Below are 55696 nucleotides of genomic sequence, written 5' to 3'. Positions count from 1 at the left end.
GGGTCGAAGGTCGCAGTAACGCTGGCCTGCGCCTCGCCAGTGCGGACCAGGCCGCTATCGGCGCGGGCGCCGAGCGCCAGTCCCAGCGAATCGAGCAGGATGGATTTGCCCGCCCCCGTTTCCCCGGTCAGCACGGACAGGCCAGCGCCAAAATCCAGGTCCAGCGCCTCGATCAGCACGACATTGCGGATGGACAAGGCGCTCAGCATGACGCGCTTCTACCCGTCAATGCACAAAAGGGGAACAGGCAAGAAAGGCGACTACGCCGTGCCGCCATGTTCCTGCATCAGCTTGTAGCTGCGCGTATACCATTTGGTGCCGGGATAGTTGGCGCCCAGCACGGCCGCGGCCTTGCGCGCTTCGTCGGGGATGCCGAGCGAAAGATAGGATTCGACCAGCCGCTCCAGCGCCTCGGGCGTGTGGGTCGTGGTCTGATATTTATCGATGACGGTGCGGAAGCGCAGCGTGGCGGCAAGCCACTGGCCACGCCGCTGGTAGAAACGGCCCACTTCCATTTCCTTGCCGGCCAGATGGTCGTTGACCAGATCGACCTTCAACCGGGCATCGGCGGCATAGCGGGTGTCGGGATAGCGGCGGATCAGTTCGCCCAGCGCGTCTAGCGCCTGCTGCGTGATTTTCTGGTCGCGGCTGACATCGGCAATCTGCTCATAATAGCAGAGCGCGATCAGATAATAAGCATAGGGCGCGTCCTTGTTGCCGGTATGGATCGACAGGAAGCGCTGCGATGCCGAAATGGATTCGGCATAGTCGCTGTTCATATAATAGCTGAACGCCGACATGAGCTGCGCCCGGCGCGCCCAGGGCGAATAGGGATGCTGGCGCTCCACTTCGTCGAACAGCGCGGCGGCGAGCTTATACTGGCCGCGATCGAGCCGGTCCTTGCCGCTATTGTAGAGGGTCGACACGTCACGGGCGACATATTGCGTGTCGGCCTTGTTCTTGGACGTCGCGCAACCTGCAAGCAGGGCGGCAAGCAGAAGCGGGGCGGTGGCCGCGCCGATGCGCGTTACGGTTTTCATCAGCATGGGGCGGGTCATAGCCGAGCGGATCGCTGCCGCCAAGCGGCAGAATGGAGTCAGGATCAACAGGCGGTCCGTGCAGGCAGATCGAGCCGCGCCACTGCGCCGCCATTCGCGCCCGGCGTCAGCGAAAAGCGCCCGCCCAGTTGCGCCGCCAGCGCATTGGCAATGCGCAGCCCCAGCGATTCGCTGGAATCATGCTGAAAGTCCGGGGCAACGCCATGACCGTCATCAACGATGCGCAGCGCCAGCGCGCCCTCCACTTCCTCCAGCATCACCGCCACCTTGCCGGGCCGGTCGGGCAGGCCATGTTCGATCGCATTGCTCACCGATTCCGCGACGATCAGCGCCAGCGGCACGGTGACGGACGGCTCGATCGCCAGCCCGTGGGGCGCTGTCACCGCAACATCGATGTCGGTACGGCCACTCGCTTCCAGCACGTCGGCGGACAGCGCGGTCAGGAAGCCGCGAATGTCCTGCCCCTTGCCTGACGGATCGTAGAGCGCACGGCTGATGCGGCCCACCAGCGCCAGCCGGGCCGACGCATCGTCCAGCGCCTTGCGCGCCACGTCATGATCGACATGGCGACGCTGGAGCGCCAGCATGGCCGCGACAACCTGAAGATTGTTGGATACGCGGTGCTGGAGTTCGTGGAACAGAAGCTCCCGGTTTTCCGCCAGCGCGCGGCTGCGCTCGCGCTCCACCGCCAGATGAAAATTGGCGCGCTGCATGAAATGAATCAGCATGATGTCGACGGCCACCACGCCGATATAGAATAGCATGGCGACGGCTACCGCCGGGTTCATGACGAAGCTGTAAAATGGCGCGATAAAGACATACCAGGATAGCAGTCCGCAGAATATCGCCGCAAAAATGCCTGGCCCGATCCCGAACAGGAAAGATGACAGGATGACCGCCGGGAAGAAGGTGACGAACGGATAGCCATTGGGCAGCAGCGGTTCGGCCGCAATCCGCAGCAGCAGCGCCGCGCCGGAAAAAAGCAGCGTCAGTCCATAGGCATAAGCTGGCCGGTCGAGGACGAGCGGAAGGCGTTCGACAAAGCGCGCATTGCTCCGCTGCATGGATGTTCCCCAAATGATCTATCGTTACAGTAGCAGAACTTTGATTCTATGCCTTGATCGAAATTAGTCCATTGCGCGCCCGACATAAAAAAGGGCGCCCGGCTGAACCGGACGCCCCATTTTAACCTCAGTTCGTCGGATGGACGATCAATCCTGGGTCAGGAAGTCAGGCAGACCGCCCGGCGCCTGGCCGTCTTCATTGCCGCCTTCGCTGCGTTCCCGACGCGGACCACGATCGCCACCATCGCGGCGCGGGCCGCGACCGCGATCGCCACGACCTTCGCCGCCTTCGCGACGCGGGCCACGGTCGCCGCCGCCATCACGGCGCGGACCACGATCGCCGCGCGGCTCGCGCGCTTCGCGGGGAGGACGCGTATCCTCCAGTTCTTCGCCGGTTTCCTGATCGACGACGCGCATCGACAGGCGCACCTTGCCGCGCGGGTCGATCTCCAGGACCTTGACCTTCACTTCCTGGCCTTCCGACACGACGTCAGTGGGCTTTTCCACGCGCTCATTCTTCATTTCGGAGACATGGACCAGACCGTCCTTGCCACCCATGAAGTTCACGAACGCACCGAAATCGACAATGTTGACGACCTTGCCGTCATAAATCTTGCCGACTTCCGCTTCCTGCGTGATGCCCAGGATCCACTTGCGTGCAGCCTCGATCTGCGCCGGATCGGACGAGCTGATCTTGATCAGGCCTTCATCGTCAATGTCGACCTTCGCGCCGGTTTCGGCGACGATTTCACGGATGACCTTGCCGCCGGTGCCGATGACTTCGCGGATCTTCGACTTGTCGATCTGCAACGTCTCGATGCGCGGGGCATGGGCCGACAGTTCGGTCCGGGTCGAAGCCAGCGCCTTGCTCATTTCGCCAAGGATGTGGGCACGGCCTTCCTTCGCCTGGGCAAGCGCGGTTTCGAAGATTTCGCGCGTGATGCCCGCAATCTTGATGTCCATCTGCATCGTGGTGATGCCTTCGGACGTACCGGCCACCTTGAAGTCCATGTCGCCCAGATGATCTTCATCACCCAGAATGTCGGACAGGACGGCAAAATTCTTGCCTTCCAGAATCAGGCCCATGGCGATGCCGGACACCGGGCGCTTCAATGGCACGCCTGCATCCATCATCGACAGCGAACCGCCGCAGACAGTCGCCATCGAGGACGAACCATTGGATTCGGTGATGTCGGACAGGACGCGGATCGTGTAGGGGAACTCGTCCTTGCTGGGCAGCACGGGGTGCAGCGCACGCCAGGCCAGCTTGCCATGACCCACTTCACGACGACCCGGCGCGCCGAAGCGGCCGACTTCACCGACCGAATAGGGCGGGAAGTTATAGTGCAGCATGAAATTTTCATAATGCAGGCCAGTCAGGCCGTCGATCATCTGCTCGGCGTCCTTGGTGCCAAGCGTGGTGGTGCAGATGGACTGCGTTTCACCGCGCGTGAACAGGGCCGATCCATGGGTGCGGGGCAGGAAGCCGACCATCGCTTCGATCGGGCGGATCTGCGTGGTCGTGCGACCGTCGATGCGCTTGCCGTCCTTCAGGATGGCGCCGCGCACGATTTCCGCTTCCAGCTTCTTGGTCAGCTTGATGCCGGCCATGACGGTCTGGGCGTCGAGACCATCGGCAACGAACGACGCCTTTGCCTTGGCGCGGGCTTCGTTCAGCGCGTTGGAACGCGCCGACTTGTCGGTCAGCTTGTAGGCGGCGGTGATGTCCTTGCCGATCAGCTTCTTCAGCTTCTTCTTCAGGTCATCGAGATTGTCGCCCTGCGGCATGTCCCAAGGATCCTTGGCCGCCTTTTCAGCCAGGCTGATGATGGCGTCGACAATCTTCTTGCTCGCGTCATGCGCGAACAGGACGGCGCCCAGCATGACTTCTTCCGAAAGCTCCTTGGCTTCGGATTCGACCATCATCACAGCGTCATAGGTGGCGGCGACGACCAGATCGAGTTCACCGGCCTTTGCCTCGTCCAGCGACGGGTTGAGCTGATATTCGCCATCCTTGTAACCAACGCGGGCCGCGCCGATCGGTCCCATGAAGGGCACGCCGGACAGGGTCAGCGCAGCCGACGCGGCGATCATCGCCACAATGTCCGGCTCGCTTTCGCCGTCGAACGACAGAACCTGGGCGATGACGTTGATTTCGTTGTAGAAACCTTCGGGGAACAGCGGACGGATCGGACGGTCGATCAGGCGGGAAACCAGCGTTTCCTTTTCGGTCGCGCCGCGCTCACGCTTGAAAAAGCCGCCGGGAATGCGGCCGGCGGCGGAATATTTTTCCTGATAGTGAACGGTCAGGGGGAAGAAATCCTGGCCTTCCTTCACGCTCTTGGCGGCGGTCACGGCGCACAGCACCACGGTTTCGCCATAGGTCGCCAGCACGGCGGCGTCAGCCTGACGGGCAATGCGGCCGGTTTCGAGGGTCAGCGTCTTGCCGGCCAGCTCGATCGATACTTTCTTGACATCAAACATAGTTTTTTCCTTCGCCCGCGTCGGCCCTATTGCCGGGCGGGGCCTTTGGCGGAGCCGGTGAGGCTCCATGGGTGAGGAGCGAACTCCTCATATCCGTTCGCCCTGAGCGAAGTCGAAGGGCTTAGCTGAGCGCAGGCGAAGCAAACTTCGCTTCGCTCAGCAGAAGGCTTCGACAGGCTCGGCCCGAACGGTGTGGGGAAGTGTCCCCCGTATCATGAACGCCGTGCCGGATTGCCCGACGCCATGTTTCAGAATCAGAAACGGCCCCGCATGGGGGCCGTCCCGTTGAAGGTCCGCGTTACTTGCGCAGGCCCAGCTTGGCGATCAGGTCGGCGTAGCGCGCCTGATCCTTCTTCTTGAGATAGTCCAGCAGCGAACGACGCTTGTTGACCATCATCAGCAGACCACGACGGCTGTGATTATCCTTGTGGTGACCCTTGAAATGCTCGGTCAGGTTGGTGATCCGCTCGGTCAGGATCGAAACCTGGACCTCTGGCGAACCCGTGTCACCCTCGGCGCGGGCATATTCCTTGATCAGCGCTTCCTTGCGCTCGGCAGTAATCGTCATCTATTCGTCATCCTTCGACATCAGGTTGAAACCGCGCACCACGATGATCTGATGATCATCTGACCGGACCAGCGCGACGGGGATAGTCCCGTCCATCGCCAGATGAAGGCCAGTGGTGGCAGTGATCCCGGTCAGAACCTTCCCCTGTCGGAGCATCAGGGCCTGATCGGGCGAGACGGGGAGAGCCGGGATGTCGTCCAGCCCCGCCGTCAGCGGCAGCATAAGGCTACCGATGGCGCGCTCGTTAGCAGCATGACGCAATTTGTCCAGCGAAATCGCGGAATCGAGGGTAAACGGCCCCGCCTTGATCCGGCGCAGCATGGTCACATGGCCGACCGTGCCGAGCGCCAGCGCAATGTCGCGGGCAAGGCTGCGGATATAGGTGCCCTTGGAAACATGGGCGGTGAGAGTGATGGCGTCAATCCTCTCCCCCTCTCCAAGCTGCGCTAGCCCGCCATGCGGGCAAGCTGCGCTATCCTCTCCCCACCGGGGAGAGGAGATTTGCAGGCCATGCACCGTCACCCCGCGCATCTTCATTTCTACATCCGCCCCGGCACGCGCCAGATCATAGGCCCGCTGGCCGTCGATCAGGATCGCGCTATAGGCGGGCGGCACCTGTTCGATCGGGCCAGTGAAGCGCGACAACACCGCTTCCATCTGTGCCAGCGTGGGCCGCTGATCGCTGGTCGCGATCACCGCGCCTTCCAGGTCGAGCGTGTCGGTCTGCGCCCCGAACGCCACGGTAAAATCGTAAATCTTGTCGCTGTCGAGCATCCGCCCGGCGAGCTTCGTCGCCTCGCCGATCGCGATCGGCAGCACGCCGGTTGCCAGCGGATCGAGCGTGCCGCCATGGCCGACCTTGCACTTGCCAGCCCCACCGTCACGCAACGCGCGCTTGACCGCGCTGACGGCCTGGGTCGAGCCGAGGCCATGGGGTTTGTCGAGGATGATCCAGCCGTGCATGGACGCGCGCCTACACCGCGGCAGGCCGCTTGTCAGCCGCCCATCTGTTCCCGATAATGGCGGCGGCAGAGTGCGACATAGCGATCATTGCCGCCAATCTGCGTCTGCGCGCCGTCGCGCACCGCCTGCCCCTTTCCGTCGACACGCAGGTTCATCGTCGCCTTGCGCCCGCAATCGCACACCGTCTTGATCTCGCTCAGCGTGTCCGCCAGCCCCAGCAGATGGGCGCTCCCTTCGAACAATTCCCCGCGAAAATCGGTGCGCAGGCCATAGCAAAGCACCGGGATGTTGAGATCGTCGCACAGCGCCGCGATCTGCCACACCTGATCGCGGGTCAGAAATTGCGCCTCGTCGATCAGAACGCAGGACAGGGGCGTCGCCGCATGCTGGCGCGCGACGGCGGCGAAAATATCGACCGCAGGATCGAACAGATGCGCGTCCGTTTCCAGCCCGATGCGCGACGCAATGCGGCCATGCCCAAAGCGATCGTCGATCGCCGCGGTCCACAGCATCGTCGCCATGCCGCGCTCACGATAGTTGAAGTCCGATTGCAGCAACGTCGCGGATTTGCCCGCATTCATCGAGCTATAATAGAAATAGAGCTTTGCCATGCCCGACGCTTAGCGGATGGTCGGCGCGACGCCAGAGAGGAAACGGACCAGCGCATCGGCCAGCGCGATCCTTTTGTCCGAAAAACTATGATCGGTCGGCCAGACCATCAGCCGCGCATTGGGATTGGCCCCCTGCGCATCCGCCGCCACCGTGCGCGCTTCGGCCCCCAACCCCTTCTCCGCGCCAAGGATGGTGAGCGGACGACGGCCATAGCCCGCCAGCCGTCGGCCAAGGTCGAACTTCTCGCCATTGCCCTTTATCTCGGCGGTCAGGCTGTCATAGGTCGCGCCATGCAGCGGCGGCAGGTCGCTCTCCACTTCCGCCTTCCACGCCGCTTCGCCCTGCGCGCTCGCCAGCGCCGCGACGGTCTGCGCCGGGTCCCACGGGTCGATCAGGAACAGCCCGGCCACGCGCGGTTCGGCGGCGGCAATGTCCGCCGCCATAAAGCCGCCCATGCTGTGCCCCGCGACCACGATCGCGCTGGTGTCGATGCGATATTTGGCGACGGTCGCGGCTTGCTGGAGAAATTGCAGCGCGGCAAAGGCATCGTCTGACGCATTGCCGAAGGAGAAATTGCCCGGACTGCCCCACGACCCGCGATAATGGAGCGTGAGCACATTCCATCCGGCCCGGCGCGCGGCCTGCGCCAGGTCCAGATTCTGCTCGTTGCCGGGAAAGCCGTGAAGCAACAGCAGCGTGGGATGCAGCCCGGCCCCGGCGGCGGTGTACATGACGGCGTTCATCGCGCCATCGGCTGAAGGCAGGACGAAGGCGCTCATGCCGGCCGGATGGGTGGCGTCCGGTGCCGGATCGCTGATGACGGCGGGGTGGATCGCGGGATCCTTGGCGGCGGCGGGGGTGATGGCGCCCAATGCTGCCGCCACGCCAAACAGCCACATCATCCGCATCGCTCGATCCTCATTCTTGCACATGCGCGGACATGCCATCACATGCCGATCCGCCTGGGGAGTGTCATCATGGCGAAGAACAATGTGGGCGGCAATTAATCCGCGTCATCATCCTTGACCAGATCCTGCGCAACCTTGGGATCGCGCAGCAACTTGTCGATATGGCTGCCCTCGTCGAAACTGTCGTCGGCCAGAAACTTGATCTTCGCGGCATATTTGAGCCGCGTGCGCGCCGCGACCTCGCGCTGGAAATAGGCGGTGTTGGTGCGCAGCGCCTTCAGCACCACTTCCTCGTCCCGCCCCAGCAGCGGCTTGATGAAGGCGGTCGCGTGGCGCAGGTCGGACGACATGCGGACTTCCGTGACGCTCACGACATGCCGCGCCAGCACATCGTCATGCACATCCCCACGTTGCAGGATGTCGGACAGGATGTGGCGCACCTGCTCCCCTACGCGGAGCGCACGAACGGACGGGCCTTGGGTTTGACTGGACATATATAAACCTCATGGCCCCGACCAAAGCCGGGGCCATGTCTTTCCTATCACAGCGTGCGGACGCGTTCCTCGACCTCGAACAGTTCGAGCGTATCGCCCGGCTTGATGTCGTTGGTGTCCTGCAACACGGCGCCGCATTCCATGCCGGCGCGCACTTCGGACACATCGTCCTTGAAGCGGCGCAGCGAGTGGATGACCGTCCTGGACACGATGACATCGTCGCGGGTAAGGCGCGCATTGAGCCCCTTGCGGATGACGCCTTCCTTGACCAGAAGCCCGGCCGCCTTGTCCTTCTTGCCCGCAGGGAACACCTGCAACACTTCGGCGCGACCCACGATCGTTTCGATGCGTTCGGGGGCCAGCTGACCCGCCATTTCATTGCGCACTTCTTCGAGCAGGTCGTAGATCACGTCATAATAGCGCAGCGAGATTTTCTCGCGGATCGCCAGAGGACGTGCCTTGGCATTGGGACGGACGTTGAAACCGATCAGCGGCGCGCGGCTGGCCGACGCCAGCGTAACGTCGCTTTCGGTGATCGCGCCGACGCCGGAGCTCAGGATACGCACCTTGATCTCGTCGGTCGAAATGCGGTTCAGCGCATTGACGATCGCTTCGACCGAACCCTGCACGTCGCCACGGATGACCACCGGATATTCGATGACCTTCGTGCTCAATGCCGAGAACATATTTTCAAAGTTCGTCGGCACCGACGCGGTGCGCTTGCGGGTGATCTGTTCCTGACGATAGGCGGCCACCTCACGGGCGCGCGCTTCATTCTCCACGACCGTCATCTGGTCGCCCGCCATCGGCACGCCAGACAGGCCCAGCACCTCGACCGGGACCGAAGGACCGGCGGACTTTACCTGCTGGCCCTTGTCATTGACCAGCGCACGCACCTTGCCGCTTTCCGCACCGATGACGAACGTGTCGCCGACCTTGAGCGTACCGCGACGCACCAGCACGGTGGCGACAGCGCCACGGCCCTTGTCCAGCTGCGCCTCGATCACATTGCCTTCGGCGGCGCGATCGGGGTTGGCGGTCAGTTCCATGAGCTCGGCCTGGAGCAGGATCTTCTCGATCAGTTCGTCCAGCCCGGTCTTCTTGAGCGCGGATACCTGCACGTCCTGCACGTCGCCGCCCATATCCTCGACCACGATTTCATGTTCGAGCAGGCGCTCACGCACCTTTTGCGGGTTGGCTTCGGGCTTGTCGCACTTGTTGATCGCCACGATCATCGGCACGCCGGCCGCCTTGGTATGATTGATCGCCTCGATCGTCTGCGGCATCAGCCCGTCGTCGGCCGCCACCACCAGAATGACGATGTCGGTCACGTTCGCACCGCGTGCGCGCATTTCCGAAAAAGCCTCATGGCCCGGCGTGTCGAGGAAGGTGATGATGTCGCCGCCCTTGGTCGTCACCTGATAGGCGCCAATATGCTGGGTGATGCCGCCGCTTTCGCCCGCGACCACATCGGTCCCGCGCAGCGCGTCGAGCAGGCTGGTCTTGCCATGGTCGACATGGCCCATGATCGTCACGACAGGCGCGCGCACCTTGAGCGATTCGACCGGATCGACATCGCCTTCGATGCCGATTTCGACGTCGGCTTCGGACACGCGCTGGATGCGGTGGCCAAATTCCTCAACCAGCAGTTCGGCGGTATCCTGATCGATCGACTGGTTGAGCGTGACCGCCTGCCCCATCTTGAACAGCGACTTGACCAGGTCCGCGCCCTTTTCGGCCATACGGTTGGCCAGTTCCTGCACGGTGATGACTTCTGGCACCACCACGTCGCGCGACTGCTTTTCGCGCGTCTTGGAGCCACCGGCATAATGGGCGCGGCGTTCCTTTTCACGCGCGCGCTTGAGCGCGGCGAGGCTGCGCGCGCGGGCGCTGTCGTCATCGGCCAGCGCCTTGGTGACGGTCAGCTTGCCAGCCTGGCGACGATTATCCTCACCCTTCTTCGCCCGTTCGGGCTTGGTCGGTTCGGGCCGCTTGATCGGGGTGACCGGGGTGAAGCGACGCGGCGGCGGCGGCGCGGCAGTGGTGGCTGCAGGCTGCTCGTCCGTCGGCGCAGCCGCTTCGGGCGCGGCGGCGCTGTCCTGCGGCGCAGCGGCGGCGGGTGCTTCGGCTGCGGGCGCCGCTTCGGGAGCCTTGGCTTCTTCGACAGCAGGCGCGGACGCGGCAGCTTCGGCAGCCTGGCGATTTTCCTCGGCCCGGCGCTTTTCATCCTCGGCCGCCGCTATGCGCTCGGCCGCTTCACGACGGCGCGCTTCCTCCAGCGCATTCATGCGCGCTTCTTCTGCTTCGCGCAGCAGCTTGGCCTGCAATTCCTGACGCGACATCAGGCTTTGCGGCGGCGACTGGCGCGCGGGGGCAGGCTGCGGCGCGCGCTGCTGCTGCGGCGGCGGGGCGGCGGGACGGGGCGCTGCGGGCGCGGGAGCGGCGGGCACCGGATCGGCCTGTGGCGCAGCAGCGGGCGCAGCGCCGGCGGCTTCGCCCGGCTTGCCCAGGACGCGGCGCCGCTTCACCTCAACCACGACCGTATTCTTGCGGCCATGGCTGAACTGCTGCTGCACCTGGCCGGATTCCACGGTCCGCTTGATGCCCAGCGGCTTGCGGCCCAGAACCGGCTTGTCTTCCTTGCTGTCACTCATACGACTGAACTTAACCCTTCACTTCATCACCGGCCGGTGCAGGCACCGACGCATCATTCCATGCAATCTCGGCACCCTGCGCAGCGGAGGATCGCTCCTCCGCCTGCGCGGGCGCCTCGATAACGCAACCCAGATAGCTTTCCAAGCGGCCCAGGGCCGCACGCAGGCGCAATGCCGCGCGCGAGTCGGTCACCGCAACATGGACGACATTATCGCGCCCCATTGCCATAGATAGGGCCTCGCGGTCCACAGGCAAGACGATACCTGCAAGATCGCTGCCTTCCGCTTCCTGCCCGACGCGCAGCGCCTGGTCCAGCTTGCGATTGCCATCGGCCGCCGCATCGGCGGCATGGAGCAGCAATTTGACCAGCCCCTTGCGGCACGCGGTATCGATTTTTTCCGAACCTGTGAGCAGCATGGAGGCGCGCGCTTCCAGCCCCAGACGGCTGAGCAAATCCTGCCGCAACGCCTGTTCGATCCGTTCGGGCAGGTCCGCCTCGATCTGAAGCGCCCCGTCCTTGAAGGAACGCGCGATCGCGCCCTTGAGCTTGCCCTTGGCGAGCGCGGTTTCCAGCTCGGCCCGGCTGACGCCAATCCAGGCGCCCCGCCCCGGCGCCTTGGCGCGGACGTCGGGCAGCACCTGCCCGTCCGGGCCGATCGCCAGGCGGATCAGCGTTTCAGGGTCGGCGCGGTCGCCGGTCAATATGCATTTGCGTTCGGTCATGCGTGCCCCTCCGCGAAAACGGATGGACTGGCAACCCCAACGCTATTGGATAGGCCTAAACGCTCATCGGGGAGTGTCCGCAGCAATGGCGTCCTCCCTATGAGAGGGCGCTGGTGCGCGGTCGGCCAAAAGCTGCCCGCCCGCCGCGTAATTTTCCAGGCTCAGTTCGGTGATATTGATCTGCACGGCAGCCGCCGGCTTCCCCAGCCGCTCAACGAGCGACTGGGTGATGTCGGCGACCAGCGCGGCTTTCTGCTCGCGCGTGACGCTACCGGCCAGACGGATATCAACGAACGGCATGGCGGATCAGGCTTCCTCGTTCTCGAGCCCCGACGCGGATGCGTCATCTTCAAACCAATGCGCGCGGGCGGCCATGATGATCTCATTGCCCTGCTCGTCCGACAGGCCATAGGCGGCCAAAATGCCACCCTTGTCCTCGGCGCTTTCGGTCTTGCGGCGGCGCTGGTCGACGCGCTTCTTCTGCACCAGTTCGTCGGTGGCAAGGTCTGCCAGATCGTCGAGCGTCTTGATGCCCGCCTTGCCCAGCGTCACCAGCATCGCTTCGGTAAGGTGCGGCATGTCGGCCAGGGCATCCTCGACGCCCAGAGCCTGCCGTTCTTCCCGCGACGCTGCTTCACGCCGCTCCAGCGCCTCAAGCGCGCGGCTCTGCAATTCGCCCGCCAGATCATCGTCAAAGCCTTCGATCGAGGCTAGTTCGTCGATGCTGACATAGGCGACTTCTTCCAGCTCGCCAAAGCCCTCGGCCACCAGCAGCTGCGACAGCGTCTCGTCCACGTCCAGTTCGTTCTGGAACATTTCGGACCGGGTGACGAATTCCTTCTGCCGCTTCTCGCTGGCGTCGGCTTCGGTCATGATGTCGATCGCCTTGCCGGTTAGCTGGCTGGCGAGGCGGACATTCTGGCCGCGACGACCGATGGCGAGCGACAGCTGATCGTCGGGAACGACGACTTCGATCCGCTCTTCTTCCTCGTCGATCAGAACGCGGCTGACCTGGGCGGGCTGAAGCGCATTGACGACGAAGGTTGCCGTATCTTCCGACCAGGGGATGATGTCGATCTTTTCGCCCTGCATTTCCTGCACGACCGCCTGCACGCGGCTGCCCTTCATGCCGACGCAGGCGCCGACCGGGTCGATGCTCGAATCGCGGCTGATCACGCCGATCTTGGCGCGGCTGCCCGGATCGCGCGCGGCGGCCATGATGGTGATGACGCCATCATAGATTTCGGGCACTTCCTGCGCGAACAGCTTTTTCATGAATTCGGGGTGCGCGCGGGACAGGAAAATCTGCGGCCCGCGATTTTCGCGGCGCACGTTCAGCACGACCGACCGGATGCGATCGCCAACGCGGACGACTTCGCGCGGGATCTGCTGGTCGCGGCGGATGACGCCTTCGGCCCGGCCCAGATTAACGACGACATGGCCGAACTCGACCGATTTCACGACGCCGGTGATGATTTCACCCACGCGGTCCTTGAATTCCTCATACTGACGCTCGCGCTCGGCATCGCGGACCTTCTGGAAGATCACCTGCTTGGCCGACTGGGCGTCGATGCGGCCCAGGTCGATGGGGGGCAGCGGATCGACGATGAAATCGCCGACGACTGCGCCCTTCTGCAACTTTTGCGCGGCCTTGATGTCGACCTGCTTGAAATAATCCTCGACCACATCGACCACTTCGACGACGCGCCACAGGCGCAGGTCGCCGCTGTCGGGGTCCAGCTTGGCGCGAATATCATTCTCGGCGCCGTAACGCGCCCGCGCAGCGCGCTGGATCGCGTCCTCCATCGCCTCGATGACGATCGCCTTGTCGATCATCTTTTCGCTGGCCACCGAATTGGCGATGGCGATCAGTTCGGCCCGGTTGGCGGAAATGGCGTTGGCCATGGAAAGAACCCTTATCCTTCGGTTTCGATATCGTCCGCACCCTCGGCAGAGAGCGGCATGGTAGCATTAATCAGCGCGTCCGTCAGCACCAGCTTGGCAGTGTCGATCAGGCCAAAGGGGATGACGACATGCCCGACCTTGGTATCCTTGAACCCGATATTCTCGCCCTCGACCGGGCCAAGCACGCCCTTGAACGTCTTGCGATTGTCGATCGGCTCGGTCACCGTGATCCGCGCTTCGAACCCGCCCCATTCGACAAAATCGTGCAGGCGGGTGAGCGGACGGTCGATCCCCGGCGAACTGACCTCCAGCCGATAGGCTTCCTCGATCGGGTCAACCTCATCGAACAGGTCCGACAGGCGGCGCGAGATCGTCATGCAATCGTCGATCACCAGCTGCCGCGTTTCCCGACGCTCGGCCATGATCTGAAGCGTGCGCTCATCGCCCTGCCCAAACAGCTTCACCCGCACAAGGTCAAAGCCCAAAGCCTTCACCTCCGGTTCGATCAGCGCAGTCAGTGCGGCGATGTCCGCCATGCAATCTCCAGACTATATAAACCCGCCGCTGCCGCAGGCGGTGTGCCTGCGACCCTGACATGTTTGACGATGTAAGGAAGCAGGCGTCATATAGGCAGGCCGCCGATAATCTGCAACATTATTCGTTCTGCTGTATTCTAACCGTTCGGGCTGAGCGAAGTCGAAGCCCTCCACCGAACGAAGAGAGGTGCTTCGCCATGCTCAGCATAGCCCTTCGACTTCGCTCAGAGCCTGCCCCCGGCTTGATCGGGGGGCGAACGGAGACCATATGATGAAGTCTGTTACGCTCGCTACCCTGCCCCTTATCCTCATTGCCTGTTCGGCCGACAATGCCACCGGCCAGAATGCCGCCACGCCGGACAAGCCGTTCAAGGTCGCGACCATCGCCGACTTCGACGCCCCCTGGGCCATGACCTTCCTGCCCGACGGACGCGCGCTGGTGACGGAGAAGGCGGGCGAGATGATCCTGTTCGATCCGAAAAACGGCACCAAAATTCCGGTCGCGGGCATCCCCGCCGTCGACAGCGCTGGTCAGGGCGCGCTGATGGACGTCGTCCTCTCCCCCCATTTCGCGCAGGACAAGATGGTCTATTTCAGCTTTTCCGAAAGCCGCGACGGGGTGAAGGGCGTGGCGCTGGCCAAGGGCGCCTTTGCCCAGGCCAGCGACGGGACGACCCGGCTGGACGGCGTTCATGTCATTTTCCGCGCCAGCCCCTATGTCGATGGCAATGGCCATTATTCGGGCCGCATCGCCTTTTCGCCGGACGGCAAATATCTCTTCTTCACCAATGGCGAGCGGCAGAAATTCGATCCCGCCCAAGACCCCAAGGCAACGCTGGGCAAGGTGTTGCGCCTCAATCTGGACGGCACGCCCGCGGCGGGCAATCCGCTGGCCGCGCAGGGGTTTAACCCGGCGATCTGGTCCTATGGCCATCGCAACCTGCTCGGCATCGCCTTCGACAAGGATGGCCGCCTGTGGGAACAGGAAATGGGACCAAAGGGCGGGGACGAAGTGAACCTCGTCAAACCGGGCCTCAACTATGGCTATCCCAAAGTGTCGAACGGCGACCATTATGATGGCAAGCCGATTCCCGACCATGCACCGGGCGATGGATTTGAAGCGCCCAAAGTCAGCTGGAACCCTGTCATCTCACCGGCCGGGCTGCTCTATTATACCGGCGACCTTTTCCCGCAATGGAAGAACAGCCTCTTCATCGGCGGCCTGTCGAGCCAGAGCCTGGTCCGCGTGAAGCTGGACGGCGATAGCGCTGCCAAGGCGGACCAATGGAACATGGGCGCCCGCATCCGCGAAGTGGAACAGGGGCCGGACGGCGCGCTATGGCTGCTGGAGGATGGCGACCGGGGATCGCAGGGCCGGATGCTGAAACTGACGCCTGCGGGGTAGTTTCAGCCGTTCGTTTCGAGCGTAGTCGAGAAACGCCAAGCGCGACGCTGTAGGCTTCTCGACTACGCTCGAAGCGAACGGATAATCGGTTTACACCAACCGGCTCTGCTTGACCGCCGCTTCGATGAAACTGGCGAACAGCGGGTGCGGGTCGAACGGTTTGCTCTTGAGTTCCGGGTGGAACTGCACGCCGACAAACCAGGGATGGTCAGGCCGTTCGACGATTTCGGGCAGCGTGCCGTCGGGCGACATGCCGGAAAAAATCAGCCCGCCCTTTTCCAGCCGCTCGCGATAGCCGGCATTGACCTCATAGCGATGGCGATGCCGCTCGCTGATCTCGTCCGCGCCATAAATGCCCGCGACCACGCTGTTGCCGGTCAGTTTCGCGGGATAGGCGCCCAGCCGCATCGTGCCGCCCAGATCGGTTTCGGCGGTGCGCTTCTGCAAGCCTTCCGCGCTCATCCATTCGGTGATGAGGCCGACGACCGGCTCCGACGTTTCGCCAAATTCGGTGGTCGAAGCATCCGCTATGCCCGCCGTATTGCGCGCACCCTCGATGCAGGCCATCTGCATCCCCAGGCAAATGCCGAAAAATGGCACATTGCGTTCACGCGCGAACTTGACGCTGGCGATCTTGCCTTCCGACCCGCGTACGCCAAAGCCGCCGGGGACCAGAATGCCGTGCATGGGTTCCAGGAACGCGGCGACATCGTCGCCCTTCTCAAACAGTTCGGCGTCGATCCACTTGATCTTCACCTTCACCCGATTGGCAAAACCGCCATGGGTCAGCGCCTCGTGCAGCGATTTGTAGGCGTCGGGCAGGCCGACATATTTGCCGACCACGCCGATCGTGACCTCGCCTTCCGGATTCTGCTGCCGGTCCATGATGTCGTCCCACCGCTCCAGCGACGGCATCGGCGACCCTTCGATGCCAAAGGCGCGCAGCACTTCGGCGTCCAGACCTTCGGCATGATATTGTGCGGGCACCGCATAGATGCTGCTGGCGTCGAGCGCGGGAATGACGGCTTCGGGCCGCACATTGCAGAACAGCGCGATCTTGCGCCGTTCGCCTTCGGGCAAAGGCTGCTCGCAGCGGCACAGCAAAATGTCGGGCTGGATGCCCAGCGACGTCAGTTCGCGCACGCTATGCTGGGTCGGCTTGGTCTTGAGCTCACCTGCCGCCGCAATATAGGGCACCAGCGTCACATGGACGAAGATCGACTGGCCCCGGTCGAGATCATTATGCAGCTGGCGAATCGCCTCCATGAAAGGCAGCGATTCGATGTCGCCCACCGTGCCGCCAATCTCGCACAGCACGAAATCAATATCGTCGGTATCGGCCAGCGCGAACGCCTTAATCTCGTCGGTGACGTGCGGAATGACCTGCACCGTCGCGCCCAGATAGTCGCCGCGCCGTTCCTTGGTGATGATCGTCTGATAGACGCGCCCCTGCGTCACATTGTCGCTCTGGCGCGCGGAAACGCCGGTAAAGCGCTCATAATGGCCCAGATCCAGGTCAGTCTCCGCCCCGTCGTCGGTCACATAGACTTCGCCATGCTGATAGGGCGACATCGTGCCCGGATCGACGTTCAGATAGGGATCGAACTTGCGGATTCGCACGCGATAGCCCCGCGCCTGCAACAGCGCTGCCAGGGATGCAGCCATCAGGCCTTTACCAAGCGAGGAGACCACGCCGCCGGTGATGAAAATATACCGCGTCATGGGAGAAGAGGCCTAGCCTTTCAGAACAACAAAGAGCAAGCGCGCGAATCCACGCGCGCTCAAAAAATATTGGAAATGTCGGTGAACGGGTTAGTTGGCGAGCGGAACGGCGCTGTTGCCAGCCGCATTCGCCGCACCCGCCAGCGGATCGGCGCTGGTGGCCGGCGCGTTCTGCGTGACCGGCGCCTGCTTGACCAGCGACGTGTCGATGTCGCTGGGCGCATGACGCACCGACGCGATCACCGCCATGACGATGGACAAAGTGACGAAGATCGTCGCCAGCACCGTGGTCGATCGCGTCAGGAAATCCGCCGCGCCGCGCGCCGACATGAAGCCCGCCGGGCTACCGCCAACGCCCAGCCCGCCGCCTTCCGACTTTTGCATCAGGATGACGGTAACCAGCAGGGCGGCGATGATCGCCTGCACGACGAGAAGAAAAGTGAACATGCGACGGGTTCTGTCCGGAAATGGGATATGTTGCCGCGCACATAGCGACGAAGCGTCGCGGGGGCAACCATTGCGCGTGGCGTCTTTGGCTTAACACACCATCCGTTCGCTTCGAGCGCAGTCGAGAAGCCGCACAAATAGCGCCAGCATTTCTCGACTTCGCTCGAAACGAACGGAGGTTGGGATTAATCAGCCGCCGCAATGATCGGCGCGAACTTGTCCGCCGTCAGGCTGGCCCCGCCGACCAGCCCGCCATCGACATCGGCGATTCCCATCAATTCCGCGGCATTGTCACCGTTCATCGATCCGCCATAGAGAATACGCATCCCCGCTGCCTCGTCGCCGATCCGGCTGGCCAGCGCATCCCGCAACGCCCGGTGCATCGCGTCGACCGCTTCCATCGTCGGTATCCGCCCGGTGCCGATCGCCCAGATGGGTTCATAGGCGATCGCCAGCCAGTCGGCCGCCGCGCCTTCTGGCAGCGACGCCAGCAACTGCGCCGAAACGACCGCTTCAGCGTCGCCCGCGTCGCGTACGTCCAGGCTTTCACCCACGCACAATATCACCTTCAGGCCCGCCGCCTTTGCCGCCAGCGCCTTGGCCGCGACATCGGCATCGCTCTCGCCCTGGTCCTGCCGCCGCTCGCTATGACCAACGATTGTCCAGCCGGCCCCCGCTTCGGCCAGCATCGCGCCGGACAGGCAACCGGTATGGGCGCCGCTGGCGTTCATGTGGCAATCCTGCGCCCCGATAAAGGCTCCGCCCCGAACCTGCGCCGCGGCCGCGATCAAAGTCGCTGGCACGCATAGTCCAACATCCACCCCCTGATGATTGGCCGCGATGCCGCCAATCGCTTCGACTTCGCCCAGATGCGCCTTAAGGCCGTTCATCTTCCAGTTGCCGACGACAAGTTTACGCCTTTTCATGGATTATATTTCCCCATATTTGTTTTTGCTGCACGCGTGGTCGCGATGAACGGGGCGGGTGCATTTGTCCAGACTGGCTGCGCCAGACATTGCATGACCGTGGGCGCTTGCCGCCGCGCCTATACCGCCTTAAAGCGACCGCCATCACGCCCGCTGTTCGGACATTTTCATGCTTGCTGTCTTTCGCCGCTTCATTCGCTCCAGGTTCGGCGCGGTCTTTGCGATCCTCTTCCTGGCGGTCATCGCCGGCGCCTTCATCCTGGGCGACCTGTCCAACGGCCAGTTCGGCAGTACCCTGCGCGGCAGTGGCGGCACGGCGGCCAAGGCTGGCGGCCACAGCCTGTCGCAAAGCGAAGTGCAGGATCGCATCCAGCGCGTCTATGAAAATGCCCGCAGGTCCAATCCCGCTTTGACGATCGGCGAATTCTTTGCGCAGGGCGGCGCGACACAGGTGTTCGACCAGTTGGTCGCATCGCTGACGCTGCGCGCCTTTGCCGACGATCAGGGCGTGCATATTTCCAAGCGGCTGGTGGATGCCCAGATTGCACAGATCCCCGCCTTTCAGGACGCGGCGGGCAATTTCAGCCAGGATAATTTCCGTTCGCTGCTGATCCGCGAACGCATCACCGAACAGGCCTTGCGCGATGACATCAGCCGCGAAATTCTGGAGCGTCAGTTGCTGGGTCCGGTGGGCCTTGGCGTCAAGCTCTCCGACTCGCTGGTGCTGCCTTACGCATCGCTGCTGCTGGAAGCGCGGCAGGGCACGATCGCCGCGATCCCGGCGGTCGCCTTTCTGGACGACAAGGTGCCGACCGACGCGCAACTGGCCGATTATTACAAGCGCAACGCGGACCGCTTCACCATCCCCGAACAGCGCCGCATCCGCTATGCAGTGATCGACGCCCAGCGGTTCGCGCAGGCATCGCAGCCCAGCGACGCGGAAATCGCCGCCGCCTATAATCAGAACAAGGCCGCCTATGCCGCCAAGCAAAACCGCAGCGTCGAACAGCTGGTGCTGCCGACGCAGGCCGGTGCCAAGGCGATCGCCGACAAGGTGAAGGGCGGCACCGCGCTGTCCGCCGCCGCAAAGGATGCCGGCCTTGAGGCGCTGACGCTGACCGATCAGAGCCAGGCCGCCCTCACCGGGTCGGCGGGCAAGGCGGTTGCCGATGCCGCCTTTGCCGCCAGGCAGGGCGACATTGTCGGTCCCGTGCGTGGACCGCTTGGCTGGATCGTGCTGCGCGTCACCGCAATCACGCAAACCCCGGCCCGTCCGCTTGCCGCGGTACGCAGCGAGATTGTCGAGACATTGCGCGCGCAGAAGGAAAAGGCGCTGCTCACCGAACTGACCGGCAAGCTGGAGGATCAGATTGCCGATGGCGGCACCTTCGATGAAGTGGCCAAGGATAATGGCCTGAAACTCGAAACCAGCCCGCTGCTGCTCGCCACCGGCAAGCAGGTCGAGGATTCGGCCTATGTCCCCTCCCCCGACCTGCAACCGCTGATCGCGCCTGCCTTCGCCATGAGCGCGGATGACGACGCGCAGCTGGTGCCGATCACCCCGGACAAGCGCTATGCGCTCATCGCCCCCACTGACATTGTCGCCGCCGCGCCGCCGCCGCTGGCGAAGGTCAAGGCGCTGGTGCAGGCGCAATACCAGCTCAATCAGGGGAATGAGAAAGCCAAGAAGGTCGCCGAGGAGATTCGTGCCAAGGTCGCCAAGGGCATGAAACTGGCCGATGCCGTCGCCGCTGTCGGCGTCAAGCTGCCCGCGCCGCAGGTGCTGGGCGGCCGCCGCGCCGACATCATGCGCGGTGAACAGCGTCCCCCCGCGGAAGTCGCCATTCTCTTCTCGATGGCCCCCAACACGGTCAAGACCCTGCCGATCGGTCAGGATCGCGGTCAGTTTGTCGTCCAGCTGAACGCCATTCAGCGCGGCGATGCCAAGGATCAGCCTGAACTGCTGAAACAGGTACGCGATCAGCTGAGCGAAGTCGTCGGCCAGGAATATGGCCAGCAGTTCGAGCGCGCGGTCGAAAAAGAGTTGGGCGTGACCCGCAATGCCAAATCTGTGGCAGAAGCCCGCACGGCGCTGACCGCCACCAATAGCGGCGGCCAATAATATGGGCGCAACGGGCGGGGACGGCATCGCTTTCGCGCGCGCGGCGCTGGCGCGGGGCGAATCGGCGCTGGTGTGGCGGCGTCAGATTGCCGACACCGACACGCCCATTTCCGCCGCGCTCAAATTGTTCGAGGCGGATCGCGGCGACTTCCTGCTTGAATCGGTGGAGGGTGGCGCGGTGCGCGGTCGCCACAGTCTGATCGGCCTCGCCCCCGACCTCCTGTTCCGCGCCGATGGCGACAAGGCGCAGATCAACCGCCAATGGGCGACCGACCGCACTGCGTTCGAGCCGCTGGAGGCCGACGCGCTGACGGCGTTGCGGGCGCTGGTCGCCGAATGCCGCGCGGAACTTGATCCCGCCCTGCCCGCCGCGCTCGCCTGCCTTGTCGGCTATTTCGGCTATGAGACGGTCGGGCTGGTCGAAAAGCTGCCCCGCCCCGCGCCCAATCCCATCGCCCTGCCCGACATGCTGTTCGTGCGCCCGACCGTGATCCTGATATTCGACCGGCTGGCCGACGCCCTCTATCTGGTCGCGCCGGTGTGGAAGGGCAGCTTTACCGATGCCGAAGGCGCTGCTGATCGGGCGATCGACGCCGCGCTCGAACGGATCGACGCGACCGCTGCGCGCCTCGCCGCTCCGCTGCCCGCCACCCCCGCCCCGGCAGACATGGCCGACATCGCGGTAACCCCGGTTCTGGAGCCTGGCCGCTATGCCGCCATGGTGACCAGGGCCAAGGACTATATCGTCGCGGGCGATATTTTTCAGGTCGTGCTGGCGCAGCGTTTCACCAGCCCGTTCAGCCTGCCGCCGATCGCTCTCTATCGCGCGCTGCGGCGGATCAATCCATCGCCCTTCCTTTATTATCTCGACCTGCCCGGCTTTGCGCTGATCGGATCGTCGCCGGAAATATTGGTTCGCGCCCGTAATGGCGAAGTCACGATCCGCCCGATCGCAGGCACCCGCCCGCGGGGCAAAAACGCCGTGGAGGACGCCGCCAACCGCGAAAGCCTGTTGTCCGATCCAAAGGAACGGGCCGAACATCTGATGCTGCTGGACCTTGGCCGCAACGATGTCGGCCGTGTCGCAACGGCGGGCAGCGTGACCGTGACCGACAGCTACACCGTCGAATTCTACAGCCATGTCATGCACATCGTTTCCAACGTCGTTGGCCAGCTGGCGCCGGACAAGGACGCGATCGACGCGCTGTTTGCAGGATTCCCGGCGGGCACCGTATCGGGCGCGCCCAAGGTCCGCGCGTGCGAGATCATTGCCGAACTGGAACCTGAAACACGCGGCGCCTATGCCGGTGGCGTCGGCTATTTCAGCCCGGACGGCAATATGGACAGCTGCATCGTCCTGCGCACCGCCGTGTTGAAAGACGGCGTCATGCATGTGCAGGCCGGGGCCGGGATCGTCGCCGATTCCACCCCCGAATATGAACAGCGCGAATGCGAAGCCAAGAGCGGCGCGCTACTGGCGGCAGCGCGCGAGGCGGTGGCCTTGGCGCGCGAAAGCGGCTTCGGGCAGTAAAATCCTCTCGTCATCCCAGCGAAAGCTGGGATCTCCCTTCTTTTGCTCAAGCGCCGAAAAGAAAAATGGGATACCAGCCTTCACTGGCATGACGTATTTAGCGGAGCAATGTCACCGGCACGCCCGCCACCCGGTCGCGCCGCGTTCCGCCTGATCCAGATGGAAATGATCGCGGTGCGCCTTGTTATAATCAGGCGACAGCACGGTCGAAAACAGGTCGCACGCCCCGTCCCGCACCGCGCGGAGAAACTCGGCGTCCCTGGCCTTGCCGTCCCAATCGTTCAGCACGCTTATCTGCCGCCCATCCGCCAGGACAAAGGCAGCGATGTCGATCGCATCGGCGGTCGCATGTTCGCTGAAATCGCCAGCGCTGCGCCCGTACATCCGTCGACAGCTATAGCTGCCAAAATGCCGCAGCGAAGCGACCGGCTGGCCATAGATGCGCTGCGCGGCAGGCTGGACCACCTGCCACTCCCATAGCTTGAGCGCGGCCACCACCGGGCAGGAAGGCGCGACCGCCGCCGGGGCGTAGGCCAGCGCCCCGCGTTCGGCTTTCAGCCGTACGGCATCATCATAGACGCATTGTCCCGACCCGCCCGGCTCCATCGCGCTATAGGACACGCCCGCCTGTTCCAGCAGCGCCAGACATTGCGCCCGCTCCCCCGTCAGCGCCGCCAGCTTCCGCCCGGTAAACAGGCCAATCGGCTGATCAAGGTCGATCTTTGTCCAGGGCAGGTCCTGCGGCCGCTGCCGTAGCACGGCATAGGCCAGCAGGATCAGGCAGAGCAAAACGCCCCAGAACAGGATGTGACGCAGGAACAGGTGGATTTGACGCATCCCCTAACCACGCCGGACCTGCCAGAAAGGTTCCGATGTGACGGGATAGCCCAGATGATCCGGGATGCATAAATGCTGTTCGCCGTCGCGATCTTCCACCCATGGCCGCACTTTTTCAACCGGGTGGGCAGCGGCATGGGCGATCATCTCGGCATGGCTTCCCGCCAGCGCCAACCGCTCCAGATTGCGCCGGGTGGGAAAGATGATACGCCCATCCCCCGCATCGCATCGCGCCAGCGTGGCGGTGGCGCTACTCCAGAACAGATGCACATTCTCCGTCGCGTCGGCGACGGCTTCCTGCGCGTCGGGCGCGCGCGCGATGTAAAAGCGCGTGTCATAGACCCGGATCGCCTTTTCAAACGGCGCCGGATGCCATCGGGCAAAGGGCGTCAACTGATCGAGCGCCAGCGTCAGACCATGGCTGTCGAGCAAATCGCCCAGCATCGTCCCGGCCAGCAACCCCTGCCGCAGCGACAATACCGTCGGCCCGTCGACCGCGCCCGCCAACTCCCCGTTCAGATCCCCGTTCACGCCCCCGATCAGGCCAACACCCAGCCCGCTTTCCTCGATCGTTTCGCGGATCGCCGCGATCCGCGCCGCGGCCTCATCCTGTTCAAGCCCATGCTCGATCCGTGCCGCCAGCGCATGGTCATGCGCGTCCACCCCGCCGCCGGGAAAGACCAGCGCGCCCGCGGCAAAGGCCATGGTCGATGCCCGTTCCATCATCAATATGTCGGGCGGCCCATCGGGCCGATCGCGCACGATCACTACCGTCGCTGCGGGGCGACCTGCATCATCTTCCATTGTCATGCCCTTGCTCTACGCCCGGCGATGCCAGCCGGTAAAGCCCGCGCCAGCGATCTTCTCATGCCCCTTGTGCCAATTCCAGAAACTGGCGCAATGTCGGCGTCTCATCCTCCCGCCGCCACGCCAGCCCGGTTTCCAGCATCGGCGGATCGCCAAGATCGGCATAGACCACGCCCGCCCGCGCCAGATTGCGCAGCGAAGCCGGAACCAGCGCTATTCCCAGCCCCGCCGACACCAGGCTGATGATCGTCTGCATCTGGATCGCCTGCTGCACGATATTGGCCTGCGCGCCGCGCGCCGCATAATAGCCAGTGACCAGATCGTGAAAGGCGGGCGCCACCGCGCGCGGAAACAGGATCAGCGGCAGCGACACGATCGCCGCCGCATCGATCGCCCCTGCCTCCACCCATTGCTCCGGCAATGCCGTGACCAGCGGCTCGCGGATCAGGCGGCGATAGCACAGGTCCGGCGGCAAGGGCGCATCAGCAGGCGGGATCAATATGCCCGCATGCGCCTGCCCCGCCAGCAATGCGGGGATCTGCACGTCGCTGGTCGCCTCCGTCAGGCGGATTTCGACCTGCGGGAACAGCGCGGCATAGCGGCGCACCAGCGCGGGCAGTACGCTATAATCGGCGGTGCTGACGAAGGAGAGCGCCAGATGCCCCGCCCGCCCCTCGCGCAACCGCCGCGCCGCGTCCGGCAGCGCGTCGATCGCGGCGATCGCCGGGCGCACCTGCTCCAGCCATTGCGCCCCGAACGGGGTCAGCGCGACCCGCCGCTTGGTCCGCGTGAACAGCGGCGCGCCCAGTTCGCGCTCCAGCATCAGGATCGACTGGCTGAGCGGTGGCTGGGTCATATGCAGCCGTTCCGCCGCCTGCCCGAAATGCAGCGTTTCGGCGACCATGACGAAATGCCGCAACTGGCGGATGTCCATGTTTCATATATCCTGCGACCTAATGAGGCATCAATAATATATTTCACACCTAATCCCAACGGGTATAGAGCCGCCCGCGAGGATTATCTTTTCAGGGACATCGACCATGCCTGCCTATCGCTCCAGAACCACCACCCATGGCCGCAACATGGCGGGCGCGCGCGGGCTGTGGCGCGCGACGGGCATGAAGGACGAGGATTTCGGCAAGCCGATCATCGCCGTGGTCAACAGCTTCACCCAGTTCGTCCCCGGCCATGTCCACCTCAAGGATCTGGGCCAGCTGGTCGCCCGCGAGATTGAGGCGGCAGGCGGCGTCGCCAAGGAATTCAACACCATCGCGGTCGATGACGGCATCGCCATGGGTCATGGCGGGATGCTCTATTCGCTCCCCAGTCGGGATCTGATCGCCGACAGCGTCGAATATATGGTCAACGCGCATTGCGCCGACGCGATGGTCTGCATCTCCAATTGCGACAAGATCACGCCCGGCATGCTGATGGCCGCGATGCGCCTCAACATTCCCGCCGTGTTCGTTTCCGGCGGGCCGATGGAAGCGGGCAAGGTCGTGATGCGCGGCAAGGAAGTGGCGCTCGACCTGGTCGACGCCATGGTCGTCGCTGCGGACGAAAGCTATACCGACGAAGAAGTCAAAACCATCGAACGCTCCGCCTGCCCCACCTGCGGGTCATGCTCTGGCATGTTCACGGCCAATTCGATGAACTGCCTGACCGAAGCGCTCGGCCTCTCGCTGCCCGGCAATGGTTCGACGCTCGCCACCCATGCCGATCGCGAACGGCTGTTCCGTGAAGCGGGCCATGTCATCGTCGATCTCGCCAAGCGCTGGTATGAACAGGATGACGCCACCGCCCTGCCGCGCACCATTGCCAGCTTCGCCGCGTTCGAAAATGCGATGAGCCTGGACATCGCCATGGGCGGCTCGACCAACACCGTGCTTCACCTTTTGGCCGCCGCCCATGAAGGCGGGGTCGATTTCACCATGGCCGACATCGACCGCCTGTCGCGCCGCGTCCCCTGCCTGTGCAAGGTCGCGCCCGCCAAGCAGGACGTGCATATGGAGGATGTGCACCGCGCCGGTGGCATCATGGCGATACTGGGCGAACTGGAGCGCGCCGGGCTGGTCGACACCTCGCTTCCCACCGTCCACGCCCCGACGATGGCCGCAGCGCTCGCCCGCTGGGACATTGGCCGCACCAACAGCGATGAAGTCCGCGCCTTCTTCCGCGCGGCACCCGGCGGCGTCCCGACCCAGACCGCATTCAGCCAGTCGGCCCGCTGGGAAGAGCTGGACCTGGACCGCGAAACGGGCGTGATCCGCTCCGCAGACCATCCCTTCTCCAAGGATGGCGGCCTTGCCGTCCTTTATGGCAACCTTGCGCCCGAAGGCTGCATCGTCAAGACGGCGGGCGTGGACGATAGCATCCTCACTTTCCACGGCACGGCGCGCGTCTATGAAAGTCAGGACGCCTCGGTCGCGGGCATTTTGGGCAATGAGGTCAAGGCCGGCGACGTCGTCGTCATCCGCTATGAAGGGCCAAAGGGCGGGCCGGGCATGCAGGAAATGCTCTATCCGACCAGCTATCTGAAATCCAAGGGGCTGGGCAAGGCATGCGCCCTCATCACCGACGGCCGCTTTTCGGGCGGCACGTCGGGCCTGTCGATCGGCCATGTCTCGCCCGAAGCAGCCGAAGGCGGCCTGATCGCGCTGGTCCAGACCGGCGATCCGATCGTCATCGACATTCCCAATCGCGTCATCAAGCTGGACATTGATGACGCCGTGCTGGCCGAACGCCGCGCCGAAATGGAAAAGATGGGGGCAAAGGCGTGGAAGCCCTTTGGCCGCAAACGCGACGTCTCACCGGCCCTGCGCGCCTATGCCGCCATGACCACCAACGCCGCCAAGGGCGCAGTGCGCGACGTCAGCCAGATCGAGAAATAGAATAAGCTCCGTTCGGGCTGAGCCTGTCGAAGCCTTGTCCTTCTTCAGTAGAAGAACGGCCCTTCGACAAGCTCAGGGCGAACGGAGTTTGGAAACGGGAGAGGTAGGGCGTCGGACCAGCCGTGTCAGCCGCCCACCTGCGCCAGCCAGTCCGCCAGATTATAATGGTTGCTCACCCGCGCGATCCTGCCGTCGCGTATCTCGAAAAACGCGCCGACGCGCAGCCGGTATCGCTGCCCGGCTGCCGCTGGCAAATCGCCGTCGGTTACCAGATATTCGCCCTCCAGCATGAACTCCGCCGCCGCCCGCGTGCCATCGGCCGATGTCAGGAACACAGGCTCGATCACCGTCTCGCTATAGCAGCGGTTCATATGGTCCAGAAATTCGGCAAAGGCCGCCTTGCCGTTGCGCACCGCACCCTGGCTCGGTTCATGCACCACATCGTCGGTCAGCAGCGCCAGCATCGCGGCGCTGTCCCCGCGATTGAAGGCGGCATAATAGTCGCGCAAAATCCTATCGCTCATGCCCCTTGCCCCAATCTTTCCCCATGCCAGCGCAGATGATCCGCCATGAAGGTGGAGATGAAATAATAGCTATGGTCGTAACCGTCCCGCACCGTCAGCGTCAGGTCGATCCCCGCCGCGTCGCAAGCCGTGCGCAGCAGGTCCGGGCGCAGTTCCTTGTCCAGAAACCCGTCCGCTCCACCCTGATCGACCAGCAATGCATCGACCCGCGCGCCATCCTCGATCAGCGCGACCGCATCATGCTTGCGCCACGCCGCCTTGTCATCGCCCAGATAGCCCGACAGCGCCTTCTGACCCCATGGCACCTGGCTTGGCGCGACGATCGGCGCAAAGGCCGACACCGCCTTGAACCGATCCGCCAGCGTCAGCCCGATCGTCAGCGCGCCATGCCCGCCCATCGAATGGCCCATGATCGACTGTCGCGCCATGTCGGCGGGAAATTCCGCTGCGATCAGCGCGGGCAGTTCTTCCGTCACATAGGACCACATCTTGTAATGCGCCACAAAGGGCGCCTCGGTCGCATCGACGTAAAAACCGGCGCCCAGCCCGAAATCATAGGCGCCATCGGGATCGTCAGCCACGCCTTCGCCCCGTGGCGACGTGTCGGGCGCGACGAAGATCAGCCCCAGTTCGGCGCAGATCGCGCGAAACTCGCCTTTTTCGGTTACATTGGCATGGGTGCAGGTCAGGCCCGACAGATACCAGACCACCGGCAGCTTCGCCCCCGACTCATGCGGCGGTACGAACACGGAAAACACCATGTCCGTCCCCGTGCTGGCCGATGCATGGCGATACACGCCCTGCACCCCGCCAAAGGCGCGATTTTCCGAAACGGTCTCCATGCCGTTCAATCCTTCGGCCCGACATTGGGCGCATAGGCGCAAATCTTGTTACCGTCCGGGTCACGCAGATAGGCGCCATACATATTGCCGGGCGAATTGGGCCGGAAGCCCGGCGCGCCTTCGCTCGTTCCACCTGCCGCAACGCCATTGTCGTGAAAGGCGTCCACCTCGGCATAGCTTTTCGCGGCAAAGCCCAGCGTATGGCCGTTGGCAGAGGTCGCTGGCGCGCCATCGGCGGGTTTGGCCACCACCACCGCGCCGCTGGCCGACGGATAGATCAGGCCATTGGGATAGGGGGCCGCGGCATAGCCCAGCGCCCCCATGGTCGCGTCCCAGAAGGCGCGCGCCTTTTCAATGTCGTTGGTGCCGAAATAGACATGGGTAAACATGGATCGCTCTCCGTTCAGAACACAACGACGCTGCGGATGCTCTCGCCCGCATGCATCAGGTCGAACCCCTTGTTGATCTCTTCCAGGCTCAGCATATGGGTGATCATCGGGTCGATCTCGATCTTGCCGTTCATATACCAGTCGACGATCTTGGGCACATCGGTCCGGCCCTTGGCCCCGCCGAACGCGCTGCCCTTCCACACCCGGCCAGTGACCAGTTGGAATGGGCGGGTGCTGATTTCCTTGCCCGCTTCGGCGACGCCGATGATGATGCTTTCGCCCCAGCCGCGATGGCACGCCTCCAGCGCGGTGCGCATCACCCCGGTATTGCCGGTGCAATCGAACGTATAGTCCGCCCCGCCATCGGTCAGCGCGACAAGATGCTGGACGATGTCGCCCTCCACCTTGTTGGGATTGACGAAGTGGGTCATGCCGAAACGGCGGCCCCATTCTTCCTTGCTGTCATTGATGTCGACGCCGATGATCATGTCCGCGCCGACCAGCTTCGCGCCCTGAATGACGTTCAGGCCAATGCCGCCCAGGCCGAAGATGATGACGTTGGACCCCGGCGTCACCTTGGCGCTGTTCACCACCGCGCCCACGCCCGTGGTCACGCCGCAGCCAATGTAACAGCTCTTGTCGAACGGCGCGTCCTCGCGGATCTTTGCCACCGCGATTTCGGGAAGCACGGTGAAGTTGGAGAAGGTCGAGCAGCCCATATAGTGAAAAATCGGCTGGCCCTTGTAGGAAAAGCGCGTCGTGCCGTCGGGCATCAGCCCCTTGCCCTGCGTCGCGCGGATCGCGGTGCACAGGTTGGTCTTGCCACTGAGGCAGCTTTTGCACTGGCGACATTCGGGCGTGTAGAGCGGGATGACATGATCGCCCGGCTGCACGCTGGTAACGCCCGGTCCCACCTCGCGCACGATGCCCGCGCCTTCATGCCCCAGGATCGACGGGAAAATGCCCTCGCTGTCGAACCCGTCCAGCGTGTAGGCGTCGGTATGGCAAATGCCGGTCGCCATGATCTCGACCAGCACTTCACCTGCTTTCGGCCCCTCCAGATCGACCTCGACAATCTCCAGCGGCTTTTTGGCTTCAAAGGCGACGGCGGCGCGGGTTTTCATGGGGAAAGCTCCTGTTCTGATACGGCTCCGCCCCTAGCAATATCCCACCCGCGCGATAAGGAGGGATTGTTGCAATTCATTATTTCATATCAGGGATAATCCATGCGCGGCTGGGATGGGATAGACGAATTTGTCGCCGTGGCGACCACGGGCAGTTTCAAGGGCGGCGCGGATGCGCTCGGCCTGTCCACCACCCATATGAGCCGCGCGATCGCCGCGCTGGAAAATCGGGTGCAACGCCCGCTCTTTCACCGCACGACCCGAACCGTCCGGCTGACCGACACGGGCCGCCTCTTCTACGATCATTGTAGCCGCATCGTCACCGAACGCGACGAAGCCATTGCGCTGATCAGCGAAGGGGCGGAACCGCAGGGCGACCTGCGCATCACCTGCTCGACCGCCATGGGGGAGCGCTTCATCGCCCCCATCGTCCGCGCATTCGCCGCACGCTATGTCAAACTCGCTGTCACGATAGAGCTGACCAACCGGCTGGTGGACCTGATCGGCGAGGGGTATGACATGGCGATCCGCACGGGAACGCTGGCCGATAGCCGCCTGATCGGCACGCGCATTGCCTCGCGCACCCTCTATACCTGCGCCGCCCCCGCCTATCTCGCGGCGCGCGGCACGCCCAACGCCATTGCCGACCTTGCCCATCATGACTGTCTGATAGGCACCACGACCAGTTGGCAGTTTCGCTCCTGGGGCCGGATCGAAACCATCCGCCCGCGCGGCCGCTGGCGCTGCAACAGCGGGGAAGCGGTGGCGCAGGCCGCCATCGCAGGCATGGGCATATGCCAGCTGCCCGAATTTTACGTCCTGCCCCATATCGCGTCCGGCGCGCTGGTGCCGCTGCTCGCCAATTTCGCGATGGAGGATGAACCGATCTGGGCCGTCTATCCCCAGCGCCGCCACCTCTTGCCCAAGATTACCGGCCTGCTCGACCTGTTGCGCAGCGAATTGCCCGTGGCGCTGGCCCGGCGGGACTAACCCTCGTGCCGGAACAGCCGCGCCACCTGCACCGCAATCTCGCGCGGGGTTAGGCGACCGGGCCGGAACCAGTCCGCCGCGGCATTGAGTTGCGACAGGAGCAGGTTCCGATAAATCGACCTGTCGATCCCCGCCGGTAAAGGCAGATCGGCCACGATCGCCCGGAACAGCCCCTCGAAACGGTCGCGCCGCGCCACAAGCTGCATACGCACATCGTTGGGCACTTCGCGAAAATCATTCATCATCGGCGTCGTCAGCGAATCGGGTGCCAGCTGCACCTCCAGCAGCGCGACGCACGCCACTTCCAGCCGCTCCCACGGATCGGCGACGTCCGCCACCGCGGCCGCGATCCGCGCCTCCGCTTCATCGAGCGCGCCATTATGCAGTTCAACGAACAGCGCGTCCTTGGACTTGATATGGTGATAGAGCGATCCGCCCAGCACCCCGGACGCCTCGCCAATGTCGCGCATCGACGTGCCACGATAGCCCTTGCGCGCGAACAGCTGCGCCGCGATCGCGAGTATCTCCTCGCGCCGGGACCGCCCGCCTTCCTCGCTTCCCGCCTGCTTGCTCATGCGCGCTGGCCTAGCACAAAATGCCGCCCCGGATCATCCCGGCGTCACGGCAGCAGCAGCGACGAATCGCCATAGCTGTAGAAACGATAGCCCGCCCCGATCGCATGGGCATAAGCCGCCCGCATCCGCTCCGTCCCCATCAGCGCGCTGACCAGCATGAACAGGGTTGATTTGGGCAAATGGAAATTGGTCATCAACCCGTCGACCGCCCGGAACCGATAGCCCGGCGTGATGAAAATCCGGGTTTCATCGGCAAAGGCACGGATGATGCCGTCCTCGCCCGCCGCGCTTTCCAGCAGGCGCAGGCTGGTGGTGCCAACAGCGATCAGCCGCCCGCCCGCTGCCCGCGCGGCATTCAGCCGCTCCGCCGTCGCCGCCTCGATCCGGCCCCATTCGGCGTGCATCCGATGATCGTCGGTATCGTCCGCCTTGACCGGCAGGAATGTCCCCGCGCCCACATGCAGCGTCAGCGTCTCGGTCGCGATGCCGCGCTCCGCCAGCGCCGCCATCAATTCCGGGGTGAAATGCAGCGCAGCCGTGGGTGCTGCCACCGCACCATCCTCCCGCGCGAACATCGTCTGGTAATCGGCCCGGTCGCGCTCGTCGGTCGGACGCTTGCTGGCGATATAGGGCGGCAATGGCATCCGCCCCGCCCGCTCCAGCAATATCTCCACCGGCTCCTCGCCCTCGAAGCTCAGCGTCACCCCGCCATCATCGTCGCGCGGCCCGGCAATGGCCGTGACCCCCGCGCCGAAATCGATCCGGTCACCGTCACGCACCCGCTTGGCATTGCGCAAAAAGGCCTGCCACTGGCGCAGCCCCAGCCTTTTGTGCAGCGTCGCGCCGATCCGCGCATTGCCGCGCATCCCCTCCAGCTGGGCGGGAATGACGCGCGTATCGTTGAACACCAGCACATCGCCCGCCCGCAACAGCGAGGGCAGGTCACGCACGCTCAGGTCGGCAAAGTCGCCCTCGCCCGGCACCAGCAGCAAGCGCGCACTATCGCGCGGCGACGCAGGCCGCAGCGCAATATTCTCCGGCGGCAGGTCGAAATCGAAAAGGTCTACGCGCATGGTCTAAACGCTGCCCTGTTCAGCCTTTATCGGTGTTCCCGCGAAGGCGGGAACCCAGTCCCCCTCTGGACTGGATTCCCGCCTTCGCGGGAACACCCGGTGCTATAATCATGATAAAGCGAAGGGATGGTGGCCGGACGAACCAGCCCCTTCTCCCGCTTATTTCGCCGGCGCGCCAATAATCGACGGCGCGACCGGGGCGACGGGCGCGGTCACCGGCGGCTTGCCGTCGCTCTCGATCGACGCTTGCAGGATCACGGTCGGGTTGGCGGGCGGTTCGCCCTGCGCAATCGCATCGACATAATTCATGCCCTCGATCACCCGGCCAAACACCGTATATTTCTTGTCGAGCTGCATCCTGGGCAACAGCACGATGAAGAACTGGCTGTTGGCGCTATCCTCGCTCTGGGCGCGGGCCATCGACACGGTACCGCGCAAATGGGGCATCGGGTTGAACTCGGCCTTCAGGTCCGGCAACGTCGAACCGCCCGTGCCATCGCCCTTGGGGTCGCCGCCCTGCGCCATGAAGCCGGGAATGACGCGATGGAATTTCAGGCCATTGTAGAAACCCTGCCGGGTCAGTTCCTTGATCCGCTCGACATGGTTGGGCGCGATGTCGGGGCGCAGCTGGATACGCACCCGCCCGCCGCTCGACAGGTCCAGATCCCAGATATTCTGCGGATCGGCCGGCACCACCGCAGGCGGCAGCTTGGGGGTCAGGTCGCCGCCCAGCGACTTGGCATTCTCCGCCGCCCGCGCCGCAGCCTCCGCCTTCTTCAATTCATCGCCCTTGCTACCGCCGCCCTGGGCATAGGCCATGCCGGACGCAGTGAGGGCGATGCCGATCGCCACGGTCTTGAGCGCGCAGGTGAAACGCATGGGACTTACTTTCCTCAATATCTTGGCCGTCCTGATAGCGCGCTGATCGCGATTGGCAACTGAACGCAGGCTGAGCGAGCTTATACGCTGCCCTTGCGCCCCAGTTTTTCTACCCGCGCCACGACTTCGTCGCGCACCACCGGCCCCACAAATTTATGGATCGGCCCGCCATAGAGCGCGATTTCCTTGACCAGTCGCGACGCGATCGGTTGCAGGCACACGTCCGCCATCAGGAATACCGTTTCGACGCGGGCGTTGATCTGCTGGTTCATCCCCGCCATTTGATATTCATATTCAAAGTCGGCGACCGCGCGCAGCCCGCGAATGATGACGCTCGCGCCCTGCGATTCGGCAAAGTCCATCAGCAGCGAGTTGAAGCCGACGACCACAATGTCGGCGTCGATCGCCGCGCATTCGCGCCGGACCATCTCCAGCCGTTCCTCATCGCTGAACATGGGCGACTTGCTGATGTTGGTCGTCACACCGATCACCAGCCGGTCGACCAGCTTCGCGCCGCGCCGGATGATGTCCATATGCCCCAATGTAATCGGGTCGAACGTGCCGGGATAGACACCTATGCGCTGCTTGCTCATGCCGTTTAGCGATCCCTTTCCACGATATAGTCGGCTATGGCGCGCAGCAGGTCGGCTTCCGCGCCATAGCCATGCAGATGCGCCTTGGCCTGATCGACCAGCATGTGCGCCTGCGCCCGCGCCCGATCGACGCCCAGGAGCGACACGAAGGTTTCCTTGCCCGCCGCCGCATCCTTGCCCAGCGCCTTACCCGCCACCGTCGCGTCGCCCTCTACATCCAGCAGATCGTCGGCAATCTGGAACGCCAGCCCGATGTCGCGCGCATAGCCATGCAAGCCGGTGCGCGCATCGACCGGGATGCGGGCCATGATCGCGGCGGCATCGACGCAAAAGGCGATCAGCGCCCCGGTCTTTAGGTTTTGCAGCCGGGTGACGGTGGCCAGGTCGAACCGGGCATGTTCCGCCTCCAGGTCCATCATCTGCCCGCCCGCCATGCCCGCAGGACCGCTGGCCAGCGCCAGCGCGCGCACCAATTCTATCCGCACGAACGGGTCGGGATGGGTTTCCTCGTCGGACAAGATCTGGAACGCCAGATCGTGCAGGCAATCGCCGGCCAATATGGCCGTCGCCTCGTCAAACGCCTTGTGGACGGTCGCCTTGCCCCGGCGCATGTCGTCATTGTCCATCGCGGGCAGATCGTCATGCACCAGCGAATAGACATGGATGCACTCGATCGCCAGGCCGACCCGCAGCGCCGATTCGCGCGACAGATGGAACAGGTCGCTGGTCGCCTGCACCAGCAATGGCCGCAACCTTTTGCCGCCGCCGATCGCGGCGTGGCGCATCGCCTCATACAGTCGCGCCCGTGGATCGTCCGGCACGCTCAGCAGATGGTCGAACGCCCGGTCGATCGCCGCCGCGACTTCTGCCGAGCGCGCCTTGACCAATGCCCCGGCGGAGGCCGTCTCTCCCCCGATCATGCCGCTCATTCCGCGCCGAACGGCTGCGCGCCGGTTACGGCGCCGCTGGCGTCTGTCGTCAGCTTGGCGATCCGCGCCTCCGCCGACGCCAGCCGCTCCGTACAGCGTTTGCGCAATTCCTCGCCCTGCGCATAGAGCGAGATCGACTCGTCGAGCGGCACGTCGCCGCTTTCGAGCCGCCGCACGATCGTTTCGAGCGCGCGCAGCGCATCCTCGAAAGAAAGATTGGCCGGATCAAGGGCCGAATTGGAAGGGGCCGTGCTGCTATCGTCTGCCATGTCCCTGCATTGACCGCCACTGCCGCCCCGGTCAAGCCATCACACCGGCTTTCATGCCCGCTTTCATGACTGTCATCGTGTCGTCATGACGTCATATGATAGCGATGGGGGATTAAGCGCAGTTTTGCGTTGACGCAGGATGTTGCAGGTGCACATAGAAGGACCGCTATGAAATTTTACATTCCCCTGATCGCCGTTGCCTCGCTCACTCTGCTGAGCGCCTGCAACAAGAATGACGAACCTGAAGTCGTTGGCGGCCCTGCCGATCCGATGGCTGCCGAACTGGCCAATGCCGCGCCTGTCGAGCTGCCCCCGTCGGTCAAGGCCAACAAGCAGTTCCGGTGCAAGGACAACAGCCTGATCTTCGTCGACTATATGAGCGACGACAAGACGGCCCAGCTGCGCACTGAAAAGGGCGGCCCCGCCACCACGCTGAAGGCGGAAGAAGTCGGCAAGCCCTTCACGGCCGAAGGCTTTGAAGTCAGCGGCGCGGGCGACGACGTCACCATCACCGTGCCCGGCAAGGGCGCACAGGCCTGCCACGTCTAAGACGCGCGCAGCTTCCTCATTCCCAGGCCGGACCTTTCCCTAAAGGTCCGGCCTTTTCTTGTTCCACACATCTTCTTCCCGCTGGGTGGGCGAAGTTGGAAGAGGGGGTTCGACGCTATCGACAGCATCCGACACCCCTACCATTGTGAATCCCGCTTGGCCCCGCTAAAGGCGCGCACATGTCCAGCACCGCTCCCCACATCACCCCGGAAATCGTCGCCGAACATGGCCTCAGCCCGGAAGAATATGACCGCGTCCTGAAAGCGATCGGCCGCGAACCGAACCTCACGGAACTGGGCATATTCTCGGTCATGTGGTCGGAACATTGCAGCTATAAAAGCTCCAAGATCCACCTGATGAAGCTGCCCACAACTGGCCCGCAGGTCATTTGCGGCCCCGGCGAAAATGCAGGCGTGGTCGATATTGGCGATGGTCAGGCGGCGATCTTCAAGATGGAGAGCCACAACCACCCCAGCTATATCGAACCCTATCAGGGTGCGGCGACCGGCGTTGGCGGCATTTTGCGCGACGTGTTCACCATGGGCGCGCGCCCGGTCGCCAATATGAACGCGCTGCGCTTCGGTCGGCCCGATCATCCCAAGATGCGCCACCTGATCAGCGGCGTGGTGCGCGGCATTGGCGGCTATGGCAATTGCGTCGGCGTGCCCACCGTAGGCGGCGAAGTCAATTTCCACCCCGCCTATGACGGCAATATCCTGGTCAACGCCATGACCGTGGGCATCGCGGACACCGACAAGATTTTCTATTCCGCCGCATCGGGCGTGGGCAACTCCATCGTCTATGTCGGTTCCAAGACCGGCCGCGACGGCATCCATGGCGCGACCATGGCCAGCGCCGATTTCGGCGACGATGCCGACGCCAAGCGCCCCACCGTGCAGGTCGGCGATCCCTTCACCGAAAAGCTGCTGATCGAAGCCTGCCTTGAACTCATGGCATCCGACGCGATCGTCGCTATTCAGGATATGGGCGCGGCGGGCCTCACCTCCTCCAGCGTCGAAATGGCATCGAAGGGCGGCGTCGGCCTGCTCCTCAACATGGATGCCGTGCCGCAGCGCGAAACCGGCATGACTGCCTATGAAATGATGCTCTCCGAAAGCCAGGAGCGCATGTTGATGGTCTTGAAGCCGGGCCGCGAAGCCTTTGCAGAGGCCATTTTCCACAAATGGGAACTGGATTTCGCGGTGATCGGCGAAGTCACCGACACGGGTCGCATGGTCCTGGTCCATCATGGCGAAACCGTGTGCGACATTCCGCTGGCTCCGCTGGCGGACGACGCCCCGCTCTATGATCGCCCCTCCATGCCGGTGGACGACTATAAGACCTGGTCGGGCGTCCAGCCACTTGGCGACATCCCCGAATCCACCGACATCGGCGCGGACCTCGTCACGCTGATGGGCAGCCCCGACATCGCCAGCCGCCGCTGGATCTGGGAACAATATGACCATATGGTCGGCGCGGACACCGTCCAGCGCCCCGGCGGCGATGCGGCCGTCGTTCGCGTTCACGGCTCCAGCAAGGGCATTGCGATCAGCACCGATTGCACCCCGCGCTATTGCTATGCAGACCCCTATGAAGGCGGCAAGCAGGCGATTGCCGAATGCTATCGCAACCTGAGCGCGGTCGGCGCAAAGCCGCTGGCCGTCACCAACTGCCTCAACTTCGCCAACCCCCAGCGCCCCGAAATCATGGCGCAGCTGACCGGCTGCCTTGACGGCATGGGCGACGCCTGCCGCGCATTGGACTTCCCGATCGTTAGCGGCAACGTGTCGCTCTATAACGAAAGCAAGGCGACCGGCGGCGGCAGCGCGATTCTGCCTACGCCCGCAATTGGCGGGATCGGCTTGCTGGCGGACGTCGATGTGATGGCGACGGTCGCGTTCAAGAATGAAGGCGACGCCATCTGGCTGATCGGCGGGCCAGAAGGTGCTTTGGGCACGCATCTGGGCCAGTCGATCTGGCTGCGCGAAATCGCCGGTCGTGAAGCGGGCGAAGCACCCAAGGTCGATCTGGCTGCCGAGCGCGCCAATGCCGACATGATCCGCACCCTGGTCGCATCGGGCTCGGTCAATGCCGTTCATGATATTGCCGATGGCGGCCTGATCGTCACGATCGCCGAAATGGCGCTGGCGGGCAAAATCGGCGCGCAGCTCGACGACACGCTCTCCACCGCCGCCGCCTTTGGCGAAGATCAGGGCCGCTATGTCGTCACCGCATCGCCAGGCATCGACATTCCGGGCGCAATCCGCATCGGCACCACCGGCGGATCGACCGTCGCCGGCGTCCCCCTCACCGACCTGCGCGCCGCCCATGAAGGCTTCTTCCCCAAGCTGATGGACAGCGAACTTTAATCCCAAACCCCCGTCGTCCCCGCGGACGCGGGGACCCAACGCCCGTCACGCACCTTGATACAATCGGGGCGCAACGCGCCCGCCCGTAGCGTACCCCCGCGCCTACCGTTCGGTGCAACATGGGTTCCCACTTCCGTGGGAACGACGGCTATTGTTAAAACCACGCCATGCGAATCCGCCAGCCTTGCGTGTATATCCTAGCCAGCCAACGCAACGGCACCCTCTATATCGGCGTTACATCAGACCTCATCGCCCGCCTCCACCAGCATCGCACCAGTGCAGTCCCCGGCTTCACCCGTGACTACGGCGTAAACCGCCTCATGTGATTCGAGCAGCACGGCACGATGGATGAAGCTATCCTCCGCGAGAAACGCTTGAAAAAATGGAACCGCGCCTGGAAAATCAGCATGATTGAGGAATTGACCCCGCACTGGGACGATCTCGCTATCGGATTGGGTTTTGAACGCCTGCCGGATCACGCCACGCCTCGCGTCACCCGTCCGAACAGAATCTGATAGCTATCATTGCTGCCTTCAGCCTCGAATGCGGCCATCACCCGCCGCAAATCGCCCGGCGATAGCGGCGCGCGCCCTTCGCCCGGAACCACCGCGCCAATCCCGCGTAAATGGGCGATCAGCCCCCGCGCGCCGCCGCAATTCAGCGCATACTCCTCGTCAAAGGCGAAGGCGTCGCCAAACCCCGCCAGCATCGCGCGCAAATCGTCCAGCGTCGGATAATCCGGCACGCCAGCCACCAGCCCGCAGCGCGCGTGCGCGGCCCGCCAGCGGGCAAAGCTGCCCTGCCCCATGGTCGAGAAAATCAGGCTCCCGCCCGGCCGCAACAGCTCCGCCAGTCGCGCAATGCCGCTCGCCAGATCATCGAACCATTGGAACGCCAGGCTGGACACGATCAGGTCGAACCACGGCCCGTCGAAGATCGGCGCTTCCCCGTCCATCGTCAGGAACCGCCCCGCGACATGGCCAGCGGACGCGGCCTGTTCCAGCATCCCTGGCGACAGGTCGGTCACGACCATCTCTGCGCCCGGCCAGCGCGCCTGTATGTCGCGCGTGAGGAATCCGGTGCCGCAACCAATCTCCAATATCCGCGTGACCCCATCGGGCTTTTGCCGCTGGGCAATGTCCGCCACCAGCGCCGCCGCCAGCCGCTGCGGCCCGGCATGGTCATCATAATGCGCCGCCGCCGCGCCGAAGGCGTCGCTGATCCGTTGCTTGCGCCATTGCCTGGAGCCATCAATCATGGCTACGCGCCTTGGCAGAGGCTTGCGCCGCTGACCAGTCCCCTTCAAGGAAGCGTCATGACATCCCCCCGTATCCCCGCCATGGACGTGCTGCGCGGTTGCGCGGTGATGGGCATCCTGTGGATGAACATCACGGCCTTCGCCCAGCCCCAATCCGCCTATTTCAACCCGGCGGCATCGGGGCCGCTCCGCATTGGTGACATCGCTTTCTGGATGAGCAGCCTGATTCTGTTCGACGGCAAGATGCGCGCGCTGTTCGCCATGCTGTTCGGCGCGTCGATGCTGTTGCTGATCGACCGGGAGGAAATGGCCGGGGGTGATGGCCGCCGCAGCCAGATGATCCGCGCAGGCTGGCTATTCGTTATAGGCATGGCCCATTATCTGCTGCTCTGGTGGGGGGACATATTGGCGATCTATGCGGTCGTCAGTCTGGTGGCGCTCGGCTTCGTGCGACAGGAACCCATGGCGCTCGTCAAAAGCGCTTTCCTGATCTTCCTTTTTCACTTCCTGATCTGCGCCGCCTTTCTCGCCACTCTCTATGCCTGGGGTCATGCCGCCGCCTTGCCCGGCGCGGGAACGGCCACGCGCAACGGCTTCGCGACCTTCATGGCATCGCTGGCGGACCCGGCCAGCCCCGGCGTCCGCGCGGACATCGCCACCTATCGCAGCGGCTTTGGTACGATCCTGTCGCACAAGCTCGCTTCTTTCCCCGGCGAATGGTTCTGGGGTTTCATGTTCACCGCTCTGGACGTGCTGGGCTTCATGCTGCTGGGCATGGCGATGCTCAAGGGCGGCTTTCTCACGGGCCGCTGGCCGGCCGATCAATATTGGCGCACCGCGCGCCATTGCTTCCTCATCGGCCTGCCGCCGATGATCGGCCTTGCCATCTGGATCATCGCCAGTGGCTTCGCTCCGCTACCTGCTTTCGGCACCGTCCTGCTCTGGTCCTTCCCCTTCCGCATACCGCTTGCCGTGGGCTGGGCCGCGCTCATCCTGTGGCTGCTTGCCCGTTATCGCGATCACCCGCTGGTCGCCCGCCTGGCTGCCACCGGGCGAATGACGCTCAGCAACTATCTGGGGTCCACCCTGCTCATGACATCGCTCTTCTATGGCTGGGGGCTGGGCTTGTTCGGCCATGTCCGCCCCGCCCTGCTCCTGCCCTTCGTGCTGGGCGCCTGGGCGTTAATGCTGCTCTGGTCGCCGCTTTGGCTGTCGCGATTCGCCGTTGGCCCGGCGGAATGGCTCTGGCGCAGCCTGATCCGCGGCCAACCGCAAAAGATTCGCAAGAGCAGCTGATTACTATTGCGACCTATTATCATCTGCGCTATCTCTCTCCCTATCAGGAGAGTGTTTCGATGGTCGTCTGTGTTTGCAATGCCATTCGTGAAAAGGACTTGAAGGAAGCCGTGCGCGATGGCGCCGACACGCCGTGCAGCGCCTATGCCCGCTTTGGCCGCCGCCCCAAATGCGGCCAGTGCGTGCCCTTCGCCCGCACGATCATCGCCGCGGAACGCGCCTCGGCCTGATAGCATTGCAAATCATCCGCACTTGCCGATCGCGAAGCCGGCGCAATAGCGGACGATAAAATGGCGGAATATCAAGGTTTTTTGGCTTAACAGCAACGAACCCGACGCCTATAGTCCGGCGGTAATCCCCCCCAAGCCGGAGTATCCGCCATGAAAGGCGACCCGAAGGTCATCGACTATCTGAACGAGGTCCTCAAAAATGAGCTGACCGCGATCAATCAATATTTCCTCCACTATCGCATCCTCAATCACTGGGGCGTCGAAAAGCTCGCCAAGTTTGAATATGAGGAATCGATCGACGAGATGAAGCACGCTGACAAGCTGGCGGAGCGCATCCTCTTCCTCGACGGCCTGCCCAATTTTCAGCTGCTTGGCCGCCTCAAGATCGGCGAAACGGTCGAGGAAATATTGAAGGCCGACCTGGCGCTGGAATATGAGGCGCTGCCCCCGCTCAAGGATGGGATCGCCTATTGCGAATCGATTCGCGACTATGTGACCCGCGACCTGTTCCAATACATCCTCGAAAGCGAGGAAGAACATATCGACACGCTGGAAACCCAGTTCGAAATGATCGAGCGCATGGGCATCCAGAATTATGTCCAGCTACAGAGCAAGCCGGCAGAGGGCTGACATATGTCGCCGGGAGGGGGCGTCGTCCCCTCCCCCTACAGTAAAGCCTCCAATATCCCGATCAGCGGCAGATCGGCGGGCGGCATGTCCAGACCGTACATCTGCGCGGGGCGCACCCATTGCAGCGCGGTGGCATGGCGCGCCTGCGCCACACCTTCCCATTTCCGGCAGACATAGAGCAGCAGCAGCAAATGCCTGTCGCCCAGCGGCTCGCTCGCAAAGGTTGCGGGCGCCAGGCAACTGGCATGGGTGCGGATACCCAGTTCCTCCTCCAACTCGCGGATCAGCGCCGCTTCGGGCGTTTCACCGGGTTCCAGCTTGCCGCCGGGAAACTCCCATAGCCCTGCCATCGCCCGACCAGGCGGTCTTTGCTGCACAAGAACGCGGCCATCCGCGTCGATCAAGGCGGCGGCGACCACCCATAAAGGCGAAAAACTGTCCATAAAGGTCCGATGAAAGGGCTTTGTTAACCGCGCGTCTTTTACAGGTCTATGCGGGACTGTCTGTAGCGAACTGGAAGCCATATGCGCGGGTTCATCGAAATCATCGCCCGCTTGGGGCTCATACGATGCGAACGTGGGGCGACCGCGGTCGAATATGGCCTGATCATCGCCATGGTTGTGCTCGCCATGATCACTGCCCTGACGAACGTCGCAAACAAGACGACGGGCATGTGGAACAACATGGCCCATGAAGTAACATCCCGTTAACCATCAATATCTGACAGCCACTTGATCCCCATTAACTGTTTTTCAACTGACCTTCTCTAATTCGTTCCTTGCTGACCACATCAATTTGAGCGGGGCGGCCGGGTAGTTAAACGCAGTTTCAAGACAAGGAGACATCACATGCAGTTCATCCGTAAGATGCTGAAGAACGAAAAGGGCGCGACCGCCATTGAATACGGCCTGATCGCGGCTCTGATCGCCGTCGCCGCCATTGGCGCGATGACCAGCCTGGGCTCGAAGCTCAGCAACACGTTCGACAACGTTTCGGGCAACCTGAAGTAAGCCCGACACATTGTCGAAACAGGGGGTGGCGAAGGCAACTTCGCCGCCCCTTTTCGTTTGACTTTACCAAGTGACGATCTTCACGCGCTGCCCCGGTCGCAGCGATGCATTCGCCGTCAGCGCGTTAATCGTCAGAAACCGCTCCAGCTGATAATCGCTATAGGCCATGCGCCGACTGAGCGACTGGACAGTATCGCCCGCCTTGACCGTCAAGACATCGACCCGGCGCGGCTTGATGGCAGCAGCTTCCTGCGGTGACAGGCGCTGAACCGACTGGACCATGGTGTTGAACGGGCCGATGCCCTGTCCCGCCGCTGTCAGCAACAGAAAGTGGTAGGCCTTCCCATCGCCAAAATCATAAGCGAAAACAGTCGCATCGACCGCGCCCGACTGGCTGTTGGCGCGCATGGTGCGCCACGCGGCGGGCAGACCGTTGATCGTCGTGCGGCGCGCCTCACCTTCCGGCACGCTGCCATTGGTGCCGCCCAGTTTCGCGAAGACATTGTCGATATAGGCCGCCAGATTGTCGGAATAGGGCGCCGCGCCAAATTGCGCCTGCCCACCCGATCCCGTCACCGAAACCGCGTCGGCGCTATTTTCCATGCCAAAGCCGGTCGGCGCGGTGAAGCTCAGGCGGAGGTCGGGATGGCGAAAGCGGTTACCCTCTATCACGCCCTGCCGGGGATCGTCGCCATAGAGCAGGCCGTCAAGCGCATTGAGGAAGGCGTCGCGGTTGCGCACCACGCTCTTCGATCCGCTGCTCGCTGCGCCCTTGGACGCGCGCGCGACGCGCGATGCGGGGTCGGGATGGGTGCTGGCCCATTCCGGCATGGTCCGCGCACTGCCCGTAACCCGCGCATCCAGATTGCTCTGCGCCGCCAGTGACGCCAGCATCCCCGATAAAGCGCGCGGATCATAGCCGCCCGATGCCAGGTAACGAATGCCCAGATCGTCGGCCTCATATTCCTGCGTGCGTGAAAATCGCAGCGTCAGCAACTGGCTGCCCGTGCCGATCCCTTTCTGAATCAGCCCGGCAAAGCCCGAATCGCCCAGCAACGCACCAGTCAGAACGCCCAGCAAGGCGCCGCCGATCGCATTGCGCTGCGCCGCCTGTTGCCGCCGCTGGCCATGGCGGGCCGCGACATGGCCGACTTCATGCCCCAACACCCCGGCCAGTTCCGCCTCATCATTCATCAGCGCCATCAACTGGCGCGTGACATAGACATAGCCGCCCGGAATCGCGAAGGCGTTGTTGACCGGCGAATTGAGCAGCGTGACGGTAAAATCGCTCTGCGCGTTGGACAGGCCGGATTGCACCGCGATGCGACGCCCCACGCTCTCGACATAGCGCGCCTGAGGCCCTGCATAGGCGCCGCCAAATTCCTTGAGCAGTTCAGGATGCTGCTTGGCCCCGCTCGCCTTGTCCTGCGCGCTGATCGACGACGTGGTGCGTATGGCACGCTGCTGGCCCACGACGGCAGGCGCAGCCGCCAGCGCGGCCATGCCCACTCCGACGCATGCCAGAGACAACTTCCAGTTCATCCCCTGAATTCCTCCTCAATTACCGCATCGTAACGAGAAGAAAGGCCGGAGCGTTCCCCGTCAAGCGTCGTTCAAGCGCCGATGGCGAGAAATTTGTCCGCCCTGTCGGTGCGCAGCGCCAACGCATCCATCCCGTCGAGCGCCGCCAGTTCCGCCTCGATCGCCGCGCCCAGGCTGGCAATCGCCTCGACCGGATCGCGATGCGCCCCGCCCACCGGTTCGGGCACGATCGTGTCGATCACGCCCAGATTTTTCAGATGCTGCGCCGTCACCTGCATCGCCGTGGCCGCGTCGCTCGCCTTGTCGGCGGTGCGCCACAGGATCGACGCGCAGCCTTCGGGGGAAATCACGGAATAGACGGCATGTTCGAACATCAGCACGCGATTGGCCGCCGCCAGCGCGATCGCACCGCCAGAACCGCCTTCGCCCACCACGGCCGACACCATTGGCACGCCCAGCTTCAGGCACGCCTCGGTCGACCGCGCAATCGCTTCGGCCTGCCCACGCTCTTCCGCCTGCACGCCGGGGAAAGCGCCCGACGTATCCACCAGCGTCACCACCGGCAGGCCGAACCGATCCGCCAGTTCCATCAGGCGGATCGCCTTGCGATAGCCTTCGGGCTTGGCCATGCCGAAATTGTGCCGCACCCGGCTGGCGGTATCGTCGCCCTTCTCATGGCCGATCACCATCACCCGCCGCTCGCCCAGCGTGGCAAAGCCGCCCAGTATCGCCTGATCGTCGGCAAAGGCGCGGTCGCCCGCCAGCGGCAGGAAATTGTCGAACATGCCCGCAACATAATCCTTGAAATGCGGACGTTCGGGATGACGCGCCACCTGCGTCTTTTGCCAGGGCGTCAATTTGGCATAGGTATCGGCCAGCATCTTCGCCGCGCGCTGCTCCAGCGTCGCGATCTCGCCGTCGATATTGATGTCGCCGACGCTGGCAGTGGCGCGCAGTTCGACGATGCGCGCTTCCAGTTCGGCAACGGGCTTTTCAAATTCCAGAAAGCTGACCATGGCGCATGGCGTTAGGGCGATGAAGCGTCGTCGTCAACGCGCGGCTGTGGCATTTTCGGCACCATCTGCCCCAATGGGTGGCGGCTATTGACCAGTTCGACGAGGCGGCGGCTGTCCACATGGGTGTAGATTTGCGTGGTGCCGATGTCCGCATGGCCCAGCATCGACTGAAGCGCGCGCAAATCCGCCCCGCCCTCCAGCAAATGGGTGGCAAAGGCGTGACGCAGCACATGCGGGCTGACCCGTTCGGGCGCTATCCCCGCCGCCGCCGCCAGCGCCTTGACGATCTGGTACAGCCGGATACGGCTCAAATAGCTTTTCCCCGACGGAAACAGCCAGGCGCTTTCGGACGGCACATGTGTCAGCCAGCTTGCAACCGCGGCCCGCGCCCGGTCGGAAATCGGCACCAACCGCTCACGCCCGCCCTTCCCCTTCAAAATCAGGAAGGGCCGGTCTGCCGCCAGCGCCCGGCGCGGCAGGGAGACGAGTTCGGTCGCGCGCAGCCCAGACCCGTACAGCAGCTCGATCAATGCCGACAGCCGCAGATCGCCCGGCGCCGGATGCGCCACCGCCAGCCGCTCGGCGATCAGCGCGAACAGCATATCGACTTCGGCCCCCGACAAAATCTTGGGCAATGGACGCCGCATCACCGGGCGCGGCAGCGCGCTGGCAGGATTATCCGCGCGCAGCCCTTCTTCTTCCAGAAACCCGTAAAAGGCCCGCAGCGCCGATGCCTTGCGCGCCACGGACGATGCCGCCAGCGTCGCCCATTCGCCCGCCAGCCTGCCCAGCGCCTCCTTGCTTGCCCCGGCCAGGCCGCCAATCAGCGCACCTGCGCCGTTCAGGTCGGCGCGATAGGCCAGCAAAGTGTTGCGCGACGCGCCCCGCTCCGCCGCCATCATCTCCAGAAAACGGTCGATCAGGGCATCATCGTCCCCCATCAAAGCCGCGTGATCGCCTCCGCCGCGATCATCCGCGCTTCAGGGTCCAGCCCGACGCGATGAAGCGCGGCGACGATATGATAAAGATGCTCCGGCGGCAGGCGGTTCCAATCGCTCCCCTGCATCCCCACCGCCGCCAACAGCGCGACCGTACCCTTTTCGCCCCGCTGGGCGGCCGCGCCAATCGCGCGCGCCCAGCGGCTGTTGGCGGCCAGATTGACGCCATTGTCACGCGCCAGGCTCGCCATGTCATTGGCCGACAGCCGCGCCAGGCCCGCCAGCGCCGCGATCAGCATCCGGCCCTTCTGCGGCCCCGCTTCGCCAATATAGCTGGTTATCCGGCCTTCGTTGATGTCGACCACCGGGCTTGGCGCACCAACGGCGAGCAGCCCCCAGAATTGCGCCGCGCCATCGCCATTGATCTGGCCCAGCGCCCGCGCCCAGCGCGCCGCATTGCGATCATAACCGGCGGTCATCATCGCCGCGACCAGATTGGCGGTATCGCGCGCGTCGGCCTGCGCGACCGGCAGGGCCGCCGCTGCCCGCGCCGTCGCGATCAGCCCGACATAGTCAGGCCGTGCGCCATCCTGCCACCAAGTCTGCATCGCGCCGATCCGCGCGCCCACCGTCGCACCGGTATAGGCGGTGCGCAGCGCGTCGATCCGGTCGGCAATCTCCGTCGGCGCATCGCCATCGGCCGCCAACTGGCTGTAGAAATCAACCAGCGCCGCGTTGGAAAACACGCCAAGCCGGGCCGCGATGTCGACCGCAGGCTGGCGCTGCACGGGCGCCAGCGCGGGCGCACGCGCTTCCCACGCCCGCACATGCGTTCCGACCGTGCCATATAGCGCATCGGGAATCTCGACATTCAGCGCAGTCGCCAGACCAAAGCGCCAGGCGGTCAGCCGATCGACCCCGTCCCATTCTATCTTCACCGAACGGCGCGCATTGAAGCCGGTGCCGACCAGCTTTTCCGCCAGTCGATAGTCGACGCCGCGCACCACGCCGCGCCGCTGCGCCTGATTGAGCGCACCGCTGGCAGACCCCTGATCGCCCGACAAGGCCGGGCAGATCGCCCGTGTCATGTCCCAGCCCGGCTCCTTGCTGAAACGCAGCGCCCCTTCCGACAGCGGGCATAGCCCGGCCGGGTCCGCGCTGGCCAGATAGGTCTGCATCGCGATGGCATAGAGGCGCGGGGAATAGCGGTCGGGATCGACGCTCTGCACCAACAGCCGGGCGCTGTCCGCCTCCCCCATGCGCAGCAGCAGCCAGGCACGCTCGGCCACCCAGTCCGCCCCGTCAATATCGCGCGGCGTATCCACCGCCGACAACAGCGCCCGCCGCAGCAGGATCGCGGCCCAGCGCGACATGATCGGCGCATGGGTCTGCTGCATCAGCGTGGCGAGGAATTTGCCCGACTGGTTGCCAAAGGCATTGGGCTCCATCCCGCGCGTCGCGGGCGTCAGCGGGCCGATGCGGTCCAACGAGCGGCGCGCCGTTTCGGGCAGGTCATATTTGGCCTTCTGCGCCGCCAGTTCTTCCGGCGTCAGTTCCTCTTCGGCGGCATTGGCCGCCTCATCCGGCAGCAGCGCCAGGTCGGGCGGGGTCGCGGGATTGAGCGCGGGGGCTGGCACGCCGCCGGGCGTTGGCGCGGGCGCGGGGCGCGCAGGGGCTGGCGCTGGTGTTTCAGGTGCGTCGCCAAAACCGGGCGGCAACAGCGATTCGGGCGCCTGCTGCGCCACGACGGGCAGCGCCAATGCCAGCGCAAAGCTGCCGAACGCCCATTTCGCCTTACCCCCGGACCTGCGCATGGGCGTTACTGGCCCAGCTTCTCGGCAGGGATGACTTTCTCGACACGCTGCTGCGGCTGCTCGCCACCGCGCGACCACAGGAAGGCCAGCAGCGCGACGACCAGCACCACCAGGATGATGGGCAGGATCGGCAGGCGCGTACCACGACGGCGGCCAGCGCCCTCAAAACTGCTCAAATTGCGGTTGTTCTTCATGAGTCCTTGCTACGGCTGGTCCCGCCATCATGCGAAACGACAGGGAAAGATGCGATTTGCCTCTGTGACGGCTGGCTGTATAGCCCCGGTCGCCATGCAGCGAAACAGCAAATTCCCCGCTACTCACGCCAAGCGCGGTCCCATCGTCCTGGTAGGCATGATGGGCGTGGGCAAATCCACCGTCGGACGGCGGCTTGCCGCGCGGCTTGGCGTCACATTCGTCGATGCCGATGAAGAGATTGAAAAAGCCGCCGGGCTTTCCATTACGGAGATTTTCGCCCGCTATGGCGAACCCCATTTCCGCGACGGCGAACGCCGCGTGATAGCCCGGCTGATGGACGGCGCGCCCAAGGTGATCGCGACCGGCGGCGGCGCTTTCATGCAGGATGACACGCGCGCGCTGATCCTGGATCAGGCGACCGCGATATGGCTGGACGCCGACATCGACGTGCTGGTCGATCGCGTGTCGCGCCGCGAAGGCCGCCCCCTGCTCAAGGATCGCGATCCCCGCACGGTGCTGACGGATCTGGCCGCAGTGCGCAATCCGGTTTACGCGCTCGCCCCCATTCATGTGAAGAGTATCGCGGCGCCCCACGACATCACGGTCGACCGCATCATGGAGCATCTGACGGCATGGCAATAGTCCCGGTCGCGCTCGGCGCGCGCAGCTATGACATCATCGTGGAACAGGGCGCGCTCGACCGCGCTGGCGCCATCCTGGCCCCTTATGCGCGCAAGGGGCGGATCGTCGTCGTCACTGACGCCCATGTCGCCGCCGCCCAGCTTCCCCGGCTCGACGCCAGCCTGCGCGCCGCAAATGTAACGTTGGAACCGATCATCCTGCCGCCGGGCGAACAGACCAAGAGCTGGCGGCATCTGGAACAATTGCTCGACGCGCTGCTGGCGCTGGAGATTGAGCGCGGCGATCATGTCGTGGCCCTTGGCGGCGGCGTGATCGGCGATCTCGTGGGCTTTGCCGCCTCCATCCTCAAGCGCGGCTGCCACTTCATCCAGGTGCCCACCACGCTGCTGGCCCAGGTCGATTCGTCGGTCGGCGGCAAGACCGCGATCAACACGGCGGCAGGCAAGAATCTGATCGGCAGCTTCTACCAGCCCGCCCTCGTCCTGATCGATCCGTCGACGCTCGACAGCCTCCCCCAACGCGAAACCCGCGCGGGCTATGCCGAAGTCGTCAAATATGGCCTGATCGACGATCCCGATTTCTTCGGCTGGTGCGAAGCTAATGCGCAAGCGCTGCTGGCCGGTGATCCCGAAGCTCGCACCATCGCGATCGAACGCAGCGTCCGCGCCAAGGCGGCGATCGTCGCCGATGACGAGCGCGAGACGTCAGGCCGCCGCGCCCTGCTCAACCTTGGCCACACATTCGGTCACGCGCTGGAGGCCGACACCGGCTTTTGCGACACGCTGCTGCATGGTGAGGGCGTCGCGGCCGGCATGGCGCTCGCCTTCCGCTATTCCGCGCATCTCGGCCTTTGCCCCCAATCCGATGCCGATCGCGTCACCGCGCACCTCAAAGCCGTCGGCCTGCCCCACAATCTCGCCACCGCCCACGTCACCGCCAACGGCACGGCGCTGGTCGGCCATATGCTTCACGACAAGAAGATGGAGGCCGGCACCCTCCCCTTCCTCCTCGCCCGCGGCATCGGCCAGACCTTCCTGTCAAAAGATGTCGTGCTGGACGACGTGGCGGCGTTTCTGGACGCGGATCGATCAGCCTGAAGAATGCCGCGCTCGTCGAGGGCGCAGAGCGGAGCGCCCGCAAATTCCTCCCCTGCAAGGGGAGGGGGACCACGAAGTGGTGGAGGGGTGTCGCCCTATCGATAGGCGGATACCCCTCCGTCTGGCCTACGGCCATCCACCTCCCCTTACAGGGGAGGATGATCGGAAACGACCAGAAATTGCCGCTGGAATATGCTGCGCCGTGACTTGGAACCGGCCATTTCCTTGATCGTCACCCCAGCGAAGGCTGGGGTCTCAGGCGTCAGAAGATAACGTCTGACATATCCCGCCAATCTGGATTGGCTTCTTCCACAAAGCGAAGCCAGTGTCGTTTCGATTATATTCGGCGCGCGCAGCGATGTCGGCTGTGAGGCCGATATAGACAACGCCCTTTGCTTATTGGTCATCACATAGGTGTGGCCGCCCCGCGCCATATCCGACTGTGGCGCATCTACGCCTGAGACCCCAGCCTTCGCTGGGGTGACGGTGAGATTCATGTCTCCTATACGGTGCTTGCACCTGTAAAGCCGTCCTTCCGCAACCCACCCATCTCCGCCACCAACAAAAAGGGCGCCTCGCGGGCGCCCTTTTCATTCCTGCCTTTGGAAGGCCGATTACTTCTTCAGCGTCAGGCCGCCAAAGCGCTTGTTGAAGCGTGCCACCTGGCCGCCCTGATCCAGCTGACGCTGGCCACCGATCCATGCAGGATGCGACTTGGGGTCGATGTCGAGCGCCATCTTGTCGCCTTCCTTGCCCCAGGTCGAACGGGTCTGGAACGTCGTACCGTCGGTCATCTGGACGGTGATCATGTGGTAGTCGGGGTGAATATCGGCCTTCATGGCGTCGTGCTCCGTAATGTGCCGGTTCCGACCGGCTGTGGATGCGGGAAAAGTGCGAAGGCGCGCCGTTAGCGGGTTTGACGCCCTGTGGCAATAGTCCGTCATCCCGGCGAAAGCCGGGATCTCACTTTTCTTCGGATGCAACAGAGGAAGCGAGACCCCAGCTTTCGCTGGGGTGACAGGAATAGTTTAATCCTGGGGCGGGTCGCTGATCATCGCGACGAACTGTGCTTCCGCGGCCAGCTTGTCGCCCAGCATCGCCTTGCCCGCAAATTTGCAGATTGCGCCACGATTCTGGGTCACTTCGACATGCAGGTCGAGCAGACAGCCCGGCTCAACCGGCGACCGGAATTTCGCGCCGTCGATGCTCATGAAATAGACGAGCTTGCCCGAATCGGCCAGGTTCATCGATTCCACCGCCAGCACGCCCGCCGCCTGCGCCATCGCTTCGACGATCAGCACGCCCGGCATGATCGGCCGGGTCGGGAAATGGCCCTGAAAAAAGGGTTCGTTCACCGACACCGCCTTGATCGCGTGGATCGACTGGTTGGGCACCAGCGACACCACGCGGTCGATAAGCAGCATCGGGTAACGATGCGGCAGCGCGGCCATGACCCGACGGACATCCATCGGGCCACGCGCGCTGATCGTTTCAACCTCTCCCGTCATTATCTATCAGCGCGACTTGGGGGCCTGCGCCGGGTTGGCAGGCGCGGCAGCCGGGGCTGCGGCCTGACCCTGACGGCCCGGCTGCCAGCCGGCTGGCGGCGTGATCGACACGCTGGGCACCAGTGCGTTGATTTCGGTCACGACGGCATCGGTAATGTCGACGGTCGGCTGATAGGACACGGTCGCATCGGGGGCCAGCACCAGATCGACCTTCGCCTTCGCCATCGCCGCCTTCAGCGCGTCGGACAGCTTGGCCGTGATCTGCTCTTCGACATAGGCGTTGGCCAGCGCGATCGGCTGGCCCATGCGCTGCAATTCGGCCTGCGCGCTCTGCTGCGACTGCTGGAACGCCTGATACTGGGTTTCGATCGCCGGGGTCGGCTTGTTGCCCGCTGCGGTCAGCGCCTTCTGGATCGCGTCGCCCTTCGTCTTGAGGTCGGCGTCGATCGCAGTCTTGCGCGCGTTGAACGCATCGATCTGCGGCTTGTAGGTCGTCTGCATCTGGGTGCGGGCGACGGTATAGGCGGCGCTGGTGCCGACCGCGCGCTGCAGGTCAGCGACGGCAATGCCCATCTTGGACTGGGCTGCGGCCGGAACGGCGGTCAGCGCAATGGCGGTCATCGGCGCGAAAACGAGCGCCGCAGCCTTGATAATGGTCTTCATCAGAATTGAGTCCCTACGTTGAAGGTGATGAGCTTGGTGTCGTCCCCTGGTTCTTTCAGCAGCGCCTTGGCGATGTCGATACGGAACGGGCCGAAGGGCGAGTTCCAGTTGACGCCAAAGCCGACCGACAGGCGCGGCTTGAGCGTGTCGCCGAGATATTCTTCCTCGAAATTGCCGCCCGAGAAGGTGAAATTGGTGCCGCAGACCGGCGCCCGCGCCGTGCCGGTGGCGCGTACCCGCGTCGATCCGGTCGGTGCGTTGGTCGTTGGGTCGCAATAGCCGGCGAAGCTGCCATTGCCGTTGATCAGCACCGGATCCTTGATGCCGGCCACCGCGCCTGCGTCGACAAAGATCGACGGCCGCAGCCCCATTTCACGCGCGCCCGATCCCAGTGGTATCTCCACTTCGGCCCGCGCCTGGTAATAGATGCGGCCTCCCAGCGCGTCGTCGGTGATGTTGTTCCGGCCAGTGACCCGGTCATAACCGGTGATGTTGTTGTTCTCATCGGTCGTGGCCTGGAGGAAGTAGCGCTTCACCCGTGGACCCACGCCGCGGATGTTGAAGCCGCGGAACTGTGGTTCGCCAAGGAAGAAGCGATCAACCAGCCGGATGCGCTCGGTCGGGTTGCCGTCCGGGTCGAGCCGCTCGCCTTCCAGCGAATGAATGTAGCCGCCCTCACCCGACAGGGAGAAGATGAAGCCCGCGCCCAGCGGCCAGAATTTGGAGGCGTTGACGCGCGTGCGGACATATTTGACGCTGCCGCCCAGACCCGCGAAATCCTGGCTTAGCACCACATTGTTGCCCCGCGTCGGGCGGATGCGGTTGTCGCGCGTGTCATAAATCAGCGAGTAGCCAAGCGACGATGTCGTCCGCTTGCCAATCGCGTCGCACAGATAACGACCGGCGAGCAGCGGGTCGCAACGCTCCGCCAGCGGACCCGCGCCATCGGGATCGGAATAATAGGTCGCCCTGTCGAGCGTCACATCGTCGAAATTGAGGCTGTAACGCAGCGCCAGCGACATATATTCGGTGATCGGTACGCCCGCCCGGATCTGAAAGCCGGTGGTCGTCTGTTCATAGGTCGTATCGCGACTGTTGGTCCCGTTGCCCAGGAACCGGAAGCTGTTGAGATCGCGGCGATAGATGTCGCCGCCCAGCGCGATATTCTTGTCCAGGAAATAGGGTTCGGTGAACCCGACTTCGACCGACTTGCTATAGGCCGAGTAATTGACGGACGTGCGCAGTTCCTGGCCCTTGCCGCGGAAATTGCGCTGGGTGATCGATGCGGACACGATGAAGCGTTCCAGCGACGAGAAACCGGCCGACAGCGACAATTCGCCGGTCGATTTTTCCTGCACATTGGTTTCCAGGATGATCCGGTCAGGCGCGGAACCGGGCTTCTGCTCCACGTCCAGCTTCTCCTGGAAGAAGCCGAGCGAGTTGATCCGGTCCTTCGACCGCTTGACCAGGAAGCTGTTGAACGCGTCCCCTTCGGCCAGACGGAATTCGCGGCGTACCACCTTGTCCTGCGTCAACGTATTGCCGTTGATGTCGACCCGCTCGACATAGACGCGCGGCGCATTGGCGATGCGGAAATTGATCCCCATCGTCAGCGTATCCTTGTCGCGCTGGAAATCGGGCGACACGTCGGCAAAGGCATAGCCGAACAGGCCGGCAGTCTCGCTCAGCGTATCGACCGTATCCTCGACCAGCTTGGCGTTATACCAGTCGCCCTTCTTCATCGGCAGGCGCTTGGTCAGCCCATCGCCCGACAGGTCGCGAATGTCGGATTCGACCTTCACATCGCCAAATTTGTAGCGATCGCCCTCTTCCACCACATAGGTGATGATAAAGTCCTGCTTGTCCGGCGTCAGTTCCGCCACGGCCGAAATCACCCGGAAATCGGCATAGCCTTCGGTCAGGTAGAATTGGCGCAGCTTCTGCTGGTCATAGGCCAGGCGATCGGGATCATAGCTGGTGCCCGACGAAAAGATGCGGAACCAGCGTGACTGCTTGGTCACCATCTGGCTGCGCAGTTCGCCGTCCTTGAACTTGTCATTGCCGATGATGTTGATCTGGCGAACCTTGGACTTGGGCCCTTCGGTAATTTCAAAGACAATGTCGACACGATTCTGGTCGAGCTGCACCATCTTGGGTTCGACGCTGGCGGCAAAGCGGCCCTGACGACGATAGAGTTCGATGATGCGAGCCACATCGGCGCGGACCTTGGAACGGGTATAGATCTGGCGCGGGGCCAGCTTGATTTCTGGCCGGATCTTGTCGTCCTTCAGCCGCTTGTTGCCTTCCAGCACGATGCGGTTGATGACCGGATTTTCCTTCACCTCGACCGTCAGTGTGCCATTGTCGTTGCGGATCTGGACGTCGGCGAACAATTCGGTCTCGTACAGGTCGCGCAGACCCTGATCGAGCGTTTCCTGGGTGAAGGGCTGGCCGACGCGCAGCTTGGTGTAGGACAGGATCGTGTCCGGCTCCAGCCGCTGGGTGCCGGTGACATTGATTGCGCGGATCGTACCCACCGGTGCCGGGGCAACGGGCGGCGCCAGCGCCGGTGCACCGGCCGGGGGAGCAGCCTGCTGCGCCTTTGCCGGAACCGCTGTCAGCCCGGCGATCATCGTCGTCGCCAACAGGGCCGTGACGACCGGGCGCTGCCTCTTGCTGCTCATCATCGCTGTCACCCGCATCACCTCAAACAGTATAAAATTGTTTCCGCCGACACAGACGACGCCAAACCGCGCCTCCCTGCCCCATGCGCGTCAGCCGATCAAGCCGGACAGGCTTTTCCAAAGCCCGAAAGACGACAAATCGTTGAAAGTCACCAGCACCATCATGGTCAGCAGCGCGGCCAGGCCAGATTTATAGGCCCATTCCTGCACCCGTTCGCTGACCGGCCGCCGCTGCACCGCCTCTATCCCGTAAAACAGCAGATGCCCGCCATCCAGCATCGGGATTGGCAACAAGTTGATGAACCCCAAGTTAATCGAGATAAGCGCGACGAAGAAGATGAAGCTTTCCAGCCCCATCGTCGCCGCCTGCCCGGAAACCTGCGCGATCTTCAACGGGCCGCCCAGTTCCTTGACCGATCGGCCACCACTGATGATCTGGCCCATCGTCTCGACCATGGTGCGGACGATCTGCCCTGTCCGCTCCACAGCGACCACCGGTGCACGCAACAGGCTTACCGGCTCGACCACCGGATCGCCGGGGGCCAGCCCCAACCGGCCGATCTGGAACTTGTTCCCGAAGCCGTCATCCTCGGTCACGCTGCCGATCTTGCCGTCCTTGGCGAACGTCCTGCCATCGCGCTCGATCACCATGGCGACCGCTTCGCCGGGACGGATCTGGGCATAGAGACGAATATCGTCGAAGGTCGTCATCTCGCGCCCGCCCAGCGACACGATCCGGTCGCCCGGCAATATCCCCGCCGCCGCCGCCGCGCTGCCCGGCTGCACCTGTCCCGCAACCGCCGGAGTCCGGCTTTCGCCATGCACGAAGGCGAACGTCGCCAATATCAGGATCGCGAACAGGAAATTGATCGCCGGCCCCGCCGCCACGATCGCCGCGCGCTGCCACAGCGGCTTGGCCGGAAAGCTCTGCGCCCGCTCGGCGGCGGGCAGTTCCAGCCAGGCCGGATCGGTCATGCTGGCCGCGTTCATGTCGCCCTTGAAGCGGACATAGCCGCCCAGCGGCAGCGCCGCGACGCGCCAGCGCGTGCCGCGCTTGTCGACCCAGGCGAACAGTTCCGGCCCGAAGCCGATCGAAAACGCCTCCGCCTTCACCCCGCACCAGCGCCCGACCAGATAATGGCCCAGCTCATGCACGAAAACGAGCGGCCCGATGACCGCCACAAATGCCAGAACAGTCAGCAGAAAACCGGGATTGTGGATCAAACCGTCAATCTTTCCATCACATCGCCCGCCACGGCACGCGCACCGGCGTCCGCCGCCAGCACGTCTTCAATCGTGGAGGGCGTCGGCGCGCTATAGCGGTTCAATACTTCCTCCACAATCATGGCGATATCAAGGAAGCCGATCCTGCCGCCCAGAAACGCCGCGACCGCCGCCTCATTGGCTGCG

Annotated in this window: 58 protein-coding genes and 1 pseudogene (2 of these 59 running past the window's edge); 15 read left to right on the top strand and 44 right to left on the bottom strand. The window is 63.8% G+C overall.

Annotated elements, in window-relative coordinates; genetic code table 11:
• From recN to rimP, 14 genes are all read right to left on the bottom strand, one after another.
• Nucleotides 1–209: the 5' portion of a DNA repair protein RecN gene (gene recN, locus SX1_RS02250; RefSeq protein ID WP_019051732.1), read on the bottom strand. Its footprint begins 1456 nt before the window's first position; the window shows 209 of its 1665 coding nt (coding positions 1–209); its start codon is at nt 207–209; its stop codon lies off the left edge, out of view.
• Between the two features lie 51 nt (nt 210–260).
• Nucleotides 261–1046: an outer membrane protein assembly factor BamD gene (locus SX1_RS02245; protein ID WP_026149419.1), complete on the bottom strand. Its 786-nt coding sequence runs from the start codon at nt 1044–1046 to the stop codon at nt 261–263.
• A gap of 56 nt (nt 1047–1102) precedes the next feature.
• Nucleotides 1103–2122, bottom strand: coding sequence for a sensor histidine kinase (locus SX1_RS02240; RefSeq protein ID WP_017184377.1), 1020 nt, complete (start codon nt 2120–2122; stop codon nt 1103–1105).
• Nucleotides 2123–2269: 147 nt separating this feature from the next.
• Nucleotides 2270–4606 (bottom strand): polyribonucleotide nucleotidyltransferase, encoded by a 2337-nt coding sequence (gene pnp / locus SX1_RS02235; RefSeq protein ID WP_019051730.1) that lies wholly within the window; start codon nt 4604–4606, stop codon nt 2270–2272.
• A 298-nt stretch (nt 4607–4904) separates the two neighbouring features.
• Nucleotides 4905–5174, bottom strand: coding sequence for a 30S ribosomal protein S15 (rpsO, locus tag SX1_RS02230; protein WP_017184379.1), 270 nt, complete (start codon nt 5172–5174; stop codon nt 4905–4907).
• Nucleotides 5175–6137 (bottom strand): tRNA pseudouridine(55) synthase TruB, encoded by a 963-nt coding sequence (gene truB / locus SX1_RS02225; protein ID WP_019051729.1) that lies wholly within the window; start codon nt 6135–6137, stop codon nt 5175–5177.
• Nucleotides 6138–6169: 32 nt separating this feature from the next.
• On the bottom strand, nt 6170–6748 hold the full coding sequence (locus SX1_RS02220; protein WP_019051728.1) for a thymidine kinase: 579 nt from the start codon (nt 6746–6748) through the stop codon (nt 6170–6172).
• Nucleotides 6749–6757: 9 nt separating this feature from the next.
• Nucleotides 6758–7657, bottom strand: coding sequence for an alpha/beta hydrolase family protein (locus SX1_RS02215; protein WP_026149418.1), 900 nt, complete (start codon nt 7655–7657; stop codon nt 6758–6760).
• Between the two features lie 95 nt (nt 7658–7752).
• Nucleotides 7753–8151 (bottom strand): 30S ribosome-binding factor RbfA, encoded by a 399-nt coding sequence (rbfA, locus tag SX1_RS02210; protein ID WP_017184383.1) that lies wholly within the window; start codon nt 8149–8151, stop codon nt 7753–7755.
• A 47-nt stretch (nt 8152–8198) separates the two neighbouring features.
• The gene (infB, locus tag SX1_RS02205) at nt 8199–10805 is read right to left on the bottom strand and encodes a translation initiation factor IF-2 (protein ID WP_019051725.1); all 2607 of its coding nucleotides are present in this window, start codon (nt 10803–10805) and stop codon (nt 8199–8201) included.
• Nucleotides 10806–10815: 10 nt separating this feature from the next.
• On the bottom strand, nt 10816–11529 hold the full coding sequence (locus SX1_RS02200; RefSeq protein WP_019051724.1) for a DUF448 domain-containing protein: 714 nt from the start codon (nt 11527–11529) through the stop codon (nt 10816–10818).
• A 63-nt stretch (nt 11530–11592) separates the two neighbouring features.
• Complete coding sequence (locus SX1_RS02195; RefSeq protein WP_017184174.1) at nt 11593–11829, bottom strand: tautomerase family protein; 237 nt, start codon at nt 11827–11829, stop codon at nt 11593–11595.
• A 6-nt stretch (nt 11830–11835) separates the two neighbouring features.
• On the bottom strand, nt 11836–13434 hold the full coding sequence (gene nusA, locus SX1_RS02190) for a transcription termination factor NusA (protein WP_017184173.1): 1599 nt from the start codon (nt 13432–13434) through the stop codon (nt 11836–11838).
• 11 nt (nt 13435–13445) lie between these two features.
• A complete protein-coding gene (rimP, locus tag SX1_RS02185; RefSeq protein ID WP_019051723.1) occupies nt 13446–13970 on the bottom strand; it encodes a ribosome maturation protein RimP in 525 nt (174 codons plus the stop codon).
• A gap of 268 nt (nt 13971–14238) precedes the next feature.
• On the opposite strand from rimP, the gene SX1_RS02180 reads away from it, so the two are divergent.
• The gene (locus SX1_RS02180) at nt 14239–15375 is read left to right on the top strand and encodes a PQQ-dependent sugar dehydrogenase (protein WP_019051722.1); all 1137 of its coding nucleotides are present in this window, start codon (nt 14239–14241) and stop codon (nt 15373–15375) included.
• Between the two features lie 90 nt (nt 15376–15465).
• Here SX1_RS02180 and pyrG read toward each other — a convergent pair whose 3' ends face one another.
• From pyrG to tpiA, 3 genes are all read right to left on the bottom strand, one after another.
• Nucleotides 15466–17097 carry a CTP synthase gene (gene pyrG, locus SX1_RS02175; protein ID WP_019051721.1) on the bottom strand — a complete coding sequence of 544 codons (1632 nt, stop codon included), beginning with the start codon at nt 17095–17097 and terminating at the stop codon, nt 15466–15468.
• Between the two features lie 90 nt (nt 17098–17187).
• Nucleotides 17188–17544 (bottom strand): preprotein translocase subunit SecG, encoded by a 357-nt coding sequence (gene secG / locus SX1_RS02170; protein ID WP_017184169.1) that lies wholly within the window; start codon nt 17542–17544, stop codon nt 17188–17190.
• A gap of 185 nt (nt 17545–17729) precedes the next feature.
• Entirely contained in the window at nt 17730–18470 is a 741-nt protein-coding gene (gene tpiA / locus SX1_RS02165) for a triose-phosphate isomerase (RefSeq protein ID WP_026149416.1), read from the bottom strand.
• Nucleotides 18471–18639: 169 nt separating this feature from the next.
• Between tpiA and SX1_RS02160 the strand changes: the two genes are divergently transcribed.
• Together SX1_RS02160 and trpE are read left to right on the top strand one after the other, a co-directional pair.
• Nucleotides 18640–20592, top strand: coding sequence for a peptidylprolyl isomerase (locus SX1_RS02160; RefSeq protein WP_019051719.1), 1953 nt, complete (start codon nt 18640–18642; stop codon nt 20590–20592).
• A gap of 1 nt (nt 20593) precedes the next feature.
• Nucleotides 20594–22123, top strand: a complete 1530-nt coding sequence (gene trpE / locus SX1_RS02155) for an anthranilate synthase component I (RefSeq protein WP_019051718.1) — start codon at nt 20594–20596, stop codon at nt 22121–22123.
• A 111-nt stretch (nt 22124–22234) separates the two neighbouring features.
• Here trpE and SX1_RS02150 read toward each other — a convergent pair whose 3' ends face one another.
• The 3 genes from SX1_RS02150 to SX1_RS02140 are packed head-to-tail and all read right to left on the bottom strand — an operon-like array spanning nt 22235 to nt 24701.
• A complete protein-coding gene (locus SX1_RS02150) occupies nt 22235–22960 on the bottom strand; it encodes an extensin-like domain-containing protein (RefSeq protein WP_019051717.1) in 726 nt (241 codons plus the stop codon).
• A 3-nt stretch (nt 22961–22963) separates the two neighbouring features.
• On the bottom strand, nt 22964–23770 hold the full coding sequence (locus SX1_RS02145; RefSeq protein ID WP_019051716.1) for an NUDIX hydrolase: 807 nt from the start codon (nt 23768–23770) through the stop codon (nt 22964–22966).
• 55 nt (nt 23771–23825) lie between these two features.
• Complete coding sequence (locus tag SX1_RS02140; protein ID WP_019051715.1) at nt 23826–24701, bottom strand: LysR substrate-binding domain-containing protein; 876 nt, start codon at nt 24699–24701, stop codon at nt 23826–23828.
• 106 nt (nt 24702–24807) lie between these two features.
• Here SX1_RS02140 and ilvD point away from each other — a divergent pair, with 106 nt between their 5' ends.
• The gene (gene ilvD, locus SX1_RS02135) at nt 24808–26658 is read left to right on the top strand and encodes a dihydroxy-acid dehydratase (RefSeq protein WP_019051714.1); all 1851 of its coding nucleotides are present in this window, start codon (nt 24808–24810) and stop codon (nt 26656–26658) included.
• A 125-nt stretch (nt 26659–26783) separates the two neighbouring features.
• Here ilvD and SX1_RS02130 read toward each other — a convergent pair whose 3' ends face one another.
• The 4 genes from SX1_RS02130 to SX1_RS02115 are packed head-to-tail and all read right to left on the bottom strand — an operon-like array spanning nt 26784 to nt 29537.
• Complete coding sequence (locus SX1_RS02130; RefSeq protein ID WP_019051713.1) at nt 26784–27182, bottom strand: ketosteroid isomerase-related protein; 399 nt, start codon at nt 27180–27182, stop codon at nt 26784–26786.
• Complete coding sequence (fghA, locus tag SX1_RS02125) at nt 27179–28024, bottom strand: S-formylglutathione hydrolase (RefSeq protein WP_019051712.1); 846 nt, start codon at nt 28022–28024, stop codon at nt 27179–27181. Before fghA ends, SX1_RS02130 begins: the two co-directional genes overlap by 4 nt.
• A 5-nt stretch (nt 28025–28029) precedes the next feature.
• Entirely contained in the window at nt 28030–28413 is a 384-nt protein-coding gene (locus tag SX1_RS02120) for a VOC family protein (RefSeq protein WP_017184159.1), read from the bottom strand.
• 14 nt (nt 28414–28427) lie between these two features.
• Entirely contained in the window at nt 28428–29537 is a 1110-nt protein-coding gene (locus SX1_RS02115; protein ID WP_019051711.1) for an S-(hydroxymethyl)glutathione dehydrogenase/class III alcohol dehydrogenase, read from the bottom strand.
• A gap of 102 nt (nt 29538–29639) precedes the next feature.
• Here SX1_RS02115 and SX1_RS02110 point away from each other — a divergent pair, with 102 nt between their 5' ends.
• Nucleotides 29640–30527, top strand: a complete 888-nt coding sequence (locus SX1_RS02110) for a LysR family transcriptional regulator (RefSeq protein WP_017184157.1) — start codon at nt 29640–29642, stop codon at nt 30525–30527.
• Here the strand turns inward: SX1_RS02110 and SX1_RS02105 are convergent.
• The 6 genes from SX1_RS02105 to SX1_RS02080 form a co-directional block, all read right to left on the bottom strand.
• Nucleotides 30524–31102 (bottom strand): TetR/AcrR family transcriptional regulator, encoded by a 579-nt coding sequence (locus SX1_RS02105; RefSeq protein WP_019051710.1) that lies wholly within the window; start codon nt 31100–31102, stop codon nt 30524–30526. The two genes, SX1_RS02110 and SX1_RS02105, sit on opposite strands and share 4 nt — an antisense overlap.
• Nucleotides 31103–31146: 44 nt before the next feature.
• Nucleotides 31147–32175: a tRNA preQ1(34) S-adenosylmethionine ribosyltransferase-isomerase QueA gene (gene queA, locus SX1_RS02100; protein WP_019051709.1), complete on the bottom strand. Its 1029-nt coding sequence runs from the start codon at nt 32173–32175 to the stop codon at nt 31147–31149.
• A gap of 159 nt (nt 32176–32334) precedes the next feature.
• Nucleotides 32335–33054 carry a peptidylprolyl isomerase gene (locus tag SX1_RS02095; RefSeq protein WP_017184154.1) on the bottom strand — a complete coding sequence of 240 codons (720 nt, stop codon included), beginning with the start codon at nt 33052–33054 and terminating at the stop codon, nt 32335–32337.
• 80 nt (nt 33055–33134) lie between these two features.
• A complete protein-coding gene (coaD, locus tag SX1_RS02090; protein WP_017184153.1) occupies nt 33135–33647 on the bottom strand; it encodes a pantetheine-phosphate adenylyltransferase in 513 nt (170 codons plus the stop codon).
• A gap of 5 nt (nt 33648–33652) precedes the next feature.
• Nucleotides 33653–34576 (bottom strand): polyprenyl synthetase family protein, encoded by a 924-nt coding sequence (locus SX1_RS02085; protein ID WP_019051708.1) that lies wholly within the window; start codon nt 34574–34576, stop codon nt 33653–33655.
• Nucleotides 34573–34845 carry an exodeoxyribonuclease VII small subunit gene (locus tag SX1_RS02080; protein WP_019051707.1) on the bottom strand — a complete coding sequence of 91 codons (273 nt, stop codon included), beginning with the start codon at nt 34843–34845 and terminating at the stop codon, nt 34573–34575. The genes SX1_RS02085 and SX1_RS02080 overlap by 4 nt, the downstream gene beginning before the upstream one ends.
• A 168-nt stretch (nt 34846–35013) precedes the next feature.
• Between SX1_RS02080 and SX1_RS02075 the strand changes: the two genes are divergently transcribed.
• The 3 genes and pseudogenes from SX1_RS02075 (at nt 35014) to SX1_RS23665 (ending at nt 38278) form a co-directional block, all read left to right on the top strand.
• A complete protein-coding gene (locus SX1_RS02075; RefSeq protein WP_019051706.1) occupies nt 35014–35394 on the top strand; it encodes a hypothetical protein in 381 nt (126 codons plus the stop codon).
• Nucleotides 35395–35573: 179 nt separating this feature from the next.
• Nucleotides 35574–37763: a phosphoribosylformylglycinamidine synthase subunit PurL gene (gene purL, locus SX1_RS02070; protein ID WP_019051705.1), complete on the top strand. Its 2190-nt coding sequence runs from the start codon at nt 35574–35576 to the stop codon at nt 37761–37763.
• Nucleotides 37764–37930: 167 nt separating this feature from the next.
• Nucleotides 37931–38278 (top strand): annotated as a pseudogene (locus SX1_RS23665) (GIY-YIG nuclease family protein).
• Here SX1_RS23665 and SX1_RS02060 read toward each other — a convergent pair.
• Entirely contained in the window at nt 38239–39021 is a 783-nt protein-coding gene (locus SX1_RS02060) for a methyltransferase domain-containing protein (RefSeq protein WP_019051703.1), read from the bottom strand. The pseudogene SX1_RS23665 and the gene SX1_RS02060 sit on opposite strands and share 40 nt — an antisense overlap.
• Before the next feature lie 57 nt (nt 39022–39078).
• On the opposite strand from SX1_RS02060, the gene SX1_RS02055 reads away from it, so the two are divergent.
• The 3 genes from SX1_RS02055 (at nt 39079) to bfr (ending at nt 41177) form a co-directional block, all read left to right on the top strand.
• Nucleotides 39079–40317, top strand: a complete 1239-nt coding sequence (locus tag SX1_RS02055; protein ID WP_043145147.1) for a DUF418 domain-containing protein — start codon at nt 39079–39081, stop codon at nt 40315–40317.
• Nucleotides 40318–40376: 59 nt separating this feature from the next.
• Nucleotides 40377–40547 (top strand): (2Fe-2S)-binding protein, encoded by a 171-nt coding sequence (locus tag SX1_RS02050; protein WP_017182815.1) that lies wholly within the window; start codon nt 40377–40379, stop codon nt 40545–40547.
• A 150-nt stretch (nt 40548–40697) separates the two neighbouring features.
• Complete coding sequence (gene bfr / locus SX1_RS02045) at nt 40698–41177, top strand: bacterioferritin (RefSeq protein ID WP_017182814.1); 480 nt, start codon at nt 40698–40700, stop codon at nt 41175–41177.
• A gap of 35 nt (nt 41178–41212) precedes the next feature.
• Here the strand turns inward: bfr and SX1_RS02040 are convergent, their stop codons facing one another.
• Nucleotides 41213–41620 carry a (deoxy)nucleoside triphosphate pyrophosphohydrolase gene (locus tag SX1_RS02040; RefSeq protein ID WP_017182813.1) on the bottom strand — a complete coding sequence of 136 codons (408 nt, stop codon included), beginning with the start codon at nt 41618–41620 and terminating at the stop codon, nt 41213–41215.
• Between the two features lie 81 nt (nt 41621–41701).
• Here SX1_RS02040 and SX1_RS02035 point away from each other — a divergent pair, with 81 nt between their 5' ends.
• Nucleotides 41702–41887, top strand: coding sequence for a Flp family type IVb pilin (locus tag SX1_RS02035; RefSeq protein ID WP_019051701.1), 186 nt, complete (start codon nt 41702–41704; stop codon nt 41885–41887).
• Between the two features lie 138 nt (nt 41888–42025).
• Nucleotides 42026–42187 (top strand): Flp family type IVb pilin, encoded by a 162-nt coding sequence (locus tag SX1_RS02030; RefSeq protein WP_019051700.1) that lies wholly within the window; start codon nt 42026–42028, stop codon nt 42185–42187.
• A gap of 63 nt (nt 42188–42250) precedes the next feature.
• Here the strand turns inward: SX1_RS02030 and SX1_RS02025 are convergent, their stop codons facing one another.
• The 5 genes from SX1_RS02025 to SX1_RS02005 form a co-directional block, all read right to left on the bottom strand.
• Nucleotides 42251–43729 (bottom strand): M48 family metalloprotease, encoded by a 1479-nt coding sequence (locus SX1_RS02025; RefSeq protein ID WP_026149415.1) that lies wholly within the window; start codon nt 43727–43729, stop codon nt 42251–42253.
• A 71-nt stretch (nt 43730–43800) separates the two neighbouring features.
• Nucleotides 43801–44745 carry an acetyl-CoA carboxylase carboxyltransferase subunit alpha gene (locus SX1_RS02020; protein ID WP_019051698.1) on the bottom strand — a complete coding sequence of 315 codons (945 nt, stop codon included), beginning with the start codon at nt 44743–44745 and terminating at the stop codon, nt 43801–43803.
• Nucleotides 44746–44756: 11 nt separating this feature from the next.
• Complete coding sequence (locus tag SX1_RS02015) at nt 44757–45686, bottom strand: tyrosine recombinase (RefSeq protein WP_019051697.1); 930 nt, start codon at nt 45684–45686, stop codon at nt 44757–44759.
• On the bottom strand, nt 45686–47497 hold the full coding sequence (locus tag SX1_RS02010; protein ID WP_019051696.1) for a hypothetical protein: 1812 nt from the start codon (nt 47495–47497) through the stop codon (nt 45686–45688). The genes SX1_RS02015 and SX1_RS02010 overlap by 1 nt, the downstream gene beginning before the upstream one ends.
• 5 nt (nt 47498–47502) lie before the next feature.
• Nucleotides 47503–47691 carry a hypothetical protein gene (locus SX1_RS02005; protein ID WP_017182806.1) on the bottom strand — a complete coding sequence of 63 codons (189 nt, stop codon included), beginning with the start codon at nt 47689–47691 and terminating at the stop codon, nt 47503–47505.
• Between the two features lie 94 nt (nt 47692–47785).
• Between SX1_RS02005 and SX1_RS02000 the strand changes: the two genes are divergently transcribed.
• A complete protein-coding gene (locus tag SX1_RS02000) occupies nt 47786–48334 on the top strand; it encodes a shikimate kinase (protein ID WP_019051695.1) in 549 nt (182 codons plus the stop codon).
• Nucleotides 48325–49431, top strand: coding sequence for a 3-dehydroquinate synthase (gene aroB / locus SX1_RS01995; RefSeq protein WP_019051694.1), 1107 nt, complete (start codon nt 48325–48327; stop codon nt 49429–49431). Before SX1_RS02000 ends, aroB begins: the two co-directional genes overlap by 10 nt.
• A gap of 146 nt (nt 49432–49577) precedes the next feature.
• On the opposite strand, the gene SX1_RS23660 is transcribed toward aroB, so the two are convergent.
• The 7 genes from SX1_RS23660 to SX1_RS01955 all read right to left on the bottom strand — a co-directional run.
• Entirely contained in the window at nt 49578–49928 is a 351-nt protein-coding gene (locus tag SX1_RS23660; protein WP_255209683.1) for a hypothetical protein, read from the bottom strand.
• Nucleotides 49929–50045: 117 nt separating this feature from the next.
• Nucleotides 50046–50270 carry a 50S ribosomal protein L31 gene (gene rpmE / locus SX1_RS01980; RefSeq protein ID WP_006954711.1) on the bottom strand — a complete coding sequence of 75 codons (225 nt, stop codon included), beginning with the start codon at nt 50268–50270 and terminating at the stop codon, nt 50046–50048.
• A 189-nt stretch (nt 50271–50459) separates the two neighbouring features.
• Nucleotides 50460–50939, bottom strand: a complete 480-nt coding sequence (gene fabZ, locus SX1_RS01975) for a 3-hydroxyacyl-ACP dehydratase FabZ (RefSeq protein ID WP_026149414.1) — start codon at nt 50937–50939, stop codon at nt 50460–50462.
• A gap of 6 nt (nt 50940–50945) precedes the next feature.
• Nucleotides 50946–51602 (bottom strand): OmpH family outer membrane protein, encoded by a 657-nt coding sequence (locus SX1_RS01970; RefSeq protein ID WP_017182801.1) that lies wholly within the window; start codon nt 51600–51602, stop codon nt 50946–50948.
• Complete coding sequence (bamA, locus tag SX1_RS01965; RefSeq protein ID WP_026149413.1) at nt 51602–54289, bottom strand: outer membrane protein assembly factor BamA; 2688 nt, start codon at nt 54287–54289, stop codon at nt 51602–51604. The genes SX1_RS01970 and bamA overlap by 1 nt, the downstream gene beginning before the upstream one ends.
• A gap of 87 nt (nt 54290–54376) precedes the next feature.
• On the bottom strand, nt 54377–55510 hold the full coding sequence (gene rseP, locus SX1_RS01960; protein ID WP_017182799.1) for an RIP metalloprotease RseP: 1134 nt from the start codon (nt 55508–55510) through the stop codon (nt 54377–54379).
• A protein-coding gene (locus SX1_RS01955) for a 1-deoxy-D-xylulose-5-phosphate reductoisomerase (protein WP_019051690.1) crosses the window boundary here: on the bottom strand, nt 55507–55696 show its final stretch. The gene runs 971 nt beyond the window's last position; the window shows 190 of its 1161 coding nt (coding positions 972–1161); the start codon falls outside the window, past its right edge — the gene reads right to left on this strand; its stop codon occupies nt 55507–55509. The genes rseP and SX1_RS01955 overlap by 4 nt, the downstream gene beginning before the upstream one ends.

The organism is Sphingobium xenophagum NBRC 107872 (genome assembly GCF_000367345.1).
Lineage (GTDB): Bacteria > Pseudomonadota > Alphaproteobacteria > Sphingomonadales > Sphingomonadaceae > Sphingobium > Sphingobium xenophagum.
Note: the sequence above shows the minus strand (reverse complement) of the source record. Positions and strands in the feature narration are given on the sequence as shown.

Bases quoted from the DNA above. Each gene is read 5' to 3' on its own strand.
- SX1_RS02245 (WP_026149419.1), bottom strand. From the start codon at position 1,046: ATGCTGATGAAAACCGTAACGCGCATCGGCGCGGCCACCGCCCCGCTT.
- SX1_RS02240 (WP_017184377.1), bottom strand. From the start codon at position 2,122: ATGCAGCGGAGCAATGCGCGCTTTGTCGAACGCCTTCCGCTCGTCCTC.
- pnp (WP_019051730.1), bottom strand. From the start codon at position 4,606: ATGTTTGATGTCAAGAAAGTATCGATCGAGCTGGCCGGCAAGACGCTG.
- rpsO (WP_017184379.1), bottom strand. From the start codon at position 5,174: ATGACGATTACTGCCGAGCGCAAGGAAGCGCTGATCAAGGAATATGCC.
- truB (WP_019051729.1), bottom strand. From the start codon at position 6,137: ATGCACGGCTGGATCATCCTCGACAAACCCCATGGCCTCGGCTCGACC.
- SX1_RS02220 (WP_019051728.1), bottom strand. From the start codon at position 6,748: ATGGCAAAGCTCTATTTCTATTATAGCTCGATGAATGCGGGCAAATCC.
- SX1_RS02215 (WP_026149418.1), bottom strand. From the start codon at position 7,657: ATGCGGATGATGTGGCTGTTTGGCGTGGCGGCAGCATTGGGCGCCATC.
- rbfA (WP_017184383.1), bottom strand. From the start codon at position 8,151: ATGTCCAGTCAAACCCAAGGCCCGTCCGTTCGTGCGCTCCGCGTAGGG.
- infB (WP_019051725.1), bottom strand. From the start codon at position 10,805: ATGAGTGACAGCAAGGAAGACAAGCCGGTTCTGGGCCGCAAGCCGCTG.
- SX1_RS02200 (WP_019051724.1), bottom strand. From the start codon at position 11,529: ATGACCGAACGCAAATGCATATTGACCGGCGACCGCGCCGACCCTGAA.
- SX1_RS02195 (WP_017184174.1), bottom strand. From the start codon at position 11,829: ATGCCGTTCGTTGATATCCGTCTGGCCGGTAGCGTCACGCGCGAGCAG.
- nusA (WP_017184173.1), bottom strand. From the start codon at position 13,434: ATGGCCAACGCCATTTCCGCCAACCGGGCCGAACTGATCGCCATCGCC.
- rimP (WP_019051723.1), bottom strand. From the start codon at position 13,970: ATGGCGGACATCGCCGCACTGACTGCGCTGATCGAACCGGAGGTGAAG.
- SX1_RS02180 (WP_019051722.1), top strand. From the start codon at position 14,239: ATGATGAAGTCTGTTACGCTCGCTACCCTGCCCCTTATCCTCATTGCC.
- pyrG (WP_019051721.1), bottom strand. From the start codon at position 17,097: ATGACGCGGTATATTTTCATCACCGGCGGCGTGGTCTCCTCGCTTGGT.
- secG (WP_017184169.1), bottom strand. From the start codon at position 17,544: ATGTTCACTTTTCTTCTCGTCGTGCAGGCGATCATCGCCGCCCTGCTG.
- tpiA (WP_026149416.1), bottom strand. From the start codon at position 18,470: ATGAAAAGGCGTAAACTTGTCGTCGGCAACTGGAAGATGAACGGCCTT.
- SX1_RS02160 (WP_019051719.1), top strand. From the start codon at position 18,640: ATGCTTGCTGTCTTTCGCCGCTTCATTCGCTCCAGGTTCGGCGCGGTC.
- trpE (WP_019051718.1), top strand. From the start codon at position 20,594: ATGGGCGCAACGGGCGGGGACGGCATCGCTTTCGCGCGCGCGGCGCTG.
- SX1_RS02150 (WP_019051717.1), bottom strand. From the start codon at position 22,960: ATGCGTCAAATCCACCTGTTCCTGCGTCACATCCTGTTCTGGGGCGTT.
- SX1_RS02145 (WP_019051716.1), bottom strand. From the start codon at position 23,770: ATGACAATGGAAGATGATGCAGGTCGCCCCGCAGCGACGGTAGTGATC.
- SX1_RS02140 (WP_019051715.1), bottom strand. From the start codon at position 24,701: ATGGACATCCGCCAGTTGCGGCATTTCGTCATGGTCGCCGAAACGCTG.
- ilvD (WP_019051714.1), top strand. From the start codon at position 24,808: ATGCCTGCCTATCGCTCCAGAACCACCACCCATGGCCGCAACATGGCG.
- SX1_RS02130 (WP_019051713.1), bottom strand. From the start codon at position 27,182: ATGAGCGATAGGATTTTGCGCGACTATTATGCCGCCTTCAATCGCGGG.
- fghA (WP_019051712.1), bottom strand. From the start codon at position 28,024: ATGGAGACCGTTTCGGAAAATCGCGCCTTTGGCGGGGTGCAGGGCGTG.
- SX1_RS02120 (WP_017184159.1), bottom strand. From the start codon at position 28,413: ATGTTTACCCATGTCTATTTCGGCACCAACGACATTGAAAAGGCGCGC.
- SX1_RS02115 (WP_019051711.1), bottom strand. From the start codon at position 29,537: ATGAAAACCCGCGCCGCCGTCGCCTTTGAAGCCAAAAAGCCGCTGGAG.
- SX1_RS02110 (WP_017184157.1), top strand. From the start codon at position 29,640: ATGCGCGGCTGGGATGGGATAGACGAATTTGTCGCCGTGGCGACCACG.
- SX1_RS02105 (WP_019051710.1), bottom strand. From the start codon at position 31,102: ATGAGCAAGCAGGCGGGAAGCGAGGAAGGCGGGCGGTCCCGGCGCGAG.
- queA (WP_019051709.1), bottom strand. From the start codon at position 32,175: ATGCGCGTAGACCTTTTCGATTTCGACCTGCCGCCGGAGAATATTGCG.
- SX1_RS02095 (WP_017184154.1), bottom strand. From the start codon at position 33,054: ATGCGTTTCACCTGCGCGCTCAAGACCGTGGCGATCGGCATCGCCCTC.
- coaD (WP_017184153.1), bottom strand. From the start codon at position 33,647: ATGAGCAAGCAGCGCATAGGTGTCTATCCCGGCACGTTCGACCCGATT.
- SX1_RS02085 (WP_019051708.1), bottom strand. From the start codon at position 34,576: ATGAGCGGCATGATCGGGGGAGAGACGGCCTCCGCCGGGGCATTGGTC.
- SX1_RS02080 (WP_019051707.1), bottom strand. From the start codon at position 34,845: ATGGCAGACGATAGCAGCACGGCCCCTTCCAATTCGGCCCTTGATCCG.
- SX1_RS02075 (WP_019051706.1), top strand. From the start codon at position 35,014: ATGAAATTTTACATTCCCCTGATCGCCGTTGCCTCGCTCACTCTGCTG.
- purL (WP_019051705.1), top strand. From the start codon at position 35,574: ATGTCCAGCACCGCTCCCCACATCACCCCGGAAATCGTCGCCGAACAT.
- SX1_RS02060 (WP_019051703.1), bottom strand. From the start codon at position 39,021: ATGATTGATGGCTCCAGGCAATGGCGCAAGCAACGGATCAGCGACGCC.
- SX1_RS02055 (WP_043145147.1), top strand. From the start codon at position 39,079: ATGACATCCCCCCGTATCCCCGCCATGGACGTGCTGCGCGGTTGCGCG.
- SX1_RS02050 (WP_017182815.1), top strand. From the start codon at position 40,377: ATGGTCGTCTGTGTTTGCAATGCCATTCGTGAAAAGGACTTGAAGGAA.
- bfr (WP_017182814.1), top strand. From the start codon at position 40,698: ATGAAAGGCGACCCGAAGGTCATCGACTATCTGAACGAGGTCCTCAAA.
- SX1_RS02040 (WP_017182813.1), bottom strand. From the start codon at position 41,620: ATGGACAGTTTTTCGCCTTTATGGGTGGTCGCCGCCGCCTTGATCGAC.
- SX1_RS02035 (WP_019051701.1), top strand. From the start codon at position 41,702: ATGCGCGGGTTCATCGAAATCATCGCCCGCTTGGGGCTCATACGATGC.
- SX1_RS02030 (WP_019051700.1), top strand. From the start codon at position 42,026: ATGCAGTTCATCCGTAAGATGCTGAAGAACGAAAAGGGCGCGACCGCC.
- SX1_RS02025 (WP_026149415.1), bottom strand. From the start codon at position 43,729: ATGAACTGGAAGTTGTCTCTGGCATGCGTCGGAGTGGGCATGGCCGCG.
- SX1_RS02020 (WP_019051698.1), bottom strand. From the start codon at position 44,745: ATGGTCAGCTTTCTGGAATTTGAAAAGCCCGTTGCCGAACTGGAAGCG.
- SX1_RS02015 (WP_019051697.1), bottom strand. From the start codon at position 45,686: ATGGGGGACGATGATGCCCTGATCGACCGTTTTCTGGAGATGATGGCG.
- SX1_RS02010 (WP_019051696.1), bottom strand. From the start codon at position 47,497: ATGCGCAGGTCCGGGGGTAAGGCGAAATGGGCGTTCGGCAGCTTTGCG.
- SX1_RS02005 (WP_017182806.1), bottom strand. From the start codon at position 47,691: ATGAAGAACAACCGCAATTTGAGCAGTTTTGAGGGCGCTGGCCGCCGT.
- SX1_RS02000 (WP_019051695.1), top strand. From the start codon at position 47,786: ATGCAGCGAAACAGCAAATTCCCCGCTACTCACGCCAAGCGCGGTCCC.
- aroB (WP_019051694.1), top strand. From the start codon at position 48,325: ATGGCAATAGTCCCGGTCGCGCTCGGCGCGCGCAGCTATGACATCATC.
- SX1_RS23660 (WP_255209683.1), bottom strand. From the start codon at position 49,928: ATGAATCTCACCGTCACCCCAGCGAAGGCTGGGGTCTCAGGCGTAGAT.
- rpmE (WP_006954711.1), bottom strand. From the start codon at position 50,270: ATGAAGGCCGATATTCACCCCGACTACCACATGATCACCGTCCAGATG.
- fabZ (WP_026149414.1), bottom strand. From the start codon at position 50,939: ATGACGGGAGAGGTTGAAACGATCAGCGCGCGTGGCCCGATGGATGTC.
- SX1_RS01970 (WP_017182801.1), bottom strand. From the start codon at position 51,602: ATGAAGACCATTATCAAGGCTGCGGCGCTCGTTTTCGCGCCGATGACC.
- bamA (WP_026149413.1), bottom strand. From the start codon at position 54,289: ATGATGAGCAGCAAGAGGCAGCGCCCGGTCGTCACGGCCCTGTTGGCG.